The organism is Nocardioides sp. REDSEA-S30_B4 (genome assembly GCF_001627265.1).
Classification (GTDB): Bacteria; Actinomycetota; Actinomycetes; order Propionibacteriales; family Nocardioidaceae; genus Nocardioides.
Genome location: NZ_LUPI01000010.1, coordinates 56560 through 113262 on the forward strand (window position 1 = coordinate 56560; position 56703 = coordinate 113262).

The window sequence follows — 56703 nt, forward strand, 5'->3', positions numbered from 1 at the left end:
CAACGGCCTCCCCGGCGTCGACGGCACCCGAAGCCCCAAGACCAAGGGCCCGAAGGCCGTCCCGCTCATCTCCGGGCCCGCCGCCGTCCTCACCGGCGCCACCATCGTCTCCGCCATCGGCACCACTGGCGTCATGAAACTGTTCGACCGCTGGGCGCCCGAGTCCCCGCTGCGAGGCAGCCCGTCACTGGGCGGCAACGCCACCCCGCCCGGCACGACGCTCGACGACATCACCAGCAGCGACCCCCTCGGCCTGAACCGCATCTTCGGCGGCGACGACGAAGACACCCCCCGCAACCCCTGGGGCGTGCAGAAGGCCATTCAGACGCTGTCCGGCACCATCCGCGACCTGATCGACGACGCCGACGGCGGCCGCAACGCCTCCGAGCAGCTGTTCCGCGAGCTCACCGGCCTCGACCGCCAGTTCACCCCCGAGATCCGGCTCGAGGGCACCGAGACCGCCAGCCGGCAACTCACCCGGCTACAGCGCGAAGCCAACAGCATCCTGACGACCGTCAGCGGCCTCGTCGGGTTCGGCAACCCCGTCTCACCCAACCGCACCCCCCGCCGAGCCCACGGCGGCCGCGTCCGCGCCGGACAGACCGTCCTGGTCGGCGAACACCGCGCCGAGCTGTTCAAGCCCGAGGTCAACGGCACCATCCTCCCGCGCGTCCCCGACCCCGAGACCCTCGACGACGACCTCGGCGTACAGCCACCCACCCCCATCCAGCTCCGCATCGACATCGACGGCCAGCAGATCAAGGACGTCGTGGTCCGACGCATCAGCACCGAGATGGCCCGCCAGTGACCACCACCCGCGGACTCCGCCTCGCCCACAGCGTCATCGACCTCATCCACGCCCTCGACCTCGCCCAGACCCTCGACACCCCCGAAGCCCAACGCGCCGTCGCCACCGCAGCACAAGGTCTCGTCGACGCCGGCCTCTTCGATGTCGTCATCAGCGACAACGGCCGCCACGGCCTCGAGCTCCGACCCTTCCTCGAAGCCGTCGCGCTCCCCGCCCTCGTCCTCACCCGACGTCTCGGCGCCGCCACCGGCCACCCCCTCGACGAGGTCCTCGCCGACCTACGCCACGCACTCGAGACCACACGCCACAGCGCCGACTAGCTCCCCAAGGACGCCAGCACGGTCCCGACCGCGGTCATCAGCAGTCCGAGCATCTCCCACAAGACCCGCCGCTGCGTCCGATCCCGCCGCGCACGAGCCGAAGCCGCCTGCACGCGCAGCGAGTCCGCCAGACCTTCCAAGGCCAGGCGATGCAGACGCTGCTGCTCCTCCCATGACTCCGCGGCGAACTCTTCACGCTGACGCAAGTAGTCCGTGACGTACTCCGCCAACTCGAGGGTGTCCGGGTCGGCACCGCCGTGCGCCGGGCGCCCCCAGGTGCCGTGCTCGTACTGGAACCGGTCCTGCTGCACCCTCGTGCGCGACCGCCACTTGAACGACTTCAAGTCCCGACGCCACGGGTTCTCCCGACGCTGCAGGTCGCGAGGCACCCGGAACGACTCCGCCTCCTCCGGCTCATCGCGCCACTCCTGCAACAGCGCCCACGCCGCCAACACCACACCGAGCAGAGACAGGACCACGCCACCGAGAGCCACGGCCCGAACCTTCCACACCGACGGGCCGCTGTCGCCCCAGAACATCCACAGGGGGTGGTCCTGGCAGGGGTCGGTGGGGGTGAGGTCAGGCCGCAGACCGGGGCAGATGTCTGGTGAGCCCTCGAAGAGCCACGCCTCGCCAGTTCCCTTGGTCGCGCCACTCGCCGAGCAGGTCGAGGTCGTCGACGTAGTCCTCGAGTCGCTCGAGGCAGTCGAGCAGCTCGAGCGGCGGTGTGTCGAGGCTGACCCGCACCTCGACGCCACGCGCATCGGCGTACTGCACGACCTCGACCGGGGCGCCCGCGACCTTGAGTTCATCGTGCTGCACCTGGCGCACGGTGAAGCCGGCGCTCTCGAAGCCCGCCAGACGGCGCCCGACTCGTCGTCTGTCCCGGTCAACGCGGCGGTCCTGTTCCTCCGCGTGGTCGCGGTGCTGGTCCTCGCGGATGTAGGCGTGCGCCGTCCTGACGTTGCAGGTGGAGCACTTCAGGTCGAGCAGGCATCGCCACCCAGGCTGATGCTCGGTGTAGATGCCCGAGGCCTGCAGGTCGAAGAGGCGGCTCCGCACCCACTCTGCGTCTGTCTCCCAAGGCGCGTAGCGCTTGGCCGGGCCGTTGTATCGCGCGGAGACCGTGCGGACCGTGCCGCATTCGCAGCACAACGCGGTAAGCCGCTCGGGCGCCTGCTGGTCGGTCACAGCCGGATCACCGCCGACCTGTCGGAGAGGTCCAAGCATGTCGGACAGTGGTCTCTGCGTGGAACGACGACCGCGGGACCCACAGGTCCTGCACTGACTCGGACTATGACACCGCAGATTGCTCGGACTTCCCCGCCTCCGGAAGCCTTCACGCGGGCGTACCCCTCGTCAGTCCAGAACAGGTGACGACGGCGGCGTCGGTACTCCCACGACGGGGCGGCCGCCACGGACAGGTTTGGGGCAGAGGCGCACTGGTCGGTGGTCATGCCTCGACCCGCACCGGCTTGGTGACCTGCTGTGCCCTTCGCAGGGTGTCGGCCGCGCGAACCAGCGCCAGGCCGAGCTCGTGCGCGGCGGCCTCGTCGAGCAGGTCCCCGGCCACCATGACACCGGGTCGTGCGTCGGCGTCGTCGGGCTGGAACAGGCGCACGGGGAGCGCACCCCACATCGAGCCGAGGTCACGGCCTGAGTGCGGGCGAGGGCCGTCGTGGTGGCGCGATGTGCACCAGACTGGGCACGGAGTGATCGTCGTCGTGGACATGAGTGGCGGTTCCTCTCGAATCGAGTAGGGGCCGTCCCGTTCTGTCCACATCCGTTCCACGGACGAGAAGCAGATCGGCCCCTGACTTGCGTTTTCGCAGGTCAGGGGCCGAATCGGTCTGGTGGGCGATACTGGGTTTGAACCAGTGACCTCTTCCGTGTCAAGGAAGCGCGCTACCGCTGCGCCAATCGCCCGGGTCTTGAGTTGTGGTGGGTCTGGAGGTGGGTACGGGATTTGAACCCGTGTACACGGATTTGCAGTCCGTTGCCTCGCCTCTCGGCCAACCCACCGTGGAGGCCAAACACTGGAGAGACCTCTCCGAGCGGACGACGAGGCTCGAACTCGCGACCTCAACCTTGGCAAGGTTGCGCTCTACCAACTGAGCTACGTCCGCTTGTTCCTCCGGGGCTTCCCGGCGAACGACAGGAACAGTAGCCCATGCCCCAGACCGCGCCAAATCCAGGTGTCCTCGGCGTTTCGTGGGTGCGAACGGAGTCCCCGGAGCAGCACCCGGAGGAGTGTCTGCGGCCCTGTCCGGCGAGCCCTACAGTGACGCCCATGCACGCCTGGGTGGACGGTTCCCTGCTCCCCGACCCGCACGCGAGGGCCGTCCGGGTCACCGACCACGGGCTGACGGTCGGTGACGGGGTCTTCGAGACGCTGAAGGTCGTGGACGGTCGTCCGTTCGCGCTCGGCCCGCACCTGGACCGGCTCGAGCGCAGCGCGACCGGCCTCGGGCTGGACGCGCCGGACCGGGACGCGGTCCTCGCCGGCGTACGCGCGGTGCTCGACGCGGCCCACCTGCCGCTGGGTCGGCTGCGCATCACTGTCACCGGGGGGCCGGCGCCCATGGGGAGCGGTCGCGGGGACGAGGGGCAGACGATCACCGTCGTCGCTGACGAGATGCCGCCGACCGCGCCCAGCGCGGCGATCGTCACCGTCCCCTGGCCGCGCAACGAGCGTGGCGCCACGGCGGGCCTGAAGACCACGTCGTACGCCGAGAACGTCATCGCCCTGGCGCACGCCAAGTCCCAGGGGGCCGACGAGGCCGTCTTCGCCAACACCGTGGGCGACCTGTGCGAGGGCACCGGGTCCAACATCTTCTACGTCGTCGACGGCGAGCTCCGCACCCCGACCCTGGCCAGCGGCTGCCTGGCCGGAGTCACGCGGGCGCTGGTGCTGCAGTGGTGCGGTGGCCTCGAGGTCGATGCCCCGCTGGGGCAGGTGGCCACACGGGCCGACGAGGTGTTCCTCGTCTCCACCACGCGCGACGTCCAACCGGTGCTGCGCTGGGACGGCCGCACCTGGGCGGAGCCCGGCCCGATCACGCGCGCGGCCGCGGCGACGTGGGCCGAGCGCGAGCCCGAGGGGTACTCCCTCTGACCCGTCTTCCGGTCGGATCAGCCGCGCGGCTGCAGCAGGTCCTCGACCAGCGCGTCGAGGTCCAGGTGGGCGGACTCGGTGCCCCAGGGCACCAGTGAGAGCGAGCGCCCCAGGAAGTCGTCGAGGTCGGCCATCTCCAAGCGGAGGACGAGCCGGCCGGACGGCGCCTGCAGCCGGATGACCACAGCCTCCTCGAGCGTGGCCGTGAGCGCCGGCCAGATCATGACGTCACCGTCACCGACCGGGCTGTTCGCCCCGGTGACCAGCAGCTCGCGGGCCACCATCCAGGTCACGTCGCCGTCGGAGGCGTGGAAGACCAGCGCCACGGCGTACGGGTCCTCGGGGTCGTAGACCATGGACACCGGCAGCTGACCGCCGCGCTCGCCGGGCGACTCCAGGCAGGTCATTCGCACCTCGGAGACGAGGACGGTGAGCGGCCCGCTGCGCAGGGGCTCGGAGTGGTTCGGCATCGGTCCTCCTGGATGGTCCCGGGAGGCGGCCGGGCGGCCGTCTCTGTGGAGGGGACGCCGTTCCCATCGGCTCATGACGCGGAGACCTTCAGGAGTTTTCGCGATCGTGGCCGACGTGGCCGCAGCACCTGTCTCGGGACGGCTGGATCCGTGCGTCGATGCCGATGCGGGGGAGCGGTCCGCCATGCGCTACAGTCGGCCACCGCACGGGCGATTGGCGCAGTGGTAGCGCGCTTCGTTCACACCGAAGAGGTCACTGGTTCGAACCCAGTATCGCCCACCGTTGCTTGGTTCCCTCGGCCACCGTTGCTTGGTTCCCTCGGCGTTGCCGGGGTGGTAGCGCGGCTCTGCCGTCGCACCGAAGAGGTCACTGGTTCGAACCCAGTATCGCCCACCGTGGCAGAGGCCCTCTGGCAGCGAATCCGCTGATCAGGGGGCCTTCGCCGTCTTGGTCAGTACGTCGGTCACGCGCCGCCGGCCCTGTTCCGTGGCATGGTGGATCCATGCGACTCCAGCGCACGGCGTACGCCGCGGTCGTCCCGCTCCTGCTGACGGCCCTGGCCGGGTGCGGCTCGGACACGGCGGAGACCGCGGCCGACGACGCCGGCCCCACGGCGTCGGCGACCACGAGCGAGGACCCGACGACCGAGCCCTCCGCCGAGGTCAGTGACGAGCCCAGCGCGGAGCCCTCCGTCGACCCCGACCCTGCCGTGGTGACCGGGATCGACGGCACCTTCGACGCCGACGCCCTCACCGTGACCGTCGAGGTGCCCGAGCTGGTGGCCAGCGACCGGGTGCTGCTGATGTACAACCAACAGAAGCGCGACGTGCGCATCGCGGTGGAGTCGATCCTGGTCGGCGACGAGCCCCGCATCAACGCGGTGTGGACCGACTACAACCGCGAGATGAGCGGCCGGGTCAAGGACGTGGAGTCCACGTGGGACCTCGACGCCGGGACGATCACCTTCGTGCTGCGCGACAAGCTCAACGGCACGCAGGCCACCGTGGCAGCGATCGGGCTCGGCCCCAAGGACCGGTACCCGGTCGAGCCGCCTGCCGACGCGGTGAGCACCACGATCAAGCGCAGGTGAGCGCGCGCCTGCGGGCGCATATCGAGTAGGGAACCGCCAGAGGCGGTCGATACCCTGCACGCACGCCCGGGACCGGGCGTGGAACCCACCGAACAGGAGCACCGCTGTGTCCGAGCTGAGCATCGTCCGCGTCCACGCCGAGGAGCGTCAGGACCGGACGGTCACCACGGGCACCAAGGCGTGGGAGCTGTTCAAGGACGAGACCGAGGTCGTCGCCGCCCGCGTGGTCTCGACGGGCTCGACCGACCCGCAGCTCAAGGACCTCTCCTACGTCCTCGCCGAGGGCGACGTCGTCGAGTCGGTCCCGATCGACTCCAAGGACGGCCACGACATCCTGCGCCACTCCACCGCGCACGTGATGGCGCAGGCGGTGCAGCAGCTCTTCCCCGAGGCCAAGCTCGGCATCGGCCCGCCGGTCACCGACGGCTTCTACTACGACTTCGACGTCGAGAAGCCGTTCGTCCCCGAGGACCTCGCCAAGATCGAGACCGCGATGCGCAAGATCATCAAGGAGGGTCAGCGCTTCGAGCGTCGCGTCACCACCGACGCCGACGCGATCAGCGAGCTCCAGGACGAGCCCTACAAGATCGAGCTCATCGAGCTCAAGGGCTCCGGCAACGCCGAGAGCGCGGCCGAGGGCGCGAGCGCCGAGGTGGGCGCGGGCGAGCTGACCATCTACGACAACGTCCGCCGCAACGGCGACGTCGCCTGGTCAGACCTGTGCCGCGGCCCGCACCTGCCCACCACCAAGCGGATCCCCGCCTTCAAGCTGATGCGGTCGGCGGCGGCGTACTGGCGCGGCGACGAGAAGAACAAGATGCTGCAGCGCATCTACGGCACCGCCTGGGAGTCCAAGGAGGCGCTCGAGGAGCACCTGCACCGCATCGAGGAGGCCGAGCGCCGCGACCACCGCAAGCTCGGCCGCGACCTCGACCTGTTCTCCTTCCCCGACGAGATCGGCTCGGGACTCGCGGTCTTCCACCCCAAGGGCGGTGTGATCAAGCGCGTCATGGAGGACTACGTCCGCCAGCGCCACATCGAGGAGGGCTTCGAGTACGTCGGCACCCCGCACCTGACCAAGGACCAGCTCTTCTACACCTCCGGTCACCTGCCGTACTACGCCGACACCATGTTCCCGCCCATGGAGTTCGAGGGCTCGAACTACATGGTCAAGCCGATGAACTGCCCGATGCACAACCTGATCTACCGCTCGCGCGGCCGGTCCTACCGAGAGCTCCCGCTGCGGCTCTTCGAGTTCGGCTCGGTCTACCGCTACGAGAAGTCCGGGGTCGTGCACGGCCTGACCCGCGTGCGCGGCCTGACCCAGGACGACTCGCACTCCTACGTCACCAAGGAGCAGGCGCCGGCTGAGATCAAGCACCTGCTCGACTTCGTGCTCGGGCTGCTGCGCGACTTCGGCATCGACGACTTCTACCTCGAGCTCTCCACCCGTGACGACTCCAAGCCCGACAAGTTCGTCGGCTCCGAGGAGGACTGGGAGGTGGCCACCAAGGTGCTCGAGGACGTCGCCGTCGCCTCCGGCCTCGAGCTGGTGCCCGACCCGGGCGGGGCCGCGTTCTACGGCCCGAAGATCTCGGTGCAGGCACGCGACGCGATCGGCCGGACCTGGCAGATGTCGACCATCCAGTACGACTTCAACCAGCCGGCGCGTTTCGAGCTCGAGTACAACGGCGCCGATGGCGCCAAGCACCAGCCGGTGATGATCCACTCGGCCAAGTTCGGCTCCCTGGAGCGCTTCTTCGGGGTGCTCGTCGAGCACTACGCCGGCGCCTTCCCCCCGTGGCTCGCGCCGGTCCAGGTCGAGGCGATCCCGATCGCCGAGCGGCACGTGGACTACCTCTACGACATCGCCAGGCGGATGAAGGTCCAAGGCCTGCGCGTGGAGGTCGACGACTCCGACGACCGGATGCAGAAGAAGATCCGCAACGCGCAGCTGCAGAAGGTGCCGTTCATGATGATCGCCGGCGACGACGACGTCGAGAAGGGCGCTGTCTCCTTCCGCTACCGCGACGGCCGCCAGGACAACGGCGTGCCGATCGAGGAGGCCATCGCCCGGGTCGCGGCCGCGGTGGCCTCGCGCGAACAGGTCTGACCGGGGTCTCGTGGCTCGCTCCGCTCGCACCTCGACCAGCGGGTGGGCTCTGGTCCTGGCGCTGACCCTCTCCGCATGCGGCGGAGGGTCGGTGCCAGGGCCGCCGAGCGCGACGCGGGAGCCGCGGGTGCAGGCGCCCGCGCCCTTCCCGGCGATCGGCGACGGCGTCCTCGAGGGCGAGGTGGGCGCCGACGGCCTGCGCCTGGAGGACGTCGAGGCCATGCGCGACCTCGCCGACGCCGCCGAGCAGCTCGCGGGGGAGCAGCCGACGATCGCGGCCCGCGACGGCTCACCCGTCCTCGGTGGCGACATCTCCTGGCCCCAGTGCCCCAAGGGCATCGGCATCCCGCAGCGACGCACGCTCGGCCTGCCGATGCCCACCCCCGACATGGAGTACGTCGTCGTCGGGCTGACCAACGGGCCCGGTTTCTACCCCAACCCCTGCCTGGCCGACCAGGTCGCGTGGGTGCGGGAGCGGGGCCTGCTGCTGTCGGCGTACGCGGTGCTGAGCTACCCCGACGAGGAGGCGTTGGAGCGCTTCGGGGACGACGGGCCGCACGACGGCGGCTCCGCCCTCGGTGCCCTGCGCAACGTGGGCTACCAGCAGGCGCTCTACAACGTCCGCTCCATGCGTGCGGTCGACCTGGACACGCCCATGGTGTGGCTGGACGTCGAGCCCGTCGCGCTCTTCGAGTGGTCCGGGGACCCGCTCGCGAACGCCGCGATCGTCGAGGGCGCCCGTCGCGGCTACGAGGACGCCGGCTACCGGGTCGGCGTCTACTCCACCCCGTACCTCTGGGAGCAGATCGTCGGCGACCTGGCGCTCGGCGTGCCGGAGTGGCGCGCCGCGGGGGAGACCTCGCGCGCGGAGGCGCTCGAGCGCTGCGGCGCCGACTGGTCGATCCAGGGCGGGGAGCCGGTCATGGGTCAATGGCTGCAGGCGAGCCGGGACCACAACGTCACCTGCCCGGGTGTCTCGCGGGACCTGGGGCGGTGGTTCGCTTCTACCCGCGGGTAACGATAAATGCGACACGCTGTCGCGCGTACCTATTTACACGGACACCGTGTCGCACTAACGTCTCCTCATCGACGACGACGTCTCCCCACGAGGTGATGAGTGATGACCGCGACGCAGATGCCCTCCCCGAGCCACCAGGCCGCTCCGACCCACGAGCCGACCTACGAGCAGCGCCTGCAGACCCTGTCCGAGGCCTCCGTGCACCAGCACTTCGACGCCTTCAAGGACATCGCCTGGGACCACCCGGACTACGCGATCGACCCCCGGGACCGGCGCTGGATCCTGCCCACCGCCGACGTGCTGGGCCGCACCGAGTGGTACCGCTCGCTCCCCGAGGACGAGCAGGTCCGCATCGGCCTCTACCGCCAGGCCAACGTCACCAAGGTCGGCCTGCAGTTCGAGCAGATCCTCATCGCCGGGCTGATGAACTACGCCTTCTCGCTGCCCAACAACAGCGCGGAGTTCCGCTACTCCACGCACGAGGCGACCGAGGAGTGCCACCACACGCAGATGTTCCAGGAGTTCGTGAACCGCTCCGGCCAGGACGTCAAGGGCGGCACCCTGCTGTTCCGGATGCTCGCGCCAGTGTTGCCGCTGTTCGCGAAGTGGGTGCCGTTCGGCTTCTTCTACGGCGTGCTCGCCGGCGAGGAGCCCATCGACCACGTGCAGAAGTCGATCCTGCGCGCCGGCGACGACATGCACCCCCTGCTGCAGCGGATCATGCAGATCCACGTGGCCGAGGAGGCGCGCCACATCGGCTTCGCCCACCAGTACCTCGAGCACAAGGCCCCGCGCCTCAAGCGTGGGGAGCGGTTCGTGCTGAGCCTGCTCGTCCCGGTGATCATGCGGTGGCTGTGCAACGAGATCCTCGTCCCCAGCAAGCGCGCCCAGCGCGACATGGGCATCCCCGAGGACGTCATGAAGCAGGTCTACTGGGACGCCCCGGAGTCCAGGAAGTTCCTGCGCGACCTGTTCGGCGACGTCCGGATGCTCGCCGAGAACACCGGCATGATGAACCCCGTCTCGCGCCGCGTCTGGCGGGCCATGGGCATCGACGGTCGCGCCTCGCGCTTCCGCAGCGAGCCCGCATCCGCGGCCGCCTGAGCAGGAGCGCCCCGCCGTGCCGTACGTCGTCACCCAGTCGTGCTGCTCGGACGCCTCGTGCGTCCTGGCCTGCCCCGTCAACTGCATCCACCCCGCGCCCGGCGACCCCGACTTCGCCACCGCGGAGATGCTCTACATCGACCCCGACGGGTGCGTCGACTGCGGCGCCTGCGCGACCGCCTGCCCGGTGGACGCCATCAAGCCGCACACGCTGCTCAGCCCGGCCGAGGAGCCGTTCCGGGCGCTGAACGCGGAGTACTTCGCGGTCTTCCCACACGCCGACCGCACCCCGGTCGCGGTGGTCCCGCCCCAGCGCCGGCTGCGTGAGCGTCGCCCGGTGCGGGTGGCCGTGGTCGGCGCCGGCCCGGCCGGGCTGTACGCCGCCGACGAGCTGCTCAAGCACCCCGAGCTGCGCGTGGACGTGCTCGACCGGTTGCCGACGCCGCACGGCCTCGTCCGCGCCGGCGTGGCCCCGGACCACCAGCGCACGAAGCAGACCGAGCGGCTCCTTGCGCAGATCGAGGACCAGCCCGGCTTCGGCTACCTGCTGGGTGTCGAGGTCGGCAAGGACCTGTCGCGTGCCGAGCTCGACGAGCGCTACGACGCGGTCATCTGGACCGTAGGGGCGTCGGCGGACAAGCCGCTCCGTGTCCCCGGCGAGGACCTGCCCGGCTCGCTCTCGGCGACCGAGGTCGTCGGCTGGTACAACGGGCACCCCGACCACCAGGACCTCGCCGTGGACCTCGGTCACGAGCGGGTCGTGGTCGTGGGCAACGGCAACGTGGCCCTCGACGTCGCTCGCGTGCTCACGCTGGATCCCGAGCGGCTGCGCGGGACCGACATCGCCGGTCTGCCCTGGGCCCAGCTGGCGCAGAGCCGGGTCCGCGAGGTCGTGGTCCTGGGTCGTCGTGGCCCCGCCCAGGCGGCGTTCACGCTGCCCGAGCTCGTCGGCCTGGTGGCGTTGGCCGAGGAGGGCTTGGTCGACGTCGTCGTCGAGGCCGGTGGTGCGGACCTGCCCGCGGACACCCCGGTGGGCCGCCAGCTCGCCCGCCTGCGCGACCTCACCCCCGACCCGTCCCGGCGTCGCATCGTGCTGCGCTTCCTCACCCAGCCGCTCGCCGTGCTCGGGGAGGACCGCGTGCGCGGCCTCGAGGTCGAGCGCACCACCCTCGAGCCCGGGCCCGACGGCACGCTCCGCGCGGTCGGCACCGGGGAGACCGAGGTGCTCGACTGCGGCCTGGTCCTGCGTGCCGTGGGCTACCACGGTCGCGAGGTCGCCGACCTGCCCTACGACCCGGCCACCGGCACCGTGCCGAGCGACGCAGGGCGGGTCGAGCCCGGCACCTACGTCGCCGGCTGGGTCAAGCGGGGACCGACCGGCTTCATCGGCACCAACAAGTCCTGCGCCCAGGAGACCGTCTCCCGGCTGCTCGACGACCTCGACGCGGGACTGGTCACCCCTCCCGCGCGCGACGCCGACGACCTCGGGGCGCTGCTGGCCAGCCGGGGCGTCACGGTGCTCGACCTCGCCGACTGGCGCGCCCTGGACGCCGAGGAGCGTCGACGCGGCGCCACCAGCGGTCGGGTCCGGGCCAAGATCGTGGACCGCGAGGAGATGCTCCGCGTGGCGGTCGAGGCACGTCGCGAGCGCGTCACCCGATCCCGGTACTCTTCGAGGCCGAAGGCGCGGAGCACGCGCTGACCCGATCCGAGGCGACGTCCGGGAGGAGCCAGGCATGCCGACCAGCCCGGTGCGCTCGGACGGTGGGTCGGCCGCTCGTCAGGGCGGTCGCCAGGACGGACGGCAGGCCCGCTGGGACCGGCACAACCAGGAGCGCCGTCAGCAGATCCTCGACGCGGCGATCGCGGTGGTCGAGGCCCACGAGCCGGGCGCCGAGGTGCACGTCCAGCAGATCGCCGAGCGCGCGGGCCTGAGCCGCACGGTCGTCTACCGGCACTTCTCCGACCGGGCCGACCTCGACCGCGCCGTGCAGACCGCCATCGTCGACGACCTCTCCGGCGAGCTGCTGCCCGCGGTCACGCTCGACGGCACGATCCCGCAGATCATCGAGCGGATCGTGTCCACCTACGTCAGCTGGGCGGTGGCCCACCCGGCCCTGCACCGGCTCGCCGAGCAGGACTCCTCGGCCGACGGCACCGGGCCGCTGCAGCAGGGGATCGAGCGCATCGCCCACCAGGTCGTCGAGCTGATCAGCACCGCCGTCGAGCTCCTCGGCGTCGAGATGAGCCAGGACGAGTCCGACGCGGTCGACCCGCTGGTCTTCGGCCTCGTGGGCGCGGTCTTCTCCGCCGTACGCCGCTGGATGGCCCGGCCCGAGCGCACGCCGTCGGCCCCGGTGCTGGTGTCGCTCGTGACCGACTCGGTCTGGTTCATCCTCGACGGGCACGCCCGTTCGCTGGGGCTCTCCCTGCACCGCGACCAGCCGGTCGAGGAGCTGCTCGCGGCCGCCGCGGGAGGACGGGAGTGAGCGACGCCGACGACCCGCTGCGCCAGGACGGCGTGGGGGAGACCGACCATCTCGACCGGCTGTGGACCCCGCATCGGATGGCCTACATCCGGGGTGAGAACAAGCCGAGCGACGCCACCTCCGGCCAGTGCCCGTTCTGCCGGGTGCCGTCGTTGCCCGACGACGAGGGCCTGGTGGTGCGCCGCGGGGAGCTGGCCTTCGTGCTCCTCAACCTCTACCCCTACGCGCCGGGCCACCTGATGGTCTGTCCCTACCGCCACATCGCCGACTACACCGAGACCACCGACGCGGAGGCCGCGGAGATCGCCGACCTCACCCGCGAGGCGATGCGCACGGTGCGTCACGTGTCGCGCGCCGGCGGGTTCAACCTCGGCATGAACCAGGGCGAGGTGGCCGGCGCCGGTATCGCCGCCCACCTGCACCAGCACGTGGTGCCTCGCTGGCCCGGCGACCAGAACTTCATGCCGATCATCGGGCGCACCAAGACCCTGCCCGAGCTGCTGGGCGACACCCGAGCGCTGCTCGCGGAGCAGTGGCAGGGCTAGCCCCGGGGTCGGCCCGCGACGACGCCGCGCTGGCGGCCTCCGTGGTCGAGCAGGCGGCAACGCTGGCCGCCGCCGAGCGCCGCTCCGGGCTGGCGACCTCCCAGAAGACGTCGGTCTCCGACGTCGTCACCAACGCCGACCACGCGGCCGAGGCCCTGGTCGAGAAGCTCCTGAGCGACGGGCGACCGGACGACGGGCTGCTGGGCGAGGAGGGCGCCTACCGCCCCAGCGCCACCGGCCGCACCTGGGTCGTCGACCCCGTGGACGGCACCTACAACTTCGCGCAGGGCCTGGACTGGTGGTGCTCGGCGCTCGCGCTGGAGGTCGACGGCGCGCCGGTGCTCGGCGCGGTCCGCCACGACGCCTCAGCGACCACGTGGGTCGGGGGCCGCGACGTGCCGCCGACCCGAGGCGGCGAGCCGGTGGCCCCGCTGGTCGACCGGGGCCTGGCGGAGGCCTGCGTGGCGACGTACCTCCACCCGCCGTGGATCGGCACCGACGTCTCCTGTGCCTTCGACCGCTTCGCCTCACGGGCCGCCACGCTGAGGATGATGGGCTCGGGCACCATGGACGCGATGGCCGTCGCGGACGGCCGGGTGCACCTGGTCTGCCAGCACACGGTGCCGCCGTGGGACTGGATGCCCGGTGCCGCGATCATCCGCGCGCTCGGTGGCGAGGTGCGCCACGTCGAGGCGGCCGGACGCACCTGGTACGTCGCCGGGGTGCCCACTGCCGTGGCCGAGACTGTCGACGCGCTCGTCGGCGGCTAGGGTCGTCGCCGTGTTGGACAGGTTCAAGGGCTTCTGGCAGGGCGTGATGCTCGCGCCGTTCGTGCGTCTCTTCATCCGCCTCGGGATCAGCCCCGACGTCGTCACCCTCGTCGGCACCCTCGGCGTCGCCGCCGGCGCGCTGGTCTTCTTCCCCCAGGGCATGCTGCTGACCGGGGTCCTGGTGATCACCGCCTTCGTCTTCAGCGACCTCATCGACGGCCAGATGGCCCGCACCCTGGGCCGTTCCTCGAAGTTCGGCGCGTTCTGGGACTCCACGCTCGACCGGATCGGCGACGGTGCGGTCTTCGGTGGCCTGGTGCTCTTCTTCGCCGGCCCCGGCGACTCCACGCTCTACACCGCGGTCGCCCTCTACTGCCTGGTGATGGGCTCGGTGACGTCCTACGCCCGTGCCCGCGCGGAGTCGCTGGGCATGGACGCCAAGGGCGGGCTCGCCGAGCGCGCGGACCGACTGGTCCTGATCCTGGTCGCGACGGGCCTCGGGGCGATCTTCGACGTGCCGTTCCTGATGTACGCCGCCCTGTGGATCCTGGTCTTCGCCAACACCTACACCGTGGTGTTCCGGGTGCTGAAGGTCCGAGCCCAAGCTACTGAGCCTGCGAAGTAGCGCCGGGCGAGGAGGTTGAGGAGCGTCGGCTCCGGGGAACGCAGCGAGACGGAGCGACGCGTCTCGAAACCTGGTCGTCAGGCCCTCGCGCTGGATGCCGAGGCAGCCACGGGCGACTCGCCGGCCGCCTAGGACTCGTCCTAGCCGGTCCGGAGTCGGCCGCGACAGGTGGCATCCGTAGAATCGGAATCATGGCCGACACGTCTGAGAACACCGTTCAGTCCACGCCGGGCATCGGCACCACCCGCGTCAAGCGCGGCATGGCCGAGATGCTCAAGGGCGGCGTGATCATGGACGTGGTCACCCCCGAGCAGGCGAAGATCGCCGAGGACGCCGGCGCAGTCGCCGTGATGGCCCTCGAGCGCGTCCCGGCCGACATCCGCGCCCAGGGCGGCGTGTCCCGGATGAGCGACCCGGACATGATCGACGGGATCATCGAGGCCGTCTCGATCCCGGTCATGGCCAAGGCGCGCATCGGTCACTTCATGGAGGCCCAGGTCCTGCAGAGCCTCGGGGTCGACTACATCGACGAGTCCGAGGTGCTGACCCCGGCCGACTACACCAACCACATCGACAAGTGGACCTTCACCGTCCCCTTCGTCTGCGGTGCCACCAACCTCGGCGAGGCCCTGCGCCGCATCACCGAGGGTGCGGCGATGATCCGCTCCAAGGGCGAGGCCGGCACCGGTGACGTCTCCAATGCCGTCACCCACATGCGCACCATCAAGGGCGAGATCCGCCGGCTCTCCTCGCTGAGCGAGGACGAGCTCTACGTCGCGGCCAAGGAGCTGCAGGCCCCCTACGACCTCGTCAAGGAGGTCGCCACCACCGGTGCCCTCCCCGTCGTGCTGTTCACCGCCGGCGGCATCGCCACCCCGGCCGACGCGGCGATGATGATGCAGCTCGGCGCCGACGGCGTCTTCGTGGGCTCGGGCATCTTCAAGTCGGGCAACCCCGCTCCCGGGCTGTGCGACGACCTAGCGCAGCTCGGGACAGTCCAACCGCTCCCGGTCGGCGGCCGACAACGCGTCGTAGTCGCCGACCAGGTCGGTGACGGTGCCGTCGACCGGGTCGAGGTAGGCCCGGAAGTCGTACTGGTCCGCAGCCCAGTAGACCTGCGGCTCGCCGCCGTCGGAGACGGTGTACTCACCCGACGGCTCACCCATGGCCGCCACGACGTCGACGCGGCTCGCGCCGAGCTCGAGGTCGCACCAGGCCCCGACCCACTGCGCGGAGTCGGGGCTCGACGGTGTACGACGCTCCTCGGACAGCACCCGCCAGGCGGCACGCTGCAGCTCCAGCTCCACCGTGACGGCGCTGGCGGGGAAGGTGACCGCGAGCGTCGCCTTCTCCCCGGTCAGCCGGGTGGTCTCGACGTCGACGGGGGAGTACTCCCGCAGCGGGTCCTCCCACAGCAGCGCCTCGAAGCCCACGCACGGGTCGCCGAGCTCGGCGCGATCGGCGAGGATCGCTTCGTACCGCAGTGCGATGGTGCGCTCGGGGTGCTGGATCCGGCATGCGGTGGCCGCGTCCCGGGCCTCCAGGGCACCCAGCCACGCGAGGTACGCCGCCGTCGGCTCGTCCGGGGCTGATGCCGTGTCCGCGGTCGGCGTGCCGCCCGCCACGGTCGGGGAGACCGAGGCCAGTGGACGCGGGTCCGCGGGACGTGACTCCTCGTCGGCGCACGCCGCCAGGGCGAGCACGGGCGCCAACGCCAGGAGCGGGGGAGCGAGCAGGGCCGCCGGTCCACGGGTCACGGGCCCCAGCCTAGGGTGGAAACGTGACCTCACCGACCGTCGGCGTGCTGGCCCTGCAAGGCGACGTGCGCGAGCACCTGGCCGCCCTCGAGCGGCTCGGCGTGACCACCACGCGGGTGCGCCGACCCGAGGAGGTCGACTCCGTCGATGCGCTCGTGGTCCCCGGTGGTGAGTCCACGACGATGGCCAAGCTGGCGCGCACCTTCGGCGTGCTCGACCCGCTGCGCAAGCGCATCGAGGCCGGGCTGCCGGTGCTCGGGACCTGCGCGGGGATGATCATGCTCGCCGACCGTGTCCTCGACGGGGCGGTCGGCCAGGAGACGCTGGGCGGCATCGACATGACGGTCCGCCGAAACGCCTTCGGCCGGCAGGTCGACTCCTTCGAGGGTCCGGTCGAGCTGGAGGGCCTGGACTCGCCGGTGCACGGCGTCTTCATCCGTGCGCCGTGGGTGGAGTCGGTGGGCGACGGGGTCGAGGTGCTGGCCCGGGTCGACCACGAGGGTGCGCCGGGTGCGGCCGCCGGTAGGATCGTCGCGGTCCGTCAGGGCCCCCTGATGGCCACCTCGTTCCACCCCGAGGTGGGCGAGGACTCCCGGGTGCACGGCTTGTTCGTGGACCTGGTCCGAGGAAGCTGAGGCAGAGAGAAGAGCATGTCCGGGCACTCCAAGTGGGCGACCACGAAGCACAAGAAGGCCGCGATCGACGCCAAGCGCGGCAAGCTGTTCGCGAAGCTGATCAAGAACATCGAGATCGCCGCGAAGATGGGTGGCCCGGACCCATCCGGCAACCCGACGCTCTACGACGCCATCCAGAAGGCCAAGAAGCAGTCGGTCCCCAACAAGAACATCGACTCCGCGGTCAAGCGCGGCGGCGGCCTCGAGGGCGGCGGCGTCGACTACGAGACGATCATGTACGAGGTCTACGGCCCCCAGGGCGTGGCCCTGCTCGTCGAGTGCCTCACCGACAACCGCAACCGCGCCGCGATGGAGGTCCGCACCGCGGTCACGCGCAACGGCGGCACCATGGCCGACCCCGGCTCGGTCTCGCGCCTGTTCGAGCGCAAGGGCGTCGTGGTCGTCCCCAAGTCGCAGGAGTCGCGCGAGGTCAGCGAGGACGACGTCCTCGAGGCGACCCTCGACGCCGGCGCCGAGGAGGTCAAGGACCACGGTGACAGCCTCGAGGTCCAGTCCGAGGCCACCGACGTGGTCGCGGTGCGCACCTCGCTGCAGGACGCCGGGATCGACTACGACTCCGCCGAGGTCCAGTTCGTCGCGACCCTCGACATCCCGGTGGCTGAGCCGGATGTCGCCGCGAAGGTCTTCAAGCTCGTCGACGCGGTCGACGACCTCGACGACGTGCAGAACGTCTTCGTCAACGCCGACATCCCCGACGAGGTCATGGAGGCGGCGGATCTCTGACCCGGCGTAGCCGGGGCGGAGATCATCGGTGGTCGAGCGAGCCGTCACCGCCTGAGCCTGCGAAGGCGGTGAACCGGCGTGTCGAGACCCGGTGACGTACCCACCGACCGTTAGCGTGAGTCGAAGCGAACACACGTTCGATCGCACGACGACCTGACGAGGGAGGTACGCCGGTGCGCGTGCTCGGCATCGACCCCGGGCTCACCCGCTGCGGGATGGGCGTGGTCGAGGGCTCGGTCGGTCGTCCGCTGACCCTGGTCGACGTCAACGTCATCCGCACCAGCTCCACGCTGCCGGTCGCCGAGCGGCTGGTGAGCATCGAGAAGGGCGTCGATGCCTGGATCGAGGAGCACCGCCCCGACGCCGTGGCCGTCGAGCGGGTCTTCGCCCGCTCCGACGTCAGCACCGTCATGGGCACCGCCCAGGCCAGCGGCATCGCCATGGTGTGCGCCGCCCGCCGGGGGCTGCCCATCGCCCTGCACACCCCCAGCGAGGTCAAGGCGGCGGTGTCCGGCAGCGGACGCGCCACCAAGCAGCAGGTGGGGGCGATGGTGACCCGCATCCTGCGCCTCGACGCCGCACCCAAGCCGGCCGACGCCGCCGACGCGCTGGCGCTGGCCATCACCCACATCTGGCGCGGCGGCGCCCAGGCCCGCCTGGAGCAGGCCCTGGCCCGCAGCCGAGGAGGTCTCTGCCCGTGATCGCGTTCGTCCGCGGCCCCGTCGCCGCCGTCACCCTCTCCAGCGCCGTGCTGGAGGTGGGCGGTGTCGGGCTGGAGCTGATGTGCACCCCCGGCACCCTGGCCACGCTGTCGCCGAAGGTCGGCACCGGTCAGACCGCGACCCTGCCCACCTCGATGGTGGTGCGCGAGGACTCCCTGACACTGTTCGGGTTCCTCGACGAGGACGAGAAGACCTGCTTCGAGCTGCTGCAGACCGCGAGCGGCGTCGGCCCCAAGCTCGCGCAGGCGATGCTGGCGGTGCTCAGCCCCGACGACCTGCGTGCGGCCGTCTCCGGCGAGGACGTCAAGACCCTGACCCGCGTGCCCGGCATCGGCCAGAAGGGAGCCCAGCGGATCATCCTCGAGCTCAAGGACCGGCTGGGAGCCCCCGTCGGGTCCCGCGCCGTGGCCGCGCCCCGGGTCGAGGAGCCCTGGCGCGACCAGGTCCGCCAGGGCCTGCAGGGCCTGGGCTGGTCGGCCAAGGACGCCGACCGCGCCGTCGACGAGGTCGCGCCGGGCCCGGGGGAGACCCCCGACGTCGCGGCGCTGCTGCGCGCGGCCCTCCGAGCCCTGTCCAAGGCGTGAGCCCCGTGCACGACGACCACCTGCTGGCCCCGGAGGCACTCGGCGACGAGCGCGCGGTCGAGGCTGCGCTGCGGCCCCGCACCCTCGAGGAGGTCGTGGGCCAGCACCGGGTGCGCGACCAGCTCGGCCTGGTGCTGGAGGCCGCGCGCCTGCGCGAGCGCGCTCCGGACCACGTGCTGCTCTCGGGACCGCCGGGTCTGGGCAAGACCACCTTGGCGATGATCATCGCCCACGAGATGGGTGCACCGCTGCGGCTGACCAGTGGTCCGGCCATCACCCACGCCGGCGACCTCGCGGCGATCCTCTCGGGCATGAACGAGGGCGACGTCCTCTTCATCGACGAGATCCACCGGATGTCGCGGCCGGCGGAGGAGATGCTCTACATGGCGATGGAGGACTTCCGCGTCGACGTCGTCATCGGCAAGGGGCCGGGCGCCACCGCGATCCCGCTGGAGATCCCGCCCTTCACGCTGGTGGGCGCCACCACCCGCGCCGGCCTGCTGCCCGGCCCCCTGCGCGACCGGTTCGGGTTCACCGCGCAGCTGGAGTTCTACGACGCGGCCGACCTCGACCTGATCGTGCACCGCTCCGCCCGGCTGCTGGAGGTCACGCTGACGCCCGAGGGCGCCGCCGAGATCGCGTCCCGCTCGCGCGGCACGCCGCGCATCGCCAACCGGCTGCTGCGCCGGGTGCGCGACTACGCCCAGGTCCGCGCGGACGGCGTGGTGACCCACGAGGTCGCCGAGCGGGCCCTGGACCTCTACGAGGTCGACCCGCTGGGCCTGGACCGCCTCGACCGGGGCGTCCTCGACGCGCTGTGCCGCCGGTTCGGGGGCGGGCCGGTCGGCATCTCCACCCTCGCGGTGGCCGTCGGCGAGGAGCGCGAGACCGTGGAGGAGGTGGCCGAGCCGTTCCTGGTGCGCCTGGGCTTCCTGGCCCGGACCCCGCGTGGCCGCATCGCGACGCCGGCGGCCTGGGCCCACCTGGGCCTGCGGGCTCCCGAGGGTGCTGTCGGCGACACGGGGCTCGGCAGCGACCCCGGGCTGTTCGACGTGGACTAGGTCACGGCTACACTGCGTCGGCGGTCGTCCCCGGGCGTCCGCATGCCCACCATCGCCCTCGTCGGAGAGGTACGTCGTCGTGCAGGACCTCGCGGCAATCCTGCCGTTCCTTGCCATCGCAGTGCTGTTCTGGTTCCTGGCCATCCGCCCCCAGCAGCGGCGGGCGCGGGAACTCCAGGCCATGCAGCAGGCGTTGAGCGTCGGTGACGACGTGATGCTGACCTCGGGCGTCTACGGGACGCTCACCGAGATCGACGAGGAGACGATCCGTGTCGAGATCGCGCCGGGTGTGACCATCAAGGTCGCGCGCGGGGCGGTCGGTCGACGGGTCGACGAGCCAGGGGAGGGGCAGACGCCCGCCCCGGAGGAGAACTGACGCAGATGGCACGCAAGACCGCCCGACCGGGCCGCACCCTCGTGGTGTTCTTCCTGGTCATGGCGATCGCCTACGGCCTGGTCGCACTGGCCGGCACCTGGAAGCCCACCCTCGGCCTGGACCTCCAGGGCGGCACCAGCATCACGCTGCGCGCCGAGGGAGACCCCGGTGAGGAGGCGCTCGACCAGGCCCGTCAGATCATCGACGACCGCGTCAACGGCTCCGGTGTCGCCGAGGCCGAGGTGACCACCCAGGGTGGCAACGAGATCGTCGTGGAGATCCCCGGCGAGAACGCCCGCAACCTGATCGAGACCGTGCAGCGCACCGCGCAGCTGCGGTTCCGCCTGGTCGCGTGCTCCACCGTCGACGGCCGCTGCGCGACCACCACCGGCCTGCCCGAGGGCATCCAGATCGACCCCTCGACGACGCTCCCGCAGGACGAGGGTCAGGACGGGGGCCAGGACGGGGATGAGAGCCAGGGCCGCAACAACCGGGCTGCGCTCGGTGCCTGGGCGCGGCTCTCCGACACCCAGGGAGACGGCGCCGACGGCTCAGACGGCTCCGGTGGCCAGGGCGACGAGAACAGCAACGGCAACCGCAACCGCAACGGCAACGGCCAGCAGTCGCCGTCCGACGCCTGCGTCGCCGCCGCGGCCGACGACGAGACGACCGCCGAGCCGTTGTCCTGGATCGACAACCCCACGACCGCCTGCGTGGACGCGTTCAGCCAGTTCCAGGCCAGCGGCGGCTGCCAGCAGGGCGCCGCGCCGGTCATGGGTGACGACCCGGCCGCGCCGCTGATCACCTGCGACGAGGACGGCATCGCCTACCTGCTGTCCCCGGCGATGATCGAGGGCACGCAGCTCGACGACGCCGGTGCCGCGATCCCGCAGCAGCAGGTCAACTACGTGGTGACGCTGTCCTTCGACGGTGAGGGCACCGAGGTCTTCGCCGACATCTCCAACGCGCTGGTCGGCACCGAGAAGCAGTTCGCGATCGTGCTGGACGGCCAGGTGCTCTCGGCCCCCACGATGGAGGGACGCATCCTCGACGGCAACGCCCAGATCAGCGGTGACTTCAACGAGACCACCGCCAACAGCCTCGCCACCAGCCTGCGCTACGGCTCGCTGCCGATCGCCTTCGAGGACCAGCCGCTGGTCGAGACCATCGGTCCCTCGCTCGCCGGCGACCAGCTCAGCGCCGGTCTGACCGCCGGCGGCATCGGCCTGGCCATCGTCATGCTCTACTGCCTGCTCTACTACCGCGGCCTGGGCACGGTGGTGGTCGCCTCGCTGTTCGTGGCGGCGGGCATCACCTACGCCATGGTGCTGCTGCTCAGCGAGACCGCGAACTTCACCCTCACGCTGCCTGGCATCGCCGGGATCATCGTGGCCGTCGGCATCACCGCGGACTCCTTCATCGTCTACTTCGAGCGCATCCGTGACGAGATGCGCATCGGCAAGTCGATGAAGGTCGCGGTCGAGGCCGGCTGGAAGCGCGCCCGCAACACCTGCCTGGCCGCCGACGCGGTCTCGCTGCTCGCGGCGGTGGTGCTCTACATCTTCGCCGCCGGCGTGGTGAAGGGCTTCGCGTTCGCGCTCGGCCTGACCACGATCATCGACCTCGTGGTGTTCTTCTGGTTCACCCACCCGATGGTCTCGTGGCTGGCCAAGTACCGCTTCTTCAACAAGGGGCACCGCCTGTCGGGCCTGAGCCCCGAGACGCTCGGTGTCGCGCGCACCGCCACCGGAGGGAACGCCTGATGGGCCGGTTCGCACAGCTCGGCAACGACCTGCACAGCGGTCGGCGCGGGATCGACTTCGTCGCCCGTCGCCTGGTCCTGTACGCCGTCTCGGTCGTGCTCATCGCCATCGCCGTGTTCGGGCTGTCCTACAAGGGCCTCAACCTCGGCATCGAGTTCACCGGTGGCACGCAGTACCGCGTCCCGGTGGCCGCGGCCACCCAGGACGACGCCGACGCCCTGCGCCAGGCGGTCCTCGACTCCGGCGTCGAGGGGGCCAGCAACCCGATCGTGAGCACCGCCGGTGACGACGCGGTCCAGATCCAGGTCGAGCCGCTGAGCCTGGAGGAAGCCGCGATCGTCACCGAGGCGATCGTCGCGACGGCGGGCGTCAGCGCCGACGACCTCTCCCAGGAGGACATCGGGGCCTCGTGGGGACGTCAGATCGCCGAGCGCGCGCTGGTCGGTCTCGCCGTCTTCATCGTCCTGGTCGTCCTGTTCATCTGGGCCTACTTCCGCGAGTGGAAGATGTCGGTAGCCGCCCTGGTCGCCCTGGCCCACGACGTCATCATCACTGTCGGCATCTATGCCTTCACCGGCTTCGAGGTCACCCCGGCCACCGTCACCGGGATCCTGACGATCCTCGCGTTCTCGCTCTACGACACCGTCGTCGTCTTCGACAAGGTCCGTGAGAACACCGAGGCGATGCGCGAGTCGCGCAAGAGCTACCGGCAGGCCGCCAACCTCGCGGTCAACCAGACCCTGGTGCGCTCGGTGAACACCTCGCTGGTGGCGCTGCTGCCGGTCGGCGCGATCCTCTACGTCGGAGCCGTCCAGCTCGGCGGGTCCTCGCTGCAGGACCTGGCGCTGGCGCTGTTCGTCGGCATGGCGGCCGGCACCTACTCCTCGGTCTGCATCGCCACCCCGCTGCTGGTGGACCTGAAGAACACCGAGGACGAGGTCAAGCTGGCCGAGAAGCGGGCCAAGGCCCGCCAGCGTGCCGCGGCCGACCCCTACGCCTCGGTGCCGAACTTCGCCGACGACATGCCCATCCACAACGACCCGGGCGTCGAACCGCCGTCGTCACGATGAGCACGGGGTCGCTCGAGGCGGCGCGCGAGGCCCTCGCCCGGCTCGTCCTCGACATCCCCGACCACCCGGAGCCGGGGGTGGTGTTCAAGGACATCACCCCCGTCCTGTCCGACCCCGCGGGTCTGGCGGCGGTCGTAGCCGGCCTGACCACGGCCGGCCTCGACGAGTCCGGCTCGTCCCGCGTCGACGCCGTCGTCGGGATGGAGGCACGCGGCTTCATCCTCGCCCCGCCGGTGGCGCTCGCCCTGGGGGCCGGTTTCGTGCCCGTCCGCAAGGCAGGCAAGCTGCCGCGCGAGACCCACGCGGTCTCCTACGACCTGGAGTACGGCTCGGCCACCCTGGAGGTGCACCGTGACGCGGTCCGGCCCGGCGACCGGGTGCTCCTGGTCGACGACGTGCTGGCGACCGGCGGCACAGCCCGCGCGACGGCCGAGCTCGTGCAGGCCTGCGGAGCGGTGGTCGTGGGGGTCGCCGTGCTCATGGACCTCGCCTTCCTGCCCTGGCGCGCCGCGTTGGGGGACGTCGAGGTCACGAGTCTGCTGACCGTCGAGTGACGGCCACCGCCCGACACTAGTGCCGCGTCCCAGAAGTTCTTGGGCGCTTCGCGCCCCCCATGGCACGCACCTCGCTGCGTTGCCGACGCTTGCGAGAGGAACGGCTATGGCGGCGCGCCGGCGCCTGGCGATGCACGCACCCTGAGGACGCCAACCGTTCAACAACTTCCGAGACGCGACACTAGACTGACCAGATGAGCGAGGAGCGCACCGCACCGTCCGGACCGCGGGTCCCGCCGCGCCGGCCCGACCGGGCCGTCTCCGCCGAGCGCAGCGGCGAGTCCACCTCGCCGTCCGCGCGGTCGATGCGCGCCCGACTCGCTCGGATGGGCACCAAGACCCAGACCCACAACCCGGTGCTGGAGCCGCTCTTCAGGGCCGTGCGCGCCAATCACCCCAAGGCGGACCTGGCGCTCCTCGAGCGCGCCTACGCCACCGCCGAGGAGCTGCACGCCACGCAGCTGCGCAAGAGCGGCGACCCCTACATCACCCACCCGCTCGCCGTGACGACGATCCTGGCGGGGATCGGCATGACCGAGCCGGTGCTGGTGGCGGCCCTGCTGCACGACACGGTCGAGGACACGCCCTACACCCTCGAGCAGCTCACCGCCGACTTCGGCGAGGAGGTCGCCCAGCTCGTCGACGGGGTGACGAAGCTCGACAAGGTCGTCTACGGCGACTCGGCGCAGGCCGAGACCATCCGCAAGATGATCGTGGCGATGTCGCGCGACATCCGGGTCCTGGTCATCAAGCTGGCCGACCGGCTCCACAACATGCGCACGCTGCGGTTCGTCCCGCAGAAGAGCCAGGAGCGCACCGCGCGGGAGACCCTCGACATCTACGCGCCGCTGGCCCACCGGCTCGGCATGAACACCATCAAGTGGGAGCTGGAGGACCTTGCGTTCGCCACCCTGCACCCCAAGATCTACGACGAGATCGTGCGGATGGTCGCCGAGCGCGCCCCTTCGCGCGACCAGTTCATGGCCGAGGTCATCAGCCAGGTCGAGAACGACCTGCGCGAGGCCCGCATCAAGGCCAAGGTCACGGGGCGACCCAAGCACTACTACTCGATCTACCAGAAGATGATCCTGGGCGGTCGCGAGTTCTCCGACATCTACGACCTGGTCGGCATCCGGGTCCTCGTCGACGACGACCGTGACTGCTACGCGGTGCTCGGCGTCCTGCACTCGCGCTGGAACCCGGTGCTGGGGCGTTTCAAGGACTACGTCGCGATGCCGAAGTTCAACATGTACCAGTCGCTGCACACCACCGTGATCGGGCCGCAGGGCAAGGCCGTGGAGATGCAGATCCGGACCTTCGCGATGCACCGCCGCGCCGAGTACGGCGTCGCCGCGCACTGGAAGTACAAGGAGGACGGCCGCAACGGCGTCGACACCGAGAAGCGCGCCGACGCCGGCTCGGGTGACATGAGCTGGGTCCGGCAGCTGCTGGACTGGCAGAACGAGGTCGAGGACCCGGGGGAGTTCCTGGAGTCGCTGCGCTTCGAGATCAACCGCGCGGAGACCTACGTCTTCACACCGCGCGGCGACGTGATCGCACTGCCCTCGGGATCGACGCCGGTCGACTTCGCCTACGCCGTCCACACCGAGGTCGGTCACCGCACCATCGGCGCCCGCGTCAACGGTCGACTGGTGCCACTGGAGTCCACCCTCGACAACGGCGACGTGGTGGAGGTCTTCACCTCCAAGTCGCCGACGGCCGCGCCCTCGCAGGACTGGTTGGGCTTCGTGAAGTCCAACCGTGCCCGCTCCAAGATCCGGCAGTGGTTCACCAAGGAGCGGCGCGAGGAGTCGATCGAGCAGGGCAAGGAGCAGATCGCCAAGCTCATGCGCAAGGAGGGCCTGCCCCTCAAGCGCCTGCTCACCCACGACTCGCTGAACCTCGTGGCCGAGCACTTCAAGCTCGGCGACGTCTCCTCGCTCTACGCCGCGGTCGGCGAGAACAACCTCTCCGCCCAGGCGGTCGTCAAGCAGGTCATCGACCTGCACGGCGGCACCGGCGGGGCCGAGGAGGACCTCGCCGAGGCGGTCACCATCACCGGTCGCCGGTCGCGGCGCAGCGCCTCGCACGGCGACGCCGGCGTCGTGGTCAAGGGCGCCTCGGACCTGTGGGTCAAGCTCGCCAAGTGCTGCACCCCGGTGCCGCCCGACCCGATCCTCGGCTTCGTGACCAAGGGCGGGGGAGTCTCGGTGCACCGCCGTGACTGCACCAACGCCGGCGACCTCGAGGCACGCCCCGAGAAGCTGCTCGAGGTGGAGTGGGCGCCCACGGAGTCCTCGACCTTCCTGGTCAACATCCAGGTCGAGGCGCTGGACCGCGCGCGGTTGCTCTCCGACATCACGATGGCGCTCTCGGACGCGCACGTGAACATCCTGTCGGCGAACCTGCAGACCTCCCGCGACCGGGTGGCCAAGAGCAGGTTCACCTTCGAGATGGCCGAGGCCAAGCACCTCGACAACGTCATCAAGGCCGTGCGCAACGTGCCCGGCGTCTTCGACGCCTACCGCGTCACGGGGTAGGCCGCTCCTCGCACCTCGACCAGCGGGGCGAGCTACGAGAAGTCCGCCGAGGCGCGCTTGGCCATGTCGAGGAAGGCCTGGCGCGAGGCGAGGTTCTCCTCGAGCTCCTTGACCTTGTTCTCGTTCCCCGACGCCTTGGCCTTCTCCAGGTCCGCGGAGACCTTGTCGATCGCGGCCTGCAGCTGGCTGACCATGTCGTCGGCGCGGGCGGACTTCTCCGGGTCCGAGCGGCGCCACTGCTCCTGCTCGAGGTCGCGGATGACGTTCTCGACCTTGCGGATGCGGCCCTCGAGCTCCTTCATCCGCGAGCGCGGTACCTTGCCGGCGGCGTCCCACCGGTCCGCGATGTCGCGGAAGGTGCGCTTGGCGGCCTCGAGGTCCGAGCCGTCGCCCTCCAGGGCGGGCAGCAGCGCCTCGGCCTCGACGAGCAGCGCCTCCTTGACCTCGGCGTTGGCGGCGAACTCCTCGTCGAGCTTGGCGTTCTCGGCGTCCCGGGCGCCGAAGAAGGCGTCCTGGGCGCCGCGGAACCGCTTCCAGAGTGCGTCGTCGACGTCCTTGGGCGCCGGGCCGGCGGCCTTCCACTGCTTCATCAGGTCGCGGTAGCGGCCGGCGGTGGGCCCCCACTCGGTGGAGTCGGCGAGCGCCTCGGCCTCCTTGACCAGGCGCTCCTTGACGGCGCGGGCCCCCTCGCGCTGCTCGTTGACCTCGGCGAAGTGCGCCTTGCGGCGACGGGTGTAGGTGGTGCGGGCGGTGGAGAAGCGGCGCCAGAGGGCGTCGTCACCGGCGCGGTCGATGCGCGGGATCTTCTTCCACTGGTCCAGGAGGTCGCGCAGGCGGTTCGCGCCGCCGCGCCAGTCGGTGCCCTCGGCGATCTTCTCCGCCTCGGCGACGACCTTCTCCTTGGCAGCCTTGGCCTCGGCCTGCTTCGCGGCCTTCTCGGCCTTGCGTGCCTCACGCTGCGTGGCGATGACGGGGCCGAGCGCGTCGAGGCGCCCGGTCAGCGACACCAGGTCCCCGACGGCGTTGGCGCCGTCGACCTGGGCGGCGACCTTCTTCACCGACTCCGCGGCCTCCTCGGGGCTCATGACCCCGGAGTTGATGCGCTTCTCGAGCAGCTCGACCTCGAAGGCCAGTGCGGCGTACCGCTCGGTGTAGAAGGCGAGTGCCTCCTCGGGCGTGCCCTCGGGGTACTGCCCCACGGAACGTTCGCCGTCGGCGGTCCTCACGTACACGGTCCCGTCGCTGTCGACCCGGCCCCACTCGTGGCTCGTCACGGCTCGTCCCTGGTGTTCGGTGCCCTCGCGGGGGCAATGTGGTCAGCGGCACAGCGCGGCCCTGGGCCGCAGCAGGCACCCATGCTAGTCATGCGGAGTATCTCGGTTCGGCCCTGCCCGTCCGGATCGCTAGGGTTGCCGGGTGTTGATCGCCGGCTTCCCCGCAGGTCCCTGGGGCACCAACTGCTACGTCGTGGCCACCGGCCCCGGGCAGGAGTGCGTGGTCGTCGACCCCGGGAAGGACGCCGCCTCCGGCGTCGCCGAGGTCGTCCGCGAGCACCGGCTCAAGCCGGTCTCGGTCTTGGTGACCCACGGACACCTCGACCACATGTGGTGCGTCACGCCCGTCGCGGGCGCCTACGACGCCACCGCCTGGATTCACCCCGAGGACCGTCACCTGCTGGCCGACCCGTTGGCCGGCATCTCCACCGACATGCGACGGATGCTGCCCCAGCTGCTCGGCAGCCAGGACGCTGCGTGGACCGAGCCCGACGACGTCAAGGAGCTCGGTGACGGTGCCACCCTCGAGCTGGCGGGCGTGGAGTTCCTCGTCGACCACACCCCGGGCCACTCCCGTGGATCGGTCACCTTCCGCACGCCGTACGCCGACAGCGCCGACGTCTCCGAGGTGATGTTCTCCGGCGACCTCCTCTTCGCGGGATCGATCGGTCGCACGGACCTGCCTGGGGGAGACCACCCGACGATGCTCCGCTCGTTGGCCACCAAGGTGCTGCCGCTGGCCGACGACGTCGTGGTGCTGCCCGGTCACGGCGAGCAGACCTCGATCGGCCGCGAGCGTGCGACCAACCCCTACCTGCTCGACCTCGCCGACGAGCCGGGCCCGGGTGGCGCCGGCACCGACCCCGTGACGCGGGGGCTCTGACATGGCCAGGCCGACCCCGCTCAGCGGGTTCCCCGAGCTGCTGCCGCAGCAGCGCATCGTCGAGCAGCGGGTGATCGACACCCTGCGCGAGACCTTCGAGCTGCACGGGTTCGCCGGCATAGAGACCCGCGCGGTCGAGCCGGTCGACCAGCTCCTGCGCAAGGGCGACACCTCCAAGGAGGTCTACCTCCTGCGACGGCTGCACGAGGACTCCGCGGAGGGCCACTCCGGCATCGGGTTGCACTTCGACCTGACCGTGCCCTTCGCGCGCTACGTCCTGGAGAACGCCGGCAAGCTGGAGTTCCCGTTCCGCCGCTACCAGGTGCAGAAGGTCTGGCGCGGCGAGCGTCCCCAGGACGGCCGCTACCGCGAGTTCACCCAGGCCGACATCGACGTGGTCGGGCGCGACGTCCTGCCGTTCCACCACGACGTCGAGGTCACGCGTGTCATGGTCGACGCCCTGAGCCGGCTGACCGACCCGGCCCGCCTCGGGCTACCGGGCTTCCGGCTCCAGGTCAACAACCGCAAGCTGATCCAGGGCTTCTACGCCGGGCTCGGCGTGGCCGAGGGTGACGCCACCGACGAGGTGATGCGCCTGGTCGACAAGCTCGACAAGCTCCCGGTGGAGAAGGTGCACGAGCTCCTGGTGGCCGAGGCCGGCGTCGACGCCGCCACGGCCGACCGCGTGCTCGCGCTGGCCACCATCCGGGCCACCGACGACTCCTTCGTCGCGCAGGTGCGCGACCTCGGCGTCTCCCACGACCTGCTGGACGAGGGGCTCGAGGAGCTCGCGGCCCTGGTGCGGGCCTGCGCCGACCTGGTGACCGACCGCGTGCGGGTCGAGGCGGACCTCTCGATCGCCCGGGGCCTGGACTACTACACCGGCACGGTGTTCGAGACGCGCCTGGACGGCTACGAGTCGCTGGGCTCGATCTGCTCCGGTGGGCGCTACGACGCGCTCGCCACCGACGGGCGCTCGACCTACCCCGGGGTGGGGATCTCGCTCGGCGTCAGCCGCGTGCTCGTGCCGCTCCTGGCCCGCACCGGCCTCGCGGCCGACCGTGTGGTCCCCAGCGCCGTGGTCGTGGCCGTCAACGACGAGGACTCACGCGCCGCCTCCGACGCCGTCGCCCACGCGTTGCGCTCGCGCGGCGTGCCCTGCGAGGTCGCCGCCTCCGCGCAGAAGTTCGGCAAGCAGATCCGCTACGCCGAGCGACGGGGCGTGCCGTACGTCTGGTTCCCTCCCGCGGCCGACGCGGATGCCGAGGGAAGCCACCAGGTCAAGGACATCCGGACGGGGGAGCAGCACGAGGTCGACCCGGCCACGTGGTCCCCTCCAGCCGAGGACCTGCGACCGCGCGTCTCCACCCCAGACCGACCCAGTCACCCGTGAACGACAGCGACGAACAACCAGGTCTCGAGGCTCGCTCCACTCGCGCCTCGACCACCGAAAGGAAGCAGCAGTGATCCGCACCCATGACGCCGGGGCCCTCCGCCCCGAGCACGTCGGCCAGACCGTGACCCTCGCCGGGTGGGTGGCCAACCGTCGCGATCACGGTGGGGTGGCCTTCCTCGACCTGCGCGAGGCCTCCGGCATCGTCCAGGTCGTCGTGCGCGACGAGGAGGTCGCCCACCAGCTGCGCTCGGAGTACTGCCTGAAGGTCGTCGGGGAGGTCGTGGCCCGCAAGGACGGCAACGAGAACCCCAACCTCGCGACCGGTGCCGTCGAGGTCGTCGCCAGCGAGGTGGAGGTGCTCAGCGCCGCCGCACCGCTGCCCTTCCCCATCTCCGAGCACGTCGAGGTCGGTGAGGAGGCGCGCCTCAAGCACCGCTACCTCGACCTGCGCCGCCCCGGGCCCAACGCCGCGCTGCGGCTGCGCAGCAAGGTCAACAAGGCCGCACGCGACGTGCTGGACCGGCACGACTTCGTCGAGGTCGAGACCCCGACCCTGACCCGCAGCACCCCCGAGGGTGCCCGCGACTTCCTGGTGCCCGCGCGTCTGAAGCCCGGCAGCTGGTACGCCCTGCCCCAGAGCCCCCAGCTGTTCAAGCAGCTGCTGATGGTCGGCGGCATGGAGCGCTACTTCCAGATCGCGCGCTGCTACCGCGACGAGGACTTCCGTGCCGACCGCCAGCCGGAGTTCACCCAGCTCGACATCGAGATGTCCTTCGTCGAGCAGGACGACGTGATCGCCCTGGCCGAGGAGATCCTCGCGGCGCTGTGGGCCCTGATCGGCCACGAGGTCCCGACCCCGCTGCCCCGGATGACCTACGCCGAGGCGATGGCGCGCTACGGCTCCGACAAGCCCGACCTGCGCATGGGCCAAGAGCTCGTCGAGTGCACCGACTACTTCAAGGACACCCCGTTCCGTGTGTTCCAGGCGCCGTACGTCGGTGCCGTGGTCATGCCCGGCGGCGCCAGCCAGCCGCGCAAGCAGCTCGACGCCTGGCAGGAGTGGGCCAAGCAGCGCGGCGCCAAGGGCCTGGCCTACGTCCTCGTGGGCGAGGACGGCGAGCTCGGGGGACCGGTCGCCAAGAACATCACCGACGAGGAGAAGGCAGGCCTGGCCGCCCACGTGGGCGCCCAGCCCGGTGACTGCATCTTCTTCGCCGCCGGGCCGGTGAAGTCCAGCCGTGGACTGCTCGGTGCAGCCCGCCTGGAGATCGGGCGGCGCTGCGGCCTGATCGACGAGGACGCGTGGTCCTTCCTCTGGGTCGTCGACGCGCCGCTGTTCGAGCCGGCCTCGGACGCGGTCGCCAGCGGCGACGTCGCCGTCGGCGCCGGCGCCTGGACCGCCGTGCACCACGCCTTCACCAGCCCCAAGGACGTCGACTCCTTCGACGACAGCCCCGGCGACGCGCTCGCCTGGGCCTACGACATCGTCTGCAACGGCAACGAGATCGGCGGCGGGTCGATCCGTATCCACCGCGAGGACGTCCAGAAGCGGGTCTTCTCCGTCATGGGGCTCGGCGAGGAGGAGGCGCAGGAGAAGTTCGGCTTCCTGCTCGACGCCTTCAAGTTCGGTGCCCCCCCGCACGGCGGCATCGCGTTCGGCTGGGACCGCATCGTCGCGCTGCTGGCCGGCACCGACTCGATCCGCGAGGTCATCGCCTTCCCCAAGTCCGGCGGTGGCTACGACCCCCTGACGGCGGCTCCGGCACCCATCACCGCCGAGCAGCGCAAGGAGGCCGGTGTGGACGCGAAGCCGGCGGAGGACGTCCCGAGGGAGTCCTGAGGCACGCGCCTTCCTGCGGCGGCGTCCCGACCGGTGAAACCCGGTTGCGGCGCCGCCGTTGCCGTGTCCGGATCGTTACCGCGAGGTGATCGTCCTCGGGACAGGGGTCACATAGAGTCGCGTCCGGCGCGCCGCAGGCGTGCGGCCGGGAGACCCTCGGCTGGCTGGACTGATGGGGAGAGCATGTCGGCAGAGACCGCCGGCCCCGAGACCCTGGGGCACCTGAGCGACGAGCCGAAGGGCGAGGACCCGGGGACCAAGGGACGCACCATCACCGGCAAGTCGCCCATGCGCATCGCGATGGGCCGACTGCTGCGCGACAAGATCGCCCTGGTCTGCATGGCCGTGGTCCTCTTCTTCGTCCTCATCGCGGTGTTCGCCGGGCCGCTGCAAAAGCTCTTCGGGGTCTCGACCGAGACGGTGCTGCCGTCGCAGTTCCTCAACCTCGACCTGACGCCCAAGGCCGAGTACGGCCCGCCGTACGGCCCGCTGACCATGGAGCACCCCTTCGGCATCGCGCCGCGCACGGCCACCGACAACCTCGCCTTCTGGCTCGAGGGTGCGCAGAACTCCCTGCAGATCGCCGCGATCGCGACCGTGCTCGCGATGCTGCTCGGCGTGACGCTGGGTCTGCTCGGTGGCTTCCTCGGCGGGGCCGTGGACCGGTTCCTCACCTTCGTCACCGACTTCTTCCTCACGCTGCCCTTCATCCTGGCCGCGCTGACGATCGCCCCGATCATCAACGAGCGGTTCCGCGACTCGCCCAACTACGCCACCGTGCAGGTCGTGGCGCTGATCGGAGTGCTCGCCGGCTTCGGCTGGATGTCGGTGGCCCGCCTGATCCGTGGTGAGGTCCTCTCGCTGCGCGAGCGCGAGTTCGTCCAGGCCGCCCGGGTGATGGGCATGCCCACCGGTCGCCTGCTCATCAAGGAGCTGCTGCCCAACCTGGTCGCGCCGATCGTGGTCGCCTCCTCGCTGATGCTCCCCGCGTTCGTCTCCGCCGAGGCCGGCCTGGCGTTCCTCGGCATCGGAGTGACGACTCGTCCCTCGTGGGGCCAGACCCTCAACCAGGGCATCTCGTTCTTCGAGACCTACCCGCTCTACCTCTACCAGCCCCTGATCGGGATCGTGCTGCTCGTGCTGGCGCTCAACCTCCTCGGAGACGCGCTGCGCGACGCGCTCGACCCCAAGACCCGCCGCTGAGCGGGACACCCCCCCCACGTCGCCCGGGAAAGCCTTCCCGGGTGCGCACCAGAAAGGAAATGCCAGACATGAGACGGACCAAGCCGCTGGCAGCGCTCGCCGTTGCCTCGCTCCTGGCCCTGGCCGCCTGTGGATCCGGAGACGGGCCCGGCGAGGGCACCGAGGGCTCCTTCGGGGAGACCGACGCAGGCAAGGACAAGGACCCCAACGCCGAGGGCCCCGCGCCCGAGGTCGAGGGCGCCGAGTCGGGTGGCACCATCACGGTGTTCCTTCCCGGTGACTACGGCCCGGACGACCTGGACCCCACCAACGGGTGGTCCGTGACCGGCAACTCGATCCAGCAGGCGCTCACCAGCCGCTCGCTGACCCAGTACCGCGTCGACTCCGACGGCAACGCCACCCTGGTCCCCGACCTCGCGGTCGACCTGGGTCAGCCCAACGACGACTACACCCAGTGGACCTTCCAGCTGCGTGACAACGCCAGCTGGGAGGACGGCTCGCCGATCACGGCCGAGGAGGTCGCCTTCGGCATCGCCCGCTCGATGGACTCCACCGCCTTCCCCGGCGGCCCGGGCACCGAGTACTCCACCCAGTTCTTCGCCGGTGCGGACGAGTTCGAGGGTCCCTACACCGACAAGGACACCGACTGGACCGAGTGGGAGGGTGTGGAGTTCGACAACGACGCCAACACCGTCACCATCAACATGTCCAAGTCGTTCCCCGACATGGACTACTGGGGCGCCTTCATGGCGATCGGCCCCGCCCCGCTGGGCAAGGCCTCCAACCCGCCGGCCTACGGTCAGAACATCATGTCCAACGGCCCCTACAAGGTCGAGTCCTTCAAGGCCCAGGACGAGCTCGTCCTGGTCAAGAACGACCAGTGGGACCCCGAGTCGGACCCGGCGCGCCACCAGTACGCCGACAAGTTCATCTTCAAGTTCAACGCCGACCCGGACCAGACCGACCAGATCATGCTGTCGGACAACACCGAGTCGCAGACCGCGATCTCCAACGACCTGTCGGCGTCGAGCTACCAGAAGGCGCTCGACACCCTGGGTGACCGCCTGGTCCAGCAGTCGGCGCAGTGCACCGGCTTCCTGTACCCGGACTACGAGAAGACCGACATGGCCTTCCGCAAGGCGATCGCCTACGGCTACCCCTACGAGGACGTCTGGGCCGCCACCGGCCAGGTGCCCGGCGTGACCCGCGTCCAGGCGAACTCGATCATGCCCCCGGGCATGGCCGGCAAGCCGGACTACTTCGTCGACGGTGAGGCGTTCAGCTACGACCCGGAGAAGGCCAAGGAGCTCCTCGCGGAGTCCGAGGTCGAGCCGCTGTACTCCGCCATCTACTACGAGCCCGACCCGCTGGCCGTCGCCGGCGCGAAGGTCGCCCAGAAGGGCCTCGAGGAGGCCGGCTTCACGGTCAAGTACACGCCGGTCCAGGAGTCGCCGTACTCCACCTGGACCAACCCCGACGACAAGCTCAACAAGAGCCTGACCGTCCGCGGCGTGAACTGGTGCTCGGACTGGCCCTCGGGCTCGACCTTCATCCCGTCGCTGTTCCGTGGTGGCGCCACCTACAACACCGGTGGTTTCCAGGAGGACGAGATCGACGAGATGATCGCTGACGTCCCGAGCCTCCCGATCGAGGAGCAGGCCGACGCCTGGGGCGACATCGACGAGAAGATCATGACCGAGTTCTTCCCGGCCATCCCGGTGAACTACTACAACAACCTGTTCACCTTCGGCTCGAAGATCGGCAACCCCTCGGGTGACGAGGCCTTGGGCGCGCCGAACTACAAGAACGTCTTCGTGATGCAGTGAGCGCCCAGCGCTCCCTGAACCACTGACGGTTCCGGGTGTCCCCGCCGATCGCGGCGGGGACACCCACCCCATCGCGGGAGACCCCCGGGGACTCGTCCCCGGGGGTCCTTCCCCGCCGGGCCACCGGCCCACCGGCTCCCTGGCCCCCTCGTCCACCCCGCCACTCCCACAAGGAGACCTGCGATGTTCGCCTACATCGTCAAGCGGCTGCTCGCCGGCATCGTCGTGATGCTGCTGGTGTCGCTGTCGATCTTCCTGCTCTTCTGGTACGGCCCCAGCGAGCCCGCGCGCGCGATCTGTGACACCAAGACATCCCAGCGCTGCACGCCGGCCAAGCTCGAGGTCTTCACCGAGGAGCTGGGCTACAACAACGCGTGGTACACCGAGTTCCCGGAGTACGTCGGGGGCATCTTCACCGGCCGCGACATCACCATCGCGAGCCAGACCACCCGCTGCGACGCGCCCTGCCTGGGTCTGTCGTACAAGAACGGCAAGCCGGTCTGGGACGAGATGAAGGGCCGGCTGCCGGCCACCTTCTCCGTCGCCATCGGTGGCGCCTTCCTCTACCTCCTCCTCGGCGTGCCCCTGGGCGTGGCCGCCGCGAGACGACGAGGCACCGTGGCCGACAAGTCGCTGGTCTCCAGCTTCCTCGTCCTGAGCTCGGTGCCCTACTACCTGTTCGCCCTGCTGACCTTCCTGTACTTCTCGGTGCTCTTCGAGGCGCCCTTCATCGGCAACCCCGGCTACGTGCCGTTCACCGAGAGTCCCTCGGGCTGGGTGGGCGGCCTGGCGCTGGCGTGGATCTGCCTGGGCATCTTCGGATGCACCCAGTACACCCGCTACTCCCGTGGCGCCATGGTCGAGGCGCTGAGCGAGGACTACGTCCGCACCGCCAAGGCCAAGGGCCTGCCGCAGCGCGAGGTGGTCTACAAGCACGCGCTGCGCGCCGCCCTGGTGCCGGTCGTGACGATCTTCGGCATCGACTTCGGCACCCTGCTGGCCGGCACCATCTTCACCGAGAAGATCTTCGACATTGACGGGATCGGGCTGTGGGCCCTGCTGGCCGTGGGCCAGAAGGACCTGCCGATCGTGCAGGCGACCGCGCTGTTCGCGGCGGTCGCGCTGATCCTGTCCAACCTGCTCGTGGACCTGCTCTACAGCGTCCTCGACCCGAGAGTGAGGCTGTCGTGAGCGACCCGTTCCTCGTCGTCGAGGACCTGACGGTCAAGTTCCCCACCGAGGACGGCCTGGTCAACGCGGTCACCGACCTCAGCTACACGGTGGAGCAGGGCAAGACCCTGGGCATCGTGGGGGAGTCCGGCTCGGGCAAGTCCGTGTCGTCGATGGCCGTGCTCGGCCTGCACGACATGCGCACCGCCCGCATCACCGGCTCCATCAAGGTCGGCGGCCAGGAGGTCGTGGGCCTGGGTGAGTCCAAGCTGCGCAAGCTGCGGGGCAAGGAGGTGGCGATGATCTTCCAGGACGCGCTCGCCGCCCTGCACCCCTTCTACAAGGTGGGCTCGCAGCTGGCCGAGGCCTATCTCGTGCACCACCCGAAGGCCTCCAAGCGCGAAGCGCGCCGCAAGGCGATCGAGATGCTCGACCGGGTCGGCATCCCGCAGCCTGACCGACGTGTCGACGACTTCCCGCACCAGTTCTCCGGCGGCATGCGCCAGCGCGCGATGATCGCGATGGGCCTCATCAACGACCCGAAGCTCCTCATCGCCGACGAGCCCACCACCGCGCTCGACGTCACGGTGCAGGCACAGATCCTCGACCTGCTGCAGGATCTGCAGCGCGAGTTCAACTCCGCGGTCATCATCATCACCCACGACCTCGGCGTCATCGCCGAGATGGCCGACGACATCCTGGTGATGTACGGCGGCCGCGGGGTCGAGAAGGGTCCGGCCAAGGAGGTCCTGACGCGACCGCAGATGCCCTACACCTGGGGCCTGCTCTCCAGCGTGCCGGACGTCCACGGCGACACCGCCTCCAAGCTGGTGCCGATCCCCGGCAACCCGCCCAGCCTGCTGGACCCGCCGACCGGCTGCGCGTTCCACCCCCGCTGCGCCCACGTCGACAAGGTGCCGGGCAACAAGTGCGTCACCGAGCTGCCGCCGCTGACCGCCGGTCCGACCGGGGCCGGGCACCTCAACCGCTGCCACCTCGCCGACCCGGTGGGTGTGTTCGAGAACGAGGTGCTCCCCGTGATCGCCCCCGAGCTGCTCGAGGAGAGCTGACCTGATGACGGACGTCAACCACCCTCCGCACGACCCCGAGAACCCGGCGGTCACCGAGGGCGAGGAGCTGTCTGCCAGCAACGAGGAGCAGAAGCTCACCTTCGCCCAGCTCGCGCAGACCGGCCACGCACCCACCGAGCTCGACCCCGACGCCGAGCCGGTGCTCAGCGTGGACAACCTGAAGATGTACTTCCCCGTGAAGTCCTCGGGCCTGGTCCGCCGCACCATCGGCCACGTCCAGGCCGTCGACGGCATCTCCTTCCAGGTGCCCCGCGGCGGTTCGCTGGGCCTGGTGGGGGAGTCCGGCTGCGGCAAGTCCACGACCGGCCGCCTCATCACCCGGCTCTACACCCCGACCGGCGGGTCGATGCAGTTCGGCGAGAAGAAGCAGGACATCGCCCGGATGTCCAACCGCGAGCTGAAGCCGCTGCGCCGTGACGTGCAGATGATCTTCCAGGACCCCTACACCTCGCTGAACCCGCGGCACACCGTGGGCGCGATCGTGGGTGCGCCGCTGGAGGTCCACAACGTGGTGCCGAAGAACAAGGTGCTGCCGCGGGTCCAGGAGCTGCTCGAGGTGGTCGGGCTCAACCCCGAGCACTACAACCGCTACCCCAACGAGTTCTCCGGCGGTCAGCGCCAGCGCATCGGCATCGCCCGCGCGCTGACGCTGAACCCCAAGCTGCTGGTGGCCGACGAGCCGGTCTCCGCGCTCGACGTGTCGATCCAGGCACAGGTGATCAACCTGCTCCAGGACCTCCAGCAGGAGTTCGACATCGCGTTCCTCTTCATCGCCCACGACCTGGCCGTCGTGCGGCACTTCTGTCCCGAGGTCGCGGTCATGTACCTCGGCAAGATCGTGGAGATCGCGGACCGCGAGAGCATCTACAACCACGCACACCACCCCTACACCCAGGCCCTGCTGTCGGCGGTTCCCGACATCAAGCAGGCCGGCCAGGGACGGCGCGAGCGCATCCGGCTCGAGGGCGACGTGCCCAGCCCGATCAACCCGCCCTCGGGGTGCCGGTTCCGCACCCGCTGCCCGCTGGCCCAGGAGATCTGCGCCAAGGTCGAACCGCCGCTGCTGCAGATCGGCCCGCGCCACAAGGTCGCCTGCCACTTCGCCGGCGAGATCGGGCGCCACCCGGCGACGCCGGTGACCTCCGGCCTGCTCGGTGTCGACCGCCAGGGCAGCCCCGACCCCGCCGTCACCCCGCAGCCGGTCGGCACGAACCCGGGCTACGACAAGCAGTGGTTCGACCTGGACTCCCAGCAGATGGTCTCGGCCTGACCGGCCCCTGACGGACCCAGCGATGGACGAAGGTCTCTTCGCCGCCCCCGGTGCACCCACCGGGGGCGGCGGTTCGCTCTCGGCCAACACGACCGCCTCGGCGCCGTTGGCGGTGCGGATGCGCCCGCGCACCCTCGACGAGCTGGTCGGGCAGCCGCAGCTGCGCGAGCCTGGCTCGCCGTTGCGGCAGCTGATCGAGGACCAGCGCTCACTCTCGCTGCTGCTGTGGGGACCCCCGGGCACCGGCAAGACCACGATCGCCTCGATCGTCAGCCGGCAGACCGATCGCCGGTTCGTGGAGGTCTCCGCGGTCAGCGCCGGGGTCAAGGAGGTGCGCGCGGCCATCGAGTCGGCGCGCCACGAGCTGGTCCAGGGCGGGCGGGAGACGGTGCTGTTCGTCGACGAGGTGCACCGCTTCTCCAAGGCCCAGCAGGACGCGTTGCTGCCCGGTGTGGAGAACCGCTGGGTCACCCTCGTGGCGGCGACGACCGAGAACCCCTTCTTCTCCGTCATCTCCCCGCTGCTCTCCCGCAGCCTGCTGCTGCGGCTGGAGTCCCTCGACGACGACGACGTACGCCGGGTGGTCGACCAGGCCCTGGCCGACGATCGCGGGCTGGCGGGGCGCTTCACGCTCACCGAGGAGGCGGCGACCCACCTGGTCCGGCTTGCCGGGGGAGACGCACGTCGGTCGCTGACCTACCTCGAGGCCGCGGCCGGTGCCGCGGCCGGCCGTGGCCTGGAGGAGATCGACCTGGAGACGGCCGAGACGGCCGTGGACCAGGCGGCCGTGCGCTACGACCGGCAGGGCGACCAGCACTACGACGTGACGAGCGCCTTCATCAAGTCCGTGCGCGGCTCCGACGCCGACGCCGCCATGCACTACCTGACGCGGATGATGGAGGCGGGGGAGGACCCTCGCTTCATCGCCCGCAGGCTGGTCATCCTCGCCAGCGAGGACATCGGCCTGGCCGACCCCTCCGCACTCACGACCGCCGTGGCGGCCGCCCAGGCCGTCCAGCTCATCGGCATGCCCGAGGCGGCCTTCAACCTCGCCCACGCCACGATCGCCCTGGCCGTCGCGCCCAAGTCCAACGCGGTCACCACGGCGCTGGCCGAGGCCTCGGCCGACGTGCGGGCCGGCAAGATCGGCCCGGTGCCGGCACACCTGCGCGACGCCCACTACAGCGGTGCGAAGAAGCTGGGCCACGGGTCGACGTACACCTACAGCCACGACGAGCCGTTCGGCATCGCCGAGCAGCAGTACGCACCCGACGTGGTGGCCGACGCCCGCTACTACCGCCCCAAGGAGATCGGCGCGGAGAGCGCGATCAAGGAGCGGTGGGAGCGGGTTCGGCGGCTCATCCGCGGCAGGTAGGGTTCTGGCCCATGAGCGAGGAGTGGAGCGCGCCCGCGTGGGCGGTCCTGGCGGTGCTGGGCACCGTGGCCGCGCTGCTGCTCCTCCTGCTGGCCGCCCTGGTCGTCGTCGTGGTCACCACCCGACGCACCCTCGCGCGCACCGACGCCGAGTCCGCAGTGGTGCTCGACCGTCTGCTGCACCTGGAGCAGACGCTGGCCACCCGAGCGGTGCGGGAGGTCCGCGCCGAGGAGACGGAGTACCTCATCACGCACCTGGGCGAGGACGCCCCGGGCGAGCGTGACGCCGACGACGCTCCCCCCGCCCCGATGCTCCCCGCGCCGGTCTTCGCGGACATGGTGCTGCGCGAGACCGCGGTGCAGGCGACCACGCTCGCCGCCGGCCTGCGCCGGGCGCTGAGCCCGGAGGTGCGTCACCGCATCCGCTTCGAGATGCGTCGCGAGGTCAAGCGGGCCCGCAAGCAGCGCCGCGCCGACCTGCGCGCCGCGCGCCGCGACCTGCACGCCCGCCAGCGAGCGGCGGAGCAGGCCGCATGAGGCGCGGCCTCTGGTTCGCAGCCGGGGCCGGGGCCGGGATCTACGCCATGGTGCGTGGACGCCGCGCTGCCGAGGTCCTCACCGCGGACGGTCTCCAGGACCGACTCGGGGCGCTCGCGCTCGGCGCCCGGATGTTCCGTGACGAGGTGGCCCAGGGCCGCGCGGACGCCGAGACCGAGGTGCGCGCACGGTTGGGTGCGTCGAGCCTCGAGACCACCCCCCAGATCACCCACGACACGACCAAGCAGCTGGAGAGAGGGAACGACTGATGGAGACCGCCGAGATCCGACGCAGGTTCGTGGCGCACTTCGAGCGCCACGGCCACACGGTGGTCCCGTCGGCGTCGTTGCTGCTCGACGACCCGAACCTGCTGTTCGTCAACGCCGGCATGGTGCCGTTCAAGCCCTACTTCCTGGGCCAGGAGACCCCGCAGTGGGACCGGGCCACCAGCGTGCAGAAGTGCGTGCGGACCCTCGACATCGAGGAGGTCGGCAAGACGACCCGGCACGGCACGTTCTTCCAGATGTGCGGCAACTTCTCCTTCGGCGACTACTTCAAGGAGGGCGCGATCCGTTTCGCCTGGGAGCTGGTCACCGGCTCCCAGGACGACGGCGGCTACGGCTTCGACCCGGAGAAGATCTGGGTGACGGTGCTGCCCAGCGACACCGAGGCCAAGCAGCTGTGGCACGACATCGCGGGCCTGCCCTACGAGCGGATCCAGGAGCGTGGCCTGGAGGACAACTACTGGAACATGGGCGTCCCCGGCCCCGGAGGTCCCTGCTCGGAGATCTACATCGACCGCGGCCCGGAGTACGGCCCCGACGGTGGGCCCAACGCCGACGAGGACCGGTTCCTGGAGATCTGGAACCTCGTCTTCATGCAGGAGTCGCTCTCGACGGTCCGTTCAAAGGCCGACTTCGACGTCGAGGGCCCGCTCCCGGCCAAGAACATCGACACCGGCATGGGCCTGGAGCGCGTGGCGTACCTCCTCCAGGGCAAGGACAACCTCTACGAGATCGACGAGGTCTTCCCGGTCATCGAGAAGGCCGCGGAGCTGACCGGTCGCACCTACGGCGAGAACGCCGAGGACGACGTGCGCTTCCGCGTGGTCGCCGACCACGTGCGCAGCGCGCTGATGCTCATCAACGACGGCGTCACGCCCGGCAACGAGGCGCGTGGATACGTCCTGCGCCGCCTGCTGCGTCGCGCTGTGCGCTCGATGCGGCTGCTCGGCTACGACGGCCACGCACTGCGTGAGCTGATGCCGGTCAGCCGGGACCGGATGAAGAAGTCCTATCCCGAGGTCGAGACCGGCTGGGAGCGCATCAGCAGGGTCGCGTACGCCGAGGAGGAGACCTTCCGCAAGACGCTGGAGGCCGGCACGCAGATCTTCGACAACGCCGTGGCGTCGGTGAAGGAGTCCGGCGGCAGCGTGCTGGCCGGTGCCCAGGCCTTCGCCCTGCACGACACCTACGGCTTCCCGATCGACCTGACCCTGGAGATGGCCTCCGAGGCCGGCCTGAGCGTGGACGAGGCGGGCTTCCGCTCGCTGATGGCCGAGCAGCGCGAGCGGGCCAAGGCCGACGCTAAGTGCAAGAAGGGACAGCACGCCGATACCGGCGTCTACCGCGGGATCCTCGACGAGCACGGCCCGACCGACTGGCTGGCCTACGAGACCCTCGAGACCGAGTCCCGGGCCCTGGCCCTCCTGGTCGGTGGGGCGCCTGCCACGAGCCTGGCCCAGGGCGAGGTGGGCGAGCTGGTCCTGGACCGCACCCCGTTCTACGCCGAGTCCGGTGGCCAGGCCGCCGACGCGGGCATCATCGAGGTCGACGGTGCCCGGCTGGAGGTGCTCGACGTGCAGCGGCCGGTCCGTGGGCTGGTCGTCCACCAGGTCCGGGTCGTCGACGGCGAGCTGGTCCTCGGGTCGGGCAGCGCCCTGCACGCCCAGGTCGACCCCGAGTGGCGCCTCGGTGCCCGCCAGGCGCACTCCGGCACCCACGTGGTGCACGCGGCGCTGCGCGAGGTGCTTGGCCCCTCGGCGCTGCAGTCGGGCTCCTACAACCGTCCGGGCTACCTCCGCCTCGACTTCGGCTGGACCACCGGGCTCACGCCGACCCAGCTCAAGGACATCGAAGAGGTCTCCAACCGCGCGCTGCGCGCCGACCTCCCCGTCTCCTGGGACTACATGACCCTGCCCGAGGCCAAGGACTGGGGCGCCATCGCGCTGTTCGGCGAGACCTACGACGAGTCCAAGGTCCGCGTCGTGGAGATCGGCGGCCCCTGGTCGCGCGAGCTCTGCGGTGGCACCCACGTCGACCACTCCTCGCAGATCGGCACCGTCGTGGTCACCGGCGAGGCGTCGGTCGGCTCGGGCAACCGGCGCATCGAGGCCTACACCGGTGTCGAGGGCTTCTCCTACCTCGCCCGCGAGCGCGACGTGGTGAACCAGCTCACCGGCCTGCTCAAGACCCAGCCCGACGACCTCGTGGGTCGCGTCGGCGACCTGGTCGAGCGTCTCAAGGCCGCCGAGAAGGAGATCGAGCGCGCGCGCGTCGCCCAGCTGCTCGCCGCGGCCGGTCAGGTGGCGGCGTCGGCGACGAAGGTCGGACCCGTCAACGTGGTGGCCCACCGGGCCGACGGCGCGGGCGGCGGCGACGTCCGGACGCTCGCGACCGACGTACGCGGCCGGCTTCCGCAGGGCGAGCCCGGTGTCGTCGTGGTGATCGGCGTGGCCGACGGCAAGGTCGCCGTCGTTGCCGCGGCCAACGACCTGGCCCAGGAGCGCGGCGTCTCCGCCGGCGACCTGGTGCGCGCGGTGACCCCGCTGCTCGGCGGCAAGGGCGGCGGCAAGGCCGACGTCGCGCAGGGCGGCGGCACCGACGCCTCGCGCGTCGACGAGGCGCTGGCCCTGGTGAGCACCGAGGTCGGTCGCGCGGTCGGGGCCTGATGCGGCACGGCACCCGGCTGGGGATCGACCCGGGCGACGCCCGGATCGGCGTCGCGCGCAGCGACCCTTCCGGCTTCCTCGCCACGCCCGTGGAGACCGTGCGGCGGGGCAAGGGCGACCTCGCGCGGCTGCGGCGCATCGTCGCGGAGCTGGAGGAGGAGACCGCGGTCCTGGAGGTCGTGGTCGGTCTGCCGCGCTCGCTCGGCGGCGGGGAGGGACCAGCGGCGGCGAAGGTGCGCGATTTCGCGACGCAGCTGGCCGAGCGGGTGCCGGTGCCGGTGCGCCTGGTCGACGAGCGGCTCTCCACCGTGTCGGCGGAGGCTATGCTCCGCGACCAGGGTCGCAAGGGAAGCAAGCGACGTGCGGTGGTCGACCAGGCCGCCGCGGTGGTGATCCTGCAGCACGCGCTGGACACCGAACGTGCCTCGGGCAACCCGCCGGGGGAGATCCTGGAGAGGCAGTCATGAGCGAGGACCCCCACCGCGACGAGCCCATCGACGCCGCTGAGCACGCCGAGGATCTGCCGCACGAGGGCGGGCGTCGCCGTCGTCGCCGCAGCCGGGTCCCCGGCTGCGTCGCGGTGCTCGTGGCCCTGGCCGTGGTGGGCGGCGGCCTGTGGTGGGCCGGCAACGCCGGGATGGCCTTCCTGCGCGACCTGGCCTCGGACCCCGACGACTACCCCGGCCCCGGCAAGGGGTCGGTCACCATCGAGGTGGTCAGCGGGGACACCTCGACGGTCATCTGCCGGGCCATGAAGGAGAAGGACGTCGTCGCGTCGGTGGACGCGTGCATCGCCGCGGCCAACGCCGACCCCGACGCCGGAGGCATCCAGGTCGGGTTCTACGAGTTGCAGAAGCAGATGGCCGCCGCCGACGCCATCGACGTGCTGGTCGACCCCGCCAACATCGTCAAGAGCAGCCTGACCATCCCCGAGGGTCTGCGGGTCGTCGACATCGTCGAGCGGCTGGCCGAGAGCACCGACTACGAGGTGAAGGACTTCGAGAAGGTCCTGGCCAAGCCCGACAAGATCGGTCTGCCCGACTACGCGGGCGGCGACGCCGAGGGCTACCTCTTCCCGGCGACCTACGACTTCGGCCCCAAGGCCAAGCCCAAGGACATGCTGACCGCCATGGTCGACCGGTGGCGCCAGGCCGCCGACGCGGCCGGGCTCGAGCAGGCCGCCGAGGAGCTCGGCTACACCCCGCACGAGCTGATGACGATCGCCAGCCTCGTCGAGGCCGAGGGACGCGGCGAGGACCAGCCCAAGGTGGCCCGGGTCATCTACAACCGCCTCGAGATCGAGCCGAACCCGTCCGCGGGCTTCCTGCAGGTCGACGCCGCGGTCAACTACGCGCTGGGCCGTGAGCCGATCGCCCGCCTGACGACCGACGAGATCGAGTCGGTCTCGGACTCGCCCTACAACACCTACACGCAGAAGGGCCTCCCGCCGGGGCCGATCGAGGCCCCCGGCGACGCCGCCATCGACGCGGCGGCGAACCCGGCCGACGGTCCGTGGTTCTTCTACGTCACCGTCAACCTGCGCACCGGCGAGACCAAGTTCACCGACGACTACGACGAGTTCCTCGGCTTCAAGCGCGAGCTGGACGAGTACTGCGCCACCCAGTCCGACCGGTGCTGAGCCGGGGGCGATGACGTGACCACGCGCTGCGCGGTGCTGGGCGACCCGGTGGAGCACTCGCTCTCACCGGTCCTGCACCGTGCGGCGTACGACGAGCTCGGCCTGGCCGACTGGTCCTACGACGCGGTGCGGGTGCCGGGCGGCACGCTGGCCGGCTACCTCGACGGCCTCGACGACTCCTGGCGCGGGTTGTCGCTGACGATGCCGCTGAAGCGCGAGCTGCTGGCGCTGGCCGACGAGCGCGGCTGGGAGTGCCACCCGCGGGTGCGCGCCGCCGGGGGTGCCAACACCCTGGTGCGTGAGTCGACGGGGTGGCGTGCGGACAACACCGACCTGCCGGGGGCGGCCACCGCCGTCCAGGAGAGGTACGCCGGTCCCGCGGACCGCGTGCTCGTGGTCGGCGGTGGGGCGACCGCGGCCTCGGTCGGGCTGGCCCTGTGCGACCTGGGGGCCACGCGCGTGCAGCTGCTGGTGCGCTCGGCCGAGCGGGCGCAGGAGACCCTCACGACCATCCGTGGCCACGACTCGGCACCCGAAGTGCTGGCCGTCGAGTCGGCCGACGAGGTCACGGCGGCCGACGTCCTGGTCTCGACGGTCCCGGCCGACGCCCAGGACCCGGGGCTGCTGGCGAGGACCGGCGCCGCGCTGCTCTTCGAGGCCCTCTACGACCCGTGGCCGACCCCGCTGGCGGCGGCGGCCGAGCGCGCGGGCACGACCGTCGTGTCGGGGTTGGACCTGCTGGTCCACCAGGCGGTGCTGCAGGTGGAGCAGATGACCGGGCACGCCGTGCCGGTCGGCGTCCTCCGCGCGGCCGGCGAGCGTGCGCTCACTGCGAGGCGCGGCGCGTGAGCTCCCCGCTGGGCGCGCTGGTCGGCGCGCTGGTGGGTGGCGCGCTGTGCCTGGCCGTCCCCTGGCTGGTCGCCCGCACCTCCGAGGTGCCACGTGGTCGCCGGCTGCTGCCCGGCGCGGTGCTGGCGGGGACGGTCGCCGGCGGGTCCGCCGGCGCGGCGCTCGACAGCGGCTGGGCGCTGGCCGCGGTGCTCCTTGCGACACCGGCCTGCGTGGCGTTGGCGTTCGTCGACTGGCACACCCGGCTGCTGCCCTCACGCATCGTGCTGCCCGCCACCGGTGCGGTGCTGGCCCTGTTGGCGGTGGAGTGGGCGGTCACCGGCGACCACGACGCGCCACTGCGCGCGCTCATCGGGCTGGTCGTGGCGCGCTCGATCTACTGGGTGCTCTGGTTCGTCCACTCGGCCGGCATGGGGTTCGGCGACGTGCGGCTGGCGGCCCTGCTCGGCGCGGTGCTCGGGCGCGCGGGATGGTCCGAGCTCGTCGTCGGCACCTACGCCCCGTTCCTGCTCTTCGCGGTGCCCGGGCTGCTGCTGGCGCTGGTGCGCCGCGACCGCAGCCTGCTGCGCGCCGCCTACCCCTTCGGTCCGTTCATGGTCGTCGGCGCGCTCCTGGGGGTCCTGGCCGGTCCCGCGCTGCTCGGTCTCATCACCGCGTGACCCCCGCGGGCGGGTCGGTGCCCGCGTGAAACACTGACGTCATGCTGCGTTGGCTCACTGCGGGCGAGTCCCACGGCCCGTCCCTGGTCGCGATCCTCGAGGGCCTGCCGGCCCATGTCCGGGTCACCTCCGACGACATCGCCGACTCCCTGGCGCGTCGACGCCTCGGCTACGGCCGGGGCGCACGGATGAAGTTCGAGCAGGACGAGGTCACCATCGTCGGGGGCGTGCGCCACGGGGAGTCCCAGGGCGGCCCGGTGGCCATCAACGTCGGCAACACCGAGTGGCCGAAGTGGGAGAAGGTCATGTCGGCCGACCCGGTCGACCCCGGTGAGCTCAAGGAGACCGGCCGCAACGCCCCGCTGACCCGCCCGCGCCCCGGCCACGCCGACCTCGCGGGCATGCAGAAGTACGACTTCGACGAGTCCCGCCCGATCCTCGAGCGCGCCTCGGCCCGCGAGACCGCCGCCCGCGTGGCGCTCGGACGCGTCGCCAGCAACTTCCTCGAGCAGGTCGGCGGCATCGGCATCGTCTCCCACGTCATCGAGCTCGGCGGGGTCCGCGCCCCGGCCGGCGTGTGGCCCGAGTCCGCCGACGCCGCGGTCGTGGCGGCGCTCGACGAGGACCCGGTCCGCTGCCTGCACCCCGAGACCGCCGCCGCCATGGTGGAGCGGATCGACCAGGCCCACAAGGACGGGGACACGCTCGGCGGGGTCGTCGAGGTCGTCGTGCACGGTCTGCCGCCGGGCCTGGGCTCGCACGTGCACTGGGACCGACGCCTCGACAGCCGGCTGGCCGGCGCCCTCATGGGCATCCAGGCCATCAAGGGCGTCGAGGTCGGCGACGGCTTCGAGCTCGCCGCGACCCCCGGGTCGCTGGCGCACGACGAGATGGTCCCTGGCGAGGGAGGCATCCGGCGTACCTCCGCGCGCTCCGGCGGCACCGAGGGAGGCATGACCACCGGCGAGGTGCTGCGTGTGCGCGCCGCGATGAAGCCGATCGCGACCGTCCCGCGCGCGCTGCGCACCGTCGACGTCGCCACCGGCGAGGAGGCCGTGGCCCACCACCAACGCTCCGACGTCTGCGCGGTGCCGGCGGCCGGCATCGTCGCCGAGGCGATGGTCGCGCTGGTGATCGCCGACGCCGTGCTGGAGAAGTTCGGCGGCGACTCGGTGGCCGAGACGCGCCGCAACCTCGAGGGCTACCTCGACGCGCTCCCCGACGTGCTGTCCTGGGCCCGTCCGTGAGCCCAGCAGTGGTGCTGGTCGGCCCGATGGGCGCCGGCAAGACGACGGTGGCCGAGCTGCTGGCGCGGCGCTGGGGCGTCGCGGTGCGCGACACTGACGCCGACATCGTGGCCGCCCAGGGACGCGAGATCTCCGACATCTTCGTCGACGACGGCGAGGCCGTCTTCCGCGCGCTGGAGCGCGAGGCCGTGGCACGTGCGCTGGCCGAGCACGACGGCGTTCTGTCGCTGGGCGGGGGAGCGGTGCTCGACGAGGGGACGCGTGCCCTGCTGGCTGACCACACCGTGGTGTTCCTCCAGGTGGGGCTCACCGATGCCGTCAAGCGCGTCGGGCTGGGCACCTCCCGGCCGCTGCTGATGGGCAACGTACGCGCCCGTGTGAAGGACCTGCTCGACGAGCGCACCCCGGTCTACGCCTCGGTCGCCACCCACACCGTCGACACCGACGGCCGCACCCCCGACGAGGTCGCCGACGAGGTCGAGTCGCTGCTCGAGGGAGCCCGGTCGTGAGCGGCGCGGGCTCCGAGAGCGTGCTGCACGTCGCGGGCCCCACGCCGTACGACGTCGTCGTCGGCCACGGGGTCGCCGGCCGTCTCACGGGGCTGCTGGGCGACCGGCCCTCGCGGGTCGCCCTCGTGGTGCCGGAGACGCTGCGCGACCTGGCGGCGCCGGTGCGCGAGGCCCTGGCCGACGCCTACCGGCCGACCGAGCTGGTCGTGCCCGACGGCGAGTCCGCGAAGACCGTGGCCACGGCGGCCGCCTGCTGGGAGACCCTCGGCGAGGCCGGCTTCACGCGCTCCGACGCCGTGGTGACCTTCGGCGGTGGCGCCACCACCGACCTCGGTGGCTGGGTGGCCGCCGGCTGGCTGCGCGGCGTGCCGGTCGTGCACGTGCCGACCACGCTGCTGGCGATGGTCGACGCCGCCGTGGGTGGCAAGACCGGCGTCAACACGGCTGCGGGCAAGAACCTCGTCGGTGCCTTCCACGAGCCGACCGGGGTGCTCTGCGACCTGTCGCTGCTGGGGACGCTGCCGCGCCCCGACCTGGTGGCCGGCATGGGCGAGGTCGTCAAGTGCGGCTTCATCGCCGACCCGCGCATCCTCGAGCTCGTCGAGACCACCGAGCCCGCCTCGCTCACCGCCGACAGCCCGGTGCTGCGCGAGCTGGTGGAGCGCTCGGTCCAGGTCAAGATCGACGTCGTCGTCGGGGACCTGAAGGAGACCGCCGGGACCGCCGGGGAGGGGCACCCCGGCCGCGAGGCGCTCAACTACGGCCACACCATGGGCCACGCGATCGAGCGGGCCGAGCGCTACGGCGTCCGGCACGGCGAGGCGGTGGCGATCGGCAGCGTGTTCGTCGCCGAGCTGGCGCGGCACGCCGGCGTGCTTGACGACACCACCGCCGACCGGCACGCCAGCGCCTTCGGGCGGGTCGGGCTGCCCACCGGCTACGCCGGCGCCGGCTACGACGAGCTGCGGGCGGCGATGGCGGTCGACAAGAAGTCGCGCGGCGACCAGCTGCGCTTCGTGGTGCTGCACGACGTCGGCGACCCCCGGGTGCTGGCGGGGCCGTCCGAGGAGCACCTCCGGGCGGCGTACGACGCGATGGTGGCGCGCGCATGAGCACCCGCGTGCTGGTCCTCAACGGGCCCAACCTCGGGCGGCTGGGCCGGCGGCAGCCGGAGATCTACGGGTCGACGACGCACGCCGAGCTCGCGCACCGCTGCGTGGAGTGGGGCAGAGAGCGCGGCCTGGAGGTGGAGGTGCGCCAGACCAACCACGAGGGCGTGCTGCTCGACTGGCTCAACGAGGCGGCCGACGACCGGGTCCCGGTGGTGCTCAACGCCGCCGCGTGGACCCACTACTCCTACGCGGTCTTCGACGCCTGTGCCCAGCTCGAGGCGCCGCTGGTGGAGGTGCACATCTCCCAGCCCAAGGACCGGCCCGAGGAGTTCCGCCACCACTCGGTGGTCACCCCGCACGCGGTGGAGGTCGTGGCCGGGCACGGGGTCGACGGCTACCGGATGGCCCTCGACGTGCTGGTCGAGCATCTCGGACAGTAGACTCCGCCGCTGGCCCCTCGGGCCTCTCTTGACACCTCAACACGAAGGCTGACGCGCGCGCATGGCAACGACGAACGACCTCAAGAACGGCATGGTCCTCAACATCGACGGCCAGCTCTGGTCCGTGGTGGAGTTCCAGCACGTGAAGCCGGGCAAGGGCCCCGCCTTCGTGCGCACCAAGCTGAAGAACGTCGAGTCCAACAAGACCGTCGACAAGACCTTCAACGCCGGCACCAAGGTCGAGACCGCCACGGTCGACCGCCGTAACTACCAGTACCTCTACAACGACGGCACGAGCTACGTCTTCATGGACACCAGCTCCTACGAGCAGCTCGAGGTCGCGCCCGAGATCGTCGGCGACGCCAGCAACTTCCTGCTCGAGAACAACGAGGCCATCGTGGCCACCAACGAGGGCCGTGTCCTCTTCGTCGAGCTCCCGCCGTCGGTCGAGATGGAGATCACCTTCACCGAGCCCGGTGTCGCCGGTGACTCCGCGACCGGCCGCACCAAGCCGGCGACCCTCGAGACCGGTCACGAGATCCAGGTCCCGCTGTTCATCAACCAGGGCGAGCGGGTCAAGGTCGACACCCGCGACTCGTCCTACCTGGGTCGTGTGAAGGGCTGATGTCCGCCCGCACCAAGGCCCGCAAGCGGGCTCTGGACGTGCTGTTCTCCGCCGAGCTGCGCGACGAGCAGCTCGTCGAGGCGCTCGAGCGGGTCATGACCGACGGCCCGGCGCCCACCAACGACTACACCGGCGTGCTGGTGCGCGGCGTGGCCGAGCACCTCACCGAGATCGACGAGCTGCTCACCCGCTTCTCCAAGGACTGGTCGCTCAAGCGGATGCCGACGGTCGACCGCAACGTGCTGCGTCTGGGGGTCTTCGAGCTGGTCTTCAGCGACGAGATCCCCGACCCGGTCGCGGTCTCCGAGGCCGTCGAGCTGGTCCGCGACCTGTCGACCGACGACTCGCCGACCTTCGTCAGCGGCGTTCTCAGCGCGATCATGCGCGACAAGCCGGCCGTCGGGGGCTGACGGTTCACCGGCCCGCTGGCAGGCTGGCCGCATGAGCACCGAGTGCGACCTCGTGGTCATCGGCCTCGGCCCCGGTGGCGAGGCCCTCGCGACGGGCGCGGCGCGCGCAGGACTGCGCGTCGTGGCCGTTGACAAGCACCTCGTGGGCGGTGAGTGCCCCTACTACGGGTGCATCCCGTCGAAGATGATGGTGCGCGCCGCCGACCTGCTGGCCGAGGCCGCACGGGTGGACGGCACCGCGGGGGAGACCTCCGTGACCGCGTCGTGGGCGCCGGTCGCCCGTCGCATCGCAGAGGAAGCCACCACCCACTGGGACGACCAGGTGGCGGTGGACCGCCTCGCCGACGCCGGCGCGACGGTGCTGCACGGCACCGGTCGGCTCGCCGGGCCCGGCGTCGTGGAGGTGACCGCGCCCGACGGCAGCGTCAGCACCTTCCGGGCCTCCCGCGGCGTCGTGCTGAACCCCGGCACCCGGCCGGCGCGGCTGCCGATCGAGGGACTGGCGGACACGCCGTACTGGACCAACCGGGAGGTCGTGCAGGTCACCGACCTCCCGGGCAGCCTCATCGTCATCGGCGGCGGCCCGATCGGCGCGGAGATCACCCAGGTGATGGCCAGGTTCGGCGTGCGCGTCACGCTGCTCGAGGCCGGGCCGCGCATCCTCGGCCCGCTGGAGCCGGAGGCGTCCTCGGTCGTGGCCGACGCGCTGGTCGCCGACGGGGTGCGGGTGATGGCGGGGGTGGAGATCGCGTCCGTGACGCACACCGATGGCACCTTCACCGTGACCCTGGGCGACGGGCAGGTCGTGCACTCCGACCGGCTGCTGGTCGCGGCCGGACGCACGCCCAACCTCGACGACCTGGGGCTGGAGACCGTCGGGCTGGACCCGACGGCGCGGACGATCGAGGTCGACGAGCGGCTGCGGGCCGGCGAGGGGCTGTGGGCGATCGGGGACGTGACCGGCCACGGCGCCTTCACCCACGTGTCGATGTACCAGTCGACGATCGCCCTGCGCGACGTCCTCGGCGAGGACGGCCCGCCCGCGAGCTACCACGCCCTGCCGCACGTGACCTTCACCGACCCGGAGGCCGGCGGGGTGGGGCTCACCGAGCAGCAGGCGCGCGACCGCGGCCTCTCGGTCCGGGTCGGCACGACGCCGTTGGAGCAGTCCTCCCGCGGCTGGTTGCACGGTCCGGGAGGGGCCGGCGTCATCAAGGTCGTGGAGGACGCCGACCGGGGCGTCCTGGTGGGCGCCACCGTCGTCGGGCCGGCCGGCGGCGAGATCCTCGGGCACCTGGCGCTCGCCGTGCACGCGGAGGTCCCGGTCGCCACGCTGCGCTCGATGATCTATGCCTACCCGACCTTCCACCGCGCGATCGAGTCCGCCCTCGACGACCTCGCCTGACCTCTCCTGACCACGGCCGGTGCCGCCCCGGACGGGTGGTGCGAGCACCGGTCCCGAGGGGTAGAGATCGGGCATGGGAGCGATCAAGGAGTCCGTCGGAGAGGTCGCCCACCGGGGTGACGACCACCCCTGGGTGAGGCACGCGGCACGAGCGGGGATGGCGGCGTACGGCGTCGTCAACCTGCTCATCGGGTGGCTGGCGCTGCAGCTCGCGCTGGGCGACCAGTCCGGCAAGACCGACAGCAGCGGCGCGCTGCACGAGCTGGCCAAGCAGCCGCTCGGCGCAGCGCTGGTGTGGGCGGTGGCCGTCGGCATGCTGCTGCTGGTGGTCTGGCGCACCGTCGAGGTGGTGGTCGACCACGAGTGGGGCGCCGGGGTGAAGGCCGTGATCTACGCGGCGATCGGGGTCTCGGCGATCAAGGTCGCCGTGGGCGAGGGCTCCAAGGGTGGGACGGACTCGTGGACCGCGCAGCTGATGAGCCTGCCGGGTGGTCAGCTGCTCGTGGGCGCGGTCGGGGTCGCGATCATCGGCTACGCGCTCAAGCAGGTGCACAAGGGCTGGACCGAGGGGTTCCGCGAGGACCTGGAGTCCGAAGGGCAGCGCGGGGACCTGGGGTCGGCGTACGTCACCCTCGGCAAGGTCGGCTACGTCGCCAAGGGCGTGGCGGTCGGGCTCGTCGGCGGGCTCTTCGTGTGGGCCGCGTGGGAGCACCAGGCCAAGAAGTCCGGCGGCCTCGACGTCGCCCTGCAGACGGTGCTGGACGCCCCTGCGGGTCCGGTGCTGCTGTTCGTCATCGCTCTCGGCATCATCTGCTACGGCGCGTTCTGCCTGGTCCGCGCCAAGCACCTGGACACCTGAGGTGGGGTCTGAGGACCGTGCCGAGGAGGTCGACGTCGTCGTCCTGGGCGTCGGCTCAGGAGGGGAGTACGCCGCCCGGCGGCTGGCTCGCGCCGGGCTGCAGGTGGCGGCCGTCGAGGAGCGCCTCGTGGGCGGTGAGTGCCCGTTCTGGGGCTGCACCCCCTCCAAGCTGCTGATCCACGCCGCCCGCGAGGGGCGTGCACTCCCGGCTGCGGCGGCACGCATCCGCGAGGCGACCCACGACTGGCACGACGACGGCCACGTCGGGCCGATGGAGGACGAGGGCGTGCGGGTGGTGCGCGGCCACGGCCACCTCGACGGTCCCGGGCGGGTGCGGGTCTCGACCGAGGACGGCGACCTGGTGCTCACGGGGCGGCGGGGCGTGGTGCTGAACACCGGGACGGCTCCGGCCGTCCCCCCGGTCCCGGGCCTGGACGGCACGCCGTACTGGACCAACCGCGAGGTGTTCGAGGTCGAGGAGGCGCCCGCCTCGCTGGCGGTCCTCGGCGCCGGCAACATCGGCTGCGAGCTCGCGCAGGCCTTCGCCCGGCTCGGCACCAGGGTCACCCTCCTCGAGTCCGCGGAGCGCATCCTCGTCCCCGAGGAGCCGGAGGCCGCCGAGGTCGTGACCCGGGTGCTGCGCGAGGAGGGCGTCGAGGTCCGCACCCGGGCGGAGGTCGCGCGGGTCGAGCACGACGGGTCGGGGTTCACCCTCGTCACCGGGACGGGTGACGTGCGGGTCGACCACCTGCTGGTGGCGACCGGACGGCGCCCCCACCTCGCCGACGTCGGGCTGGAGACCGTCGGGCTGGACCCGGACTCCGACACCGTCGCGGTCGACGAGCACTGCCGTGCCGCGGAACGCCTGTGGGCGGTGGGCGACATCACCGGCCACGGCGCTTACACGCACATGTCGCTCTACCAGGGCAGAATCGCGGTCCACGACATCCTGGAGCAAGACGGTCCGCCCGCCACCTACCACGCGGTCTCGCGCGTCACCTTCACCGATCCCGAGGTCGCCGGCGTGGGCCTGACGGAGGCGCAGGCGCGGGAGCAGGGCATCGTCGTGGTGACCGGCACCGCCGACATCGGCAGCAGCCCGCGGGGCTGGATCGACGAGGCCGCCGGTGTCGTCAAGGTGGTCGCCGACGCCGGGAGCGGCGTGGTGGTGGGAGCCAGCGTCGTGGCGCCGTACGGCGGCGAGGTGCTGGGTCTGCTGTCCACGGCCGTCCATGCGCGGCTCCCCGTGCCGACGCTGCGGGGCATGCACTTCGCGTACCCGACGTTCCACCGCGTCGTGGAGCGGGCACTGCGCGACACCGGCCTGTAGGCGGGGAGCGGGGTGGTGGAAGCCGGCAGGCACGAGGTGGTGTGACGGCGCCGAGGGGTGGGAAGAAGCCGCTCATGACGCAGGGACATCTCGGGGACACCAGCGACCGTCTCTACACGACCGACGAGCTGACCGCCTACGGCCGCCGACGCGACGTCGAGGCCACCCGCGTGGCGGGCGCGCCGCTCGCGCCCGCCCACCAGCCCGCCCATCAGCCCGCCCATCAGTCGGCCCATCAGCCCGCCCATCCGTCGGCCCAGCAGGCTGCGCCGGCGGTCGAGGACCCGCAGGGGCCGCGCCGCTTCATGAGCGCCACGGACTTCCTGGACCGACGGGCCGAGGAGGTCGGCCTGGGGCCGGCGACGTGGGGCTGGCGCGGCTGGGTCAACCGGATCACCCGCGGGCTCGCGGACCTGGCGATGGGGCCTGCGGAGGCCGAGCACGAGACGCTGCGGCGTACCGTGCAGAGGGACTTCGACGGTCCGCGGACGATCGCGTTCATCAACCCCAAGGGCGGTGCGGCGAAGACGACGGGCGTGCTGGCGGCCGGCTACACCTTCGGCACCGTGCGCGGCGGGGGCGTGGTCGCGTGGGACAACAACGAGACCCGCGGGACGCTCGGCATCCGCGGCACCCGGAGCACGCACCGCAACACCACCCGCGAGCTGCTGGAGGACCTGGAGAAGTTCAGCGACGTCTACCAGTCGCGGATCGGCGACCTGGGGGCGTTCGTGCGCTCGCAGGGTGACGCACACTTCGACGTGCTGGCCTCCGACGAGCGGCCCGACGTCACGGGCACGATCCGCGCGGACGACTACCTCGCGGTGCACCGGCTGCTGGAGCGGTTCTACCGGATCCTGCTCATCGACACCGGCAACAACATGCGCGCCGAGAACTGGCTGGCCGCCGCCGAGTCCGCCGACCTGCTGGTCGTGACCTCGACGGTGCGCGAGGACACCGGCTACTCCGGCCTGTGGATGCTCGATGCGCTGCAGGACGCCGGCTACGCCGACCTCAAGCACAAGACCGTCACCGTGCTCTCCGACCCCTCGCCGACCGTCGACGACAAGCTGGCCGCCGACCTGGTCGACGTCTACGAGCAGCGCACCCGCGCGGTCTACCGGGTGCCCTACGACCCCGCGCTGGTCGCGGGCTCGGTCGTGCCCTACTCGCAGCTGTCGAAGGCCACGCGTCAGTCGTGGCTGCGGGCGGTCGCGGGCATGGCCGAGGCGCTGTAGGACGCCGGCATCGCCGCGCTGGCCATGGGGCTGGGGCACTCTGGCAGGCTCGGGACCATGCGTGCAGTCGTCTACCGCGAGACCGGGTCCGCCGCCGACGTCCTGGAGGTCGTGGACCGGCCGGTCCCCACACCCGGGCCGGGGGAGGCGCGGGTGCGCGTCGTGCGTGCAGGGGTCAACCCCACGGACTGGAAGTTCCGCGCCAACGGCATGAACGGCGCGTGGGACGAGGTCGTCCCCGGCCAGGACGGCGCCGGTGTCGTCGAGGAGGTGGGGCCCGGTGTCACCGAGCTCGCCGTCGGTGACCGGGTCTGGACGATCCTCGCGCAGTACCAGCGCCCCGGCGGCACCGCCGCCGAGCACACGGTCCAGCCGGTCTCCCGGCTGGTGCGGCTGCCGGACGGCGCGTCGTTCGACCTCGGTGCCTCGCTCGGCGTCCCCGCCGTCACCGCGCACCGCGCCCTGACCTCGGGCCCGGTCGCTCGGCTCTCCCCGGGGGCGTTGGACGGACTCACCGTCCTGGTCGCCGGCGGCGCCGGTGCTGTCGGCAACGCCGCCATCCAGCTGGCGCGGTGGGCCGGTGCGACGGTCGTCGCGACCGTGAGCAGCGAGGAGAAGGCGGCGCTGGCCCGTGCGGCCGGCGCCCAGCACACCGTGGACTACACCGACGGCCCCGCCGCGACCGTCGCCGGCGTACGCGCGGTGGCGCCGGAGGGCGTCGACCTCGTCGTCGAGGTCTCGCTGGCGACGAACGTCGCGGTGGACGTCGACGTGCTCAGGGTGCACGGCACACTCGCCTACTACGCCGACAACGGCGGTCCCGAGGCGGTGGTGCCGGTGCGCCCGACGTTCGCGAAGAACCTGCGGCTGCAGGGCGTGCTGCTCTACACCCTCGACCCCGACCTGCTCTCGGCCGCGGCCGCCGACGTGACCGCCGCCGTTGAGGCCGGAGCGCTGCGGGTCGGCGAGGACGCCGGGCTGCCGCTGCACCACTACCCGCTCGAGCAGGTCTCCGACGCGCACGCGGCCGTCGAGGGCGGGGCCGTGGGCAAGGTGCTGATCGACGTCGCCGACGCCTGAGCGGCGCGCGCGAGCGCTGCGGCCTGACCGTCAGAGCGTGGTGGTGCCGTCGGGGTGGACGAGGTAGCGCAGGCTGTGGGGGCTGGTCCAGAGCCAGGTGGTGGGGGTGAGCTGGTCGTAGTCCCATTGCCCGTCGGGGGATGGGTGGGTCTTGGCTCGGTGGTGGCGTCTGCA

Annotated in this window: 54 protein-coding genes, 4 tRNA genes and 1 pseudogene (1 of these 59 only partly in view); 51 read left to right on the plus strand and 8 right to left on the minus strand. The window is 71.4% G+C overall.

Features of this window, described 5'->3' with window-relative positions; genetic code table 11:
- On the plus strand, positions 1-808 hold the 3' end of the coding sequence (locus tag A6R01_RS03580) for a hypothetical protein (RefSeq protein ID WP_292603658.1). 1184 nt of this gene lie to the left of the window's left edge; only the last 808 of its 1992 coding nucleotides appear in the window; its start codon lies beyond the left edge, outside the window; the stop codon is at positions 806-808.
- The gene (locus A6R01_RS03585) at positions 805-1128 is read left to right on the plus strand and encodes a hypothetical protein (RefSeq protein WP_292603660.1); all 324 of its coding nucleotides are present in this window, start codon (positions 805-807) and stop codon (positions 1126-1128) included. Before A6R01_RS03580 ends, A6R01_RS03585 begins: the two co-directional genes overlap by 4 nt.
- Here A6R01_RS03585 and A6R01_RS03590 read toward each other — a convergent pair.
- The 6 genes from A6R01_RS03590 to A6R01_RS03615 all read right to left on the minus strand — a co-directional run bounded on the left by A6R01_RS03590 (position 1125) and on the right by A6R01_RS03615 (position 3254).
- Positions 1125-1667 (minus strand): hypothetical protein, encoded by a 543-nt coding sequence (locus A6R01_RS03590; RefSeq protein WP_292603662.1) that lies wholly within the window; start codon positions 1665-1667, stop codon positions 1125-1127. The two genes, A6R01_RS03585 and A6R01_RS03590, sit on opposite strands and share 4 nt — an antisense overlap.
- 40 nt (positions 1668-1707) lie before the next feature.
- Positions 1708-2319, minus strand: coding sequence for a hypothetical protein (locus A6R01_RS03595; protein ID WP_292603664.1), 612 nt, complete (start codon positions 2317-2319; stop codon positions 1708-1710).
- A 262-nt stretch (positions 2320-2581) separates the two neighbouring features.
- Positions 2582-2749 (minus strand): hypothetical protein, encoded by a 168-nt coding sequence (locus A6R01_RS03600; RefSeq protein WP_292603666.1) that lies wholly within the window; start codon positions 2747-2749, stop codon positions 2582-2584.
- 230 nt (positions 2750-2979) lie between these two features.
- Positions 2980-3054 (minus strand) — tRNA-Val (locus A6R01_RS03605).
- A 22-nt stretch (positions 3055-3076) separates the two neighbouring features.
- A tRNA-Cys gene (locus A6R01_RS03610) sits at positions 3077-3150 on the minus strand.
- A 31-nt stretch (positions 3151-3181) separates the two neighbouring features.
- Positions 3182-3254, minus strand: a tRNA-Gly gene (locus tag A6R01_RS03615).
- Positions 3255-3418: 164 nt separating this feature from the next.
- Here A6R01_RS03615 and A6R01_RS03620 point away from each other — a divergent pair.
- Positions 3419-4243, plus strand: coding sequence for an aminotransferase class IV (locus A6R01_RS03620; RefSeq protein ID WP_292603668.1), 825 nt, complete (start codon positions 3419-3421; stop codon positions 4241-4243).
- 17 nt (positions 4244-4260) lie between these two features.
- On the opposite strand, the gene A6R01_RS03625 is transcribed toward A6R01_RS03620, so the two are convergent.
- A complete protein-coding gene (locus A6R01_RS03625; RefSeq protein ID WP_292603669.1) occupies positions 4261-4713 on the minus strand; it encodes an SsgA family sporulation/cell division regulator in 453 nt (150 codons plus the stop codon).
- Between the two features lie 208 nt (positions 4714-4921).
- Between A6R01_RS03625 and A6R01_RS03630 the strand changes: the two genes are divergently transcribed.
- The 21 genes and pseudogenes from A6R01_RS03630 (at position 4922) to A6R01_RS03730 (ending at position 26313) form a co-directional block, all read left to right on the plus strand.
- Positions 4922-4993, plus strand: a tRNA-Val gene (locus A6R01_RS03630).
- Positions 4994-5216: 223 nt separating this feature from the next.
- Positions 5217-5804: a hypothetical protein gene (locus A6R01_RS03635; protein WP_292603671.1), complete on the plus strand. Its 588-nt coding sequence runs from the start codon at positions 5217-5219 to the stop codon at positions 5802-5804.
- A 106-nt stretch (positions 5805-5910) separates the two neighbouring features.
- On the plus strand, positions 5911-7917 hold the full coding sequence (gene thrS / locus A6R01_RS03640; protein ID WP_292603673.1) for a threonine--tRNA ligase: 2007 nt from the start codon (positions 5911-5913) through the stop codon (positions 7915-7917).
- A 127-nt stretch (positions 7918-8044) separates the two neighbouring features.
- Positions 8045-8935 carry a hypothetical protein gene (locus tag A6R01_RS03645; protein ID WP_292603675.1) on the plus strand — a complete coding sequence of 297 codons (891 nt, stop codon included), beginning with the start codon at positions 8045-8047 and terminating at the stop codon, positions 8933-8935.
- A 102-nt stretch (positions 8936-9037) separates the two neighbouring features.
- Positions 9038-10039, plus strand: coding sequence for a diiron oxygenase (locus A6R01_RS03650; RefSeq protein ID WP_292603677.1), 1002 nt, complete (start codon positions 9038-9040; stop codon positions 10037-10039).
- A gap of 16 nt (positions 10040-10055) precedes the next feature.
- Positions 10056-11741, plus strand: a complete 1686-nt coding sequence (locus A6R01_RS03655; protein WP_292603679.1) for an FAD-dependent oxidoreductase — start codon at positions 10056-10058, stop codon at positions 11739-11741.
- A gap of 34 nt (positions 11742-11775) precedes the next feature.
- The gene (locus A6R01_RS03660) at positions 11776-12528 is read left to right on the plus strand and encodes a TetR/AcrR family transcriptional regulator (RefSeq protein WP_292603681.1); all 753 of its coding nucleotides are present in this window, start codon (positions 11776-11778) and stop codon (positions 12526-12528) included.
- Positions 12525-13073, plus strand: coding sequence for an HIT domain-containing protein (locus A6R01_RS03665; RefSeq protein WP_292603683.1), 549 nt, complete (start codon positions 12525-12527; stop codon positions 13071-13073). The genes A6R01_RS03660 and A6R01_RS03665 overlap by 4 nt, the downstream gene beginning before the upstream one ends.
- On the plus strand, positions 13061-13843 hold the full coding sequence (locus A6R01_RS03670) for an inositol monophosphatase family protein (protein ID WP_292603685.1): 783 nt from the start codon (positions 13061-13063) through the stop codon (positions 13841-13843). Before A6R01_RS03665 ends, A6R01_RS03670 begins: the two co-directional genes overlap by 13 nt.
- A 46-nt stretch (positions 13844-13889) precedes the next feature.
- Positions 13890-14468 (plus strand): phosphatidylinositol phosphate synthase, encoded by a 579-nt coding sequence (gene pgsA / locus A6R01_RS03675; protein WP_292603764.1) that lies wholly within the window; start codon positions 13890-13892, stop codon positions 14466-14468.
- A gap of 191 nt (positions 14469-14659) precedes the next feature.
- A pseudogene (gene pdxS / locus A6R01_RS03680) lies at positions 14660-15427 on the plus strand (pyridoxal 5'-phosphate synthase lyase subunit PdxS); the annotation flags it as partial.
- An 821-nt stretch (positions 15428-16248) separates the two neighbouring features.
- Positions 16249-16860, plus strand: a complete 612-nt coding sequence (gene pdxT, locus A6R01_RS03685) for a pyridoxal 5'-phosphate synthase glutaminase subunit PdxT (RefSeq protein ID WP_292603687.1) — start codon at positions 16249-16251, stop codon at positions 16858-16860.
- Positions 16861-16875: 15 nt separating this feature from the next.
- A complete protein-coding gene (locus A6R01_RS03690) occupies positions 16876-17643 on the plus strand; it encodes a YebC/PmpR family DNA-binding transcriptional regulator (protein ID WP_292603689.1) in 768 nt (255 codons plus the stop codon).
- Between the two features lie 173 nt (positions 17644-17816).
- Positions 17817-18344 carry a crossover junction endodeoxyribonuclease RuvC gene (gene ruvC / locus A6R01_RS03695; RefSeq protein ID WP_292603691.1) on the plus strand — a complete coding sequence of 176 codons (528 nt, stop codon included), beginning with the start codon at positions 17817-17819 and terminating at the stop codon, positions 18342-18344.
- The gene (gene ruvA / locus A6R01_RS03700) at positions 18341-18949 is read left to right on the plus strand and encodes a Holliday junction branch migration protein RuvA (RefSeq protein ID WP_292603693.1); all 609 of its coding nucleotides are present in this window, start codon (positions 18341-18343) and stop codon (positions 18947-18949) included. Before ruvC ends, ruvA begins: the two co-directional genes overlap by 4 nt.
- On the plus strand, positions 18946-20010 hold the full coding sequence (gene ruvB, locus A6R01_RS03705) for a Holliday junction branch migration DNA helicase RuvB (RefSeq protein ID WP_292603695.1): 1065 nt from the start codon (positions 18946-18948) through the stop codon (positions 20008-20010). Before ruvA ends, ruvB begins: the two co-directional genes overlap by 4 nt.
- A 79-nt stretch (positions 20011-20089) precedes the next feature.
- Positions 20090-20386 carry a preprotein translocase subunit YajC gene (gene yajC, locus A6R01_RS03710; protein WP_292603697.1) on the plus strand — a complete coding sequence of 99 codons (297 nt, stop codon included), beginning with the start codon at positions 20090-20092 and terminating at the stop codon, positions 20384-20386.
- A 5-nt stretch (positions 20387-20391) separates the two neighbouring features.
- Positions 20392-22149: a protein translocase subunit SecD gene (gene secD, locus A6R01_RS03715; RefSeq protein WP_292603699.1), complete on the plus strand. Its 1758-nt coding sequence runs from the start codon at positions 20392-20394 to the stop codon at positions 22147-22149.
- Positions 22149-23219 (plus strand): protein translocase subunit SecF, encoded by a 1071-nt coding sequence (secF, locus tag A6R01_RS03720; protein WP_292603701.1) that lies wholly within the window; start codon positions 22149-22151, stop codon positions 23217-23219. Before secD ends, secF begins: the two co-directional genes overlap by 1 nt.
- The gene (locus tag A6R01_RS03725; protein ID WP_292603704.1) at positions 23216-23773 is read left to right on the plus strand and encodes an adenine phosphoribosyltransferase; all 558 of its coding nucleotides are present in this window, start codon (positions 23216-23218) and stop codon (positions 23771-23773) included. The genes secF and A6R01_RS03725 overlap by 4 nt, the downstream gene beginning before the upstream one ends.
- A gap of 305 nt (positions 23774-24078) precedes the next feature.
- Positions 24079-26313, plus strand: a complete 2235-nt coding sequence (locus A6R01_RS03730) for a bifunctional (p)ppGpp synthetase/guanosine-3',5'-bis(diphosphate) 3'-pyrophosphohydrolase (protein ID WP_292603766.1) — start codon at positions 24079-24081, stop codon at positions 26311-26313.
- 32 nt (positions 26314-26345) lie between these two features.
- On the opposite strand, the gene A6R01_RS03735 is transcribed toward A6R01_RS03730, so the two are convergent.
- On the minus strand, positions 26346-27587 hold the full coding sequence (locus A6R01_RS03735) for a DUF349 domain-containing protein (protein WP_292603706.1): 1242 nt from the start codon (positions 27585-27587) through the stop codon (positions 26346-26348).
- A 142-nt stretch (positions 27588-27729) separates the two neighbouring features.
- On the opposite strand from A6R01_RS03735, the gene A6R01_RS03740 reads away from it, so the two are divergent.
- The 27 genes from A6R01_RS03740 to A6R01_RS03870 all read left to right on the plus strand — a co-directional run bounded on the left by A6R01_RS03740 (position 27730) and on the right by A6R01_RS03870 (position 56529).
- Complete coding sequence (locus tag A6R01_RS03740; protein ID WP_292603708.1) at positions 27730-28470, plus strand: MBL fold metallo-hydrolase; 741 nt, start codon at positions 27730-27732, stop codon at positions 28468-28470.
- Between the two features lies 1 nt (position 28471).
- On the plus strand, positions 28472-29863 hold the full coding sequence (gene hisS / locus A6R01_RS03745; RefSeq protein WP_292603710.1) for a histidine--tRNA ligase: 1392 nt from the start codon (positions 28472-28474) through the stop codon (positions 29861-29863).
- 70 nt (positions 29864-29933) lie between these two features.
- Positions 29934-31706 (plus strand): aspartate--tRNA ligase, encoded by a 1773-nt coding sequence (gene aspS, locus A6R01_RS03750; protein WP_292603712.1) that lies wholly within the window; start codon positions 29934-29936, stop codon positions 31704-31706.
- Between the two features lie 183 nt (positions 31707-31889).
- Complete coding sequence (locus tag A6R01_RS03755) at positions 31890-32909, plus strand: ABC transporter permease (protein WP_292603714.1); 1020 nt, start codon at positions 31890-31892, stop codon at positions 32907-32909.
- Positions 32910-32977: 68 nt separating this feature from the next.
- Positions 32978-34735: an ABC transporter substrate-binding protein gene (locus A6R01_RS03760; RefSeq protein WP_292603716.1), complete on the plus strand. Its 1758-nt coding sequence runs from the start codon at positions 32978-32980 to the stop codon at positions 34733-34735.
- A gap of 183 nt (positions 34736-34918) precedes the next feature.
- Entirely contained in the window at positions 34919-35926 is a 1008-nt protein-coding gene (locus A6R01_RS03765; RefSeq protein ID WP_292603718.1) for an ABC transporter permease, read from the plus strand.
- Positions 35923-36975, plus strand: coding sequence for an ABC transporter ATP-binding protein (locus tag A6R01_RS03770; RefSeq protein WP_292603720.1), 1053 nt, complete (start codon positions 35923-35925; stop codon positions 36973-36975). Before A6R01_RS03765 ends, A6R01_RS03770 begins: the two co-directional genes overlap by 4 nt.
- A 4-nt stretch (positions 36976-36979) precedes the next feature.
- Positions 36980-38266: an ABC transporter ATP-binding protein gene (locus A6R01_RS03775; RefSeq protein ID WP_292603722.1), complete on the plus strand. Its 1287-nt coding sequence runs from the start codon at positions 36980-36982 to the stop codon at positions 38264-38266.
- 22 nt (positions 38267-38288) lie between these two features.
- Positions 38289-39641: a replication-associated recombination protein A gene (locus A6R01_RS03780; protein WP_292603724.1), complete on the plus strand. Its 1353-nt coding sequence runs from the start codon at positions 38289-38291 to the stop codon at positions 39639-39641.
- 11 nt (positions 39642-39652) lie between these two features.
- Positions 39653-40177 carry a hypothetical protein gene (locus A6R01_RS03785; RefSeq protein ID WP_292603726.1) on the plus strand — a complete coding sequence of 175 codons (525 nt, stop codon included), beginning with the start codon at positions 39653-39655 and terminating at the stop codon, positions 40175-40177.
- Positions 40174-40446, plus strand: coding sequence for a DUF6167 family protein (locus A6R01_RS03790; protein WP_292603728.1), 273 nt, complete (start codon positions 40174-40176; stop codon positions 40444-40446). The genes A6R01_RS03785 and A6R01_RS03790 overlap by 4 nt, the downstream gene beginning before the upstream one ends.
- Positions 40446-43127, plus strand: coding sequence for an alanine--tRNA ligase (alaS, locus tag A6R01_RS03795; RefSeq protein ID WP_292603730.1), 2682 nt, complete (start codon positions 40446-40448; stop codon positions 43125-43127). The genes A6R01_RS03790 and alaS overlap by 1 nt, the downstream gene beginning before the upstream one ends.
- Entirely contained in the window at positions 43127-43594 is a 468-nt protein-coding gene (gene ruvX / locus A6R01_RS03800; RefSeq protein WP_292603732.1) for a Holliday junction resolvase RuvX, read from the plus strand. Before alaS ends, ruvX begins: the two co-directional genes overlap by 1 nt.
- Complete coding sequence (mltG, locus tag A6R01_RS03805; RefSeq protein WP_292603734.1) at positions 43591-44766, plus strand: endolytic transglycosylase MltG; 1176 nt, start codon at positions 43591-43593, stop codon at positions 44764-44766. The genes ruvX and mltG overlap by 4 nt, the downstream gene beginning before the upstream one ends.
- A gap of 15 nt (positions 44767-44781) precedes the next feature.
- Positions 44782-45615, plus strand: a complete 834-nt coding sequence (locus A6R01_RS03810; RefSeq protein WP_292603736.1) for a shikimate dehydrogenase — start codon at positions 44782-44784, stop codon at positions 45613-45615.
- A complete protein-coding gene (locus A6R01_RS03815) occupies positions 45612-46274 on the plus strand; it encodes an A24 family peptidase (RefSeq protein ID WP_292603738.1) in 663 nt (220 codons plus the stop codon). The genes A6R01_RS03810 and A6R01_RS03815 overlap by 4 nt, the downstream gene beginning before the upstream one ends.
- A gap of 41 nt (positions 46275-46315) precedes the next feature.
- A complete protein-coding gene (gene aroC / locus A6R01_RS03820) occupies positions 46316-47521 on the plus strand; it encodes a chorismate synthase (RefSeq protein ID WP_292603741.1) in 1206 nt (401 codons plus the stop codon).
- Entirely contained in the window at positions 47518-48030 is a 513-nt protein-coding gene (locus A6R01_RS03825) for a shikimate kinase (RefSeq protein WP_292603743.1), read from the plus strand. The genes aroC and A6R01_RS03825 overlap by 4 nt, the downstream gene beginning before the upstream one ends.
- Positions 48027-49142 (plus strand): 3-dehydroquinate synthase, encoded by a 1116-nt coding sequence (aroB, locus tag A6R01_RS03830; protein WP_292603745.1) that lies wholly within the window; start codon positions 48027-48029, stop codon positions 49140-49142. Before A6R01_RS03825 ends, aroB begins: the two co-directional genes overlap by 4 nt.
- The gene (locus tag A6R01_RS03835; protein WP_292603747.1) at positions 49139-49582 is read left to right on the plus strand and encodes a type II 3-dehydroquinate dehydratase; all 444 of its coding nucleotides are present in this window, start codon (positions 49139-49141) and stop codon (positions 49580-49582) included. The genes aroB and A6R01_RS03835 overlap by 4 nt, the downstream gene beginning before the upstream one ends.
- 61 nt (positions 49583-49643) lie before the next feature.
- A complete protein-coding gene (gene efp, locus A6R01_RS03840; protein WP_292603749.1) occupies positions 49644-50207 on the plus strand; it encodes an elongation factor P in 564 nt (187 codons plus the stop codon).
- Positions 50207-50617 carry a transcription antitermination factor NusB gene (nusB, locus tag A6R01_RS03845; RefSeq protein WP_292603751.1) on the plus strand — a complete coding sequence of 137 codons (411 nt, stop codon included), beginning with the start codon at positions 50207-50209 and terminating at the stop codon, positions 50615-50617. The genes efp and nusB overlap by 1 nt, the downstream gene beginning before the upstream one ends.
- A gap of 31 nt (positions 50618-50648) precedes the next feature.
- The gene (locus tag A6R01_RS03850; RefSeq protein ID WP_292603753.1) at positions 50649-52022 is read left to right on the plus strand and encodes an NAD(P)/FAD-dependent oxidoreductase; all 1374 of its coding nucleotides are present in this window, start codon (positions 50649-50651) and stop codon (positions 52020-52022) included.
- Positions 52023-52095: 73 nt separating this feature from the next.
- Entirely contained in the window at positions 52096-52881 is a 786-nt protein-coding gene (locus tag A6R01_RS03855) for a DUF1206 domain-containing protein (RefSeq protein ID WP_292603755.1), read from the plus strand.
- Between the two features lies 1 nt (position 52882).
- Entirely contained in the window at positions 52883-54211 is a 1329-nt protein-coding gene (locus A6R01_RS03860) for an NAD(P)/FAD-dependent oxidoreductase (RefSeq protein ID WP_292603757.1), read from the plus strand.
- A 74-nt stretch (positions 54212-54285) separates the two neighbouring features.
- Positions 54286-55449 (plus strand): hypothetical protein, encoded by a 1164-nt coding sequence (locus A6R01_RS03865; RefSeq protein WP_292603760.1) that lies wholly within the window; start codon positions 54286-54288, stop codon positions 55447-55449.
- A 57-nt stretch (positions 55450-55506) separates the two neighbouring features.
- Positions 55507-56529 (plus strand): NADPH:quinone reductase, encoded by a 1023-nt coding sequence (locus tag A6R01_RS03870; RefSeq protein ID WP_292603762.1) that lies wholly within the window; start codon positions 55507-55509, stop codon positions 56527-56529.
- The last annotated feature ends 174 nt before the right edge of the window (positions 56530-56703 follow it).

Coding starts and splice junctions, on each gene's coding strand:
- A6R01_RS03690 (WP_292603689.1), top strand. CDS start 16,876: ATGTCCGGGCACTCCAAGTGGGCGACCACGAAGCACAAGAAGGCCGCG.
- A6R01_RS03780 (WP_292603724.1), top strand. CDS start 38,289: ATGGACGAAGGTCTCTTCGCCGCCCCCGGTGCACCCACCGGGGGCGGC.
- hisS (WP_292603710.1), top strand. CDS start 28,472: ATGGCCAGGCCGACCCCGCTCAGCGGGTTCCCCGAGCTGCTGCCGCAG.
- A6R01_RS03760 (WP_292603716.1), top strand. CDS start 32,978: ATGAGACGGACCAAGCCGCTGGCAGCGCTCGCCGTTGCCTCGCTCCTG.
- ruvX (WP_292603732.1), top strand. CDS start 43,127: ATGCGGCACGGCACCCGGCTGGGGATCGACCCGGGCGACGCCCGGATC.
- A6R01_RS03785 (WP_292603726.1), top strand. CDS start 39,653: ATGAGCGAGGAGTGGAGCGCGCCCGCGTGGGCGGTCCTGGCGGTGCTG.
- A6R01_RS03870 (WP_292603762.1), top strand. CDS start 55,507: ATGCGTGCAGTCGTCTACCGCGAGACCGGGTCCGCCGCCGACGTCCTG.
- pgsA (WP_292603764.1), top strand. CDS start 13,890: ATGCTCGCGCCGTTCGTGCGTCTCTTCATCCGCCTCGGGATCAGCCCC.
- secD (WP_292603699.1), top strand. CDS start 20,392: ATGGCACGCAAGACCGCCCGACCGGGCCGCACCCTCGTGGTGTTCTTC.
- A6R01_RS03635 (WP_292603671.1), top strand. CDS start 5,217: ATGCGACTCCAGCGCACGGCGTACGCCGCGGTCGTCCCGCTCCTGCTG.
- A6R01_RS03725 (WP_292603704.1), top strand. CDS start 23,216: ATGAGCACGGGGTCGCTCGAGGCGGCGCGCGAGGCCCTCGCCCGGCTC.
- A6R01_RS03620 (WP_292603668.1), top strand. CDS start 3,419: ATGCACGCCTGGGTGGACGGTTCCCTGCTCCCCGACCCGCACGCGAGG.
- A6R01_RS03865 (WP_292603760.1), top strand. CDS start 54,286: ATGACGCAGGGACATCTCGGGGACACCAGCGACCGTCTCTACACGACC.
- A6R01_RS03775 (WP_292603722.1), top strand. CDS start 36,980: ATGACGGACGTCAACCACCCTCCGCACGACCCCGAGAACCCGGCGGTC.
- A6R01_RS03855 (WP_292603755.1), top strand. CDS start 52,096: ATGGGAGCGATCAAGGAGTCCGTCGGAGAGGTCGCCCACCGGGGTGAC.
- nusB (WP_292603751.1), top strand. CDS start 50,207: ATGTCCGCCCGCACCAAGGCCCGCAAGCGGGCTCTGGACGTGCTGTTC.
- A6R01_RS03590 (WP_292603662.1), bottom strand. CDS start 1,667: ATGTTCTGGGGCGACAGCGGCCCGTCGGTGTGGAAGGTTCGGGCCGTG.
- alaS (WP_292603730.1), top strand. CDS start 40,446: ATGGAGACCGCCGAGATCCGACGCAGGTTCGTGGCGCACTTCGAGCGC.
- mltG (WP_292603734.1), top strand. CDS start 43,591: ATGAGCGAGGACCCCCACCGCGACGAGCCCATCGACGCCGCTGAGCAC.
- A6R01_RS03625 (WP_292603669.1), bottom strand. CDS start 4,713: ATGCCGAACCACTCCGAGCCCCTGCGCAGCGGGCCGCTCACCGTCCTC.
- A6R01_RS03660 (WP_292603681.1), top strand. CDS start 11,776: ATGCCGACCAGCCCGGTGCGCTCGGACGGTGGGTCGGCCGCTCGTCAG.
- secF (WP_292603701.1), top strand. CDS start 22,149: ATGGGCCGGTTCGCACAGCTCGGCAACGACCTGCACAGCGGTCGGCGC.
- A6R01_RS03765 (WP_292603718.1), top strand. CDS start 34,919: ATGTTCGCCTACATCGTCAAGCGGCTGCTCGCCGGCATCGTCGTGATG.
- aroC (WP_292603741.1), top strand. CDS start 46,316: ATGCTGCGTTGGCTCACTGCGGGCGAGTCCCACGGCCCGTCCCTGGTC.
- efp (WP_292603749.1), top strand. CDS start 49,644: ATGGCAACGACGAACGACCTCAAGAACGGCATGGTCCTCAACATCGAC.
- A6R01_RS03835 (WP_292603747.1), top strand. CDS start 49,139: ATGAGCACCCGCGTGCTGGTCCTCAACGGGCCCAACCTCGGGCGGCTG.
- A6R01_RS03730 (WP_292603766.1), top strand. CDS start 24,079: ATGCGCGCCCGACTCGCTCGGATGGGCACCAAGACCCAGACCCACAAC.
- A6R01_RS03755 (WP_292603714.1), top strand. CDS start 31,890: ATGTCGGCAGAGACCGCCGGCCCCGAGACCCTGGGGCACCTGAGCGAC.
- A6R01_RS03650 (WP_292603677.1), top strand. CDS start 9,038: ATGACCGCGACGCAGATGCCCTCCCCGAGCCACCAGGCCGCTCCGACC.
- A6R01_RS03790 (WP_292603728.1), top strand. CDS start 40,174: ATGAGGCGCGGCCTCTGGTTCGCAGCCGGGGCCGGGGCCGGGATCTAC.
- A6R01_RS03850 (WP_292603753.1), top strand. CDS start 50,649: ATGAGCACCGAGTGCGACCTCGTGGTCATCGGCCTCGGCCCCGGTGGC.